The 55,988-nt window shown below is 71.6% G+C and carries 51 protein-coding genes (1 of these 51 running past the window's edge); 23 read left to right on the top strand and 28 right to left on the bottom strand.

Annotated features, from left to right (window positions below):
- Positions 1–635, bottom strand: the 5' portion of a protein-coding gene (locus AOK01_RS17330; RefSeq protein WP_063792814.1) for a tetratricopeptide repeat protein. Its footprint begins 2,224 nt before the window's first position; only the first 635 of its 2,859 coding nucleotides appear in the window; it begins with the start codon at positions 633–635; the stop codon falls past the left edge of the window.
- Between the two features lie 97 nt (positions 636–732).
- Positions 733–1,308, bottom strand: a complete 576-nt coding sequence (locus AOK01_RS17325; protein WP_107099831.1) for a helix-turn-helix domain-containing protein — start codon at positions 1,306–1,308, stop codon at positions 733–735.
- A gap of 157 nt (positions 1,309–1,465) precedes the next feature.
- Here AOK01_RS17325 and AOK01_RS17320 point away from each other — a divergent pair, with 157 nt between their 5' ends.
- Positions 1,466–2,947 (top strand): MFS transporter, encoded by a 1,482-nt coding sequence (locus AOK01_RS17320; RefSeq protein WP_055512583.1) that lies wholly within the window; start codon positions 1,466–1,468, stop codon positions 2,945–2,947.
- A gap of 91 nt (positions 2,948–3,038) precedes the next feature.
- Positions 3,039–3,953 (top strand): alpha/beta hydrolase, encoded by a 915-nt coding sequence (locus tag AOK01_RS17315; protein WP_055512581.1) that lies wholly within the window; start codon positions 3,039–3,041, stop codon positions 3,951–3,953.
- A 285-nt stretch (positions 3,954–4,238) separates the two neighbouring features.
- On the opposite strand, the gene AOK01_RS17310 is transcribed toward AOK01_RS17315, so the two are convergent.
- The 3 genes from AOK01_RS17310 to AOK01_RS17300 all read right to left on the bottom strand — a co-directional run bounded on the left by AOK01_RS17310 (position 4,239) and on the right by AOK01_RS17300 (position 8,374).
- Complete coding sequence (locus AOK01_RS17310; RefSeq protein ID WP_055512579.1) at positions 4,239–4,811, bottom strand: L,D-transpeptidase; 573 nt, start codon at positions 4,809–4,811, stop codon at positions 4,239–4,241.
- A gap of 71 nt (positions 4,812–4,882) precedes the next feature.
- The gene (locus AOK01_RS17305; RefSeq protein ID WP_055512577.1) at positions 4,883–7,483 is read right to left on the bottom strand and encodes a bifunctional FO biosynthesis protein CofGH; all 2,601 of its coding nucleotides are present in this window, start codon (positions 7,481–7,483) and stop codon (positions 4,883–4,885) included.
- Between the two features lie 24 nt (positions 7,484–7,507).
- A complete protein-coding gene (locus AOK01_RS17300) occupies positions 7,508–8,374 on the bottom strand; it encodes an LLM class F420-dependent oxidoreductase (protein WP_055512575.1) in 867 nt (288 codons plus the stop codon).
- 206 nt (positions 8,375–8,580) lie between these two features.
- Between AOK01_RS17300 and AOK01_RS17295 the strand changes: the two genes are divergently transcribed.
- Positions 8,581–10,179: a CehA/McbA family metallohydrolase gene (locus AOK01_RS17295; protein WP_055512573.1), complete on the top strand. Its 1,599-nt coding sequence runs from the start codon at positions 8,581–8,583 to the stop codon at positions 10,177–10,179.
- Positions 10,180–10,283: 104 nt separating this feature from the next.
- Here AOK01_RS17295 and AOK01_RS44410 read toward each other — a convergent pair whose 3' ends face one another.
- The 3 genes from AOK01_RS44410 to AOK01_RS17280 all read right to left on the bottom strand — a co-directional run bounded on the left by AOK01_RS44410 (position 10,284) and on the right by AOK01_RS17280 (position 13,810).
- On the bottom strand, positions 10,284–12,182 hold the full coding sequence (locus AOK01_RS44410; protein ID WP_079103489.1) for a protein kinase domain-containing protein: 1,899 nt from the start codon (positions 12,180–12,182) through the stop codon (positions 10,284–10,286).
- Between the two features lie 227 nt (positions 12,183–12,409).
- On the bottom strand, positions 12,410–13,039 hold the full coding sequence (locus AOK01_RS17285; RefSeq protein WP_055512569.1) for a TetR/AcrR family transcriptional regulator: 630 nt from the start codon (positions 13,037–13,039) through the stop codon (positions 12,410–12,412).
- Positions 13,040–13,324: 285 nt separating this feature from the next.
- A complete protein-coding gene (locus AOK01_RS17280; protein WP_213862110.1) occupies positions 13,325–13,810 on the bottom strand; it encodes a nuclear transport factor 2 family protein in 486 nt (161 codons plus the stop codon).
- Between the two features lie 227 nt (positions 13,811–14,037).
- Between AOK01_RS17280 and AOK01_RS17275 the strand changes: the two genes are divergently transcribed.
- Complete coding sequence (locus tag AOK01_RS17275) at positions 14,038–14,433, top strand: nitroreductase/quinone reductase family protein (RefSeq protein WP_055512565.1); 396 nt, start codon at positions 14,038–14,040, stop codon at positions 14,431–14,433.
- A gap of 47 nt (positions 14,434–14,480) precedes the next feature.
- Here AOK01_RS17275 and AOK01_RS17270 read toward each other — a convergent pair whose 3' ends face one another.
- A complete protein-coding gene (locus tag AOK01_RS17270) occupies positions 14,481–15,503 on the bottom strand; it encodes an aldo/keto reductase (protein WP_055512563.1) in 1,023 nt (340 codons plus the stop codon).
- Between the two features lie 183 nt (positions 15,504–15,686).
- Here AOK01_RS17270 and AOK01_RS17265 point away from each other — a divergent pair, with 183 nt between their 5' ends.
- The gene (locus AOK01_RS17265; RefSeq protein WP_055512561.1) at positions 15,687–16,529 is read left to right on the top strand and encodes a helix-turn-helix transcriptional regulator; all 843 of its coding nucleotides are present in this window, start codon (positions 15,687–15,689) and stop codon (positions 16,527–16,529) included.
- A gap of 16 nt (positions 16,530–16,545) precedes the next feature.
- On the opposite strand, the gene AOK01_RS17260 is transcribed toward AOK01_RS17265, so the two are convergent.
- From AOK01_RS17260 to AOK01_RS17250, 3 genes are read right to left on the bottom strand one after another with little or no spacing between them, the layout of a single operon-like run.
- Positions 16,546–17,328 carry a TetR/AcrR family transcriptional regulator gene (locus tag AOK01_RS17260; RefSeq protein WP_213862109.1) on the bottom strand — a complete coding sequence of 261 codons (783 nt, stop codon included), beginning with the start codon at positions 17,326–17,328 and terminating at the stop codon, positions 16,546–16,548.
- The gene (locus AOK01_RS17255; protein WP_055512558.1) at positions 17,325–18,257 is read right to left on the bottom strand and encodes an SDR family NAD(P)-dependent oxidoreductase; all 933 of its coding nucleotides are present in this window, start codon (positions 18,255–18,257) and stop codon (positions 17,325–17,327) included. Before AOK01_RS17255 ends, AOK01_RS17260 begins: the two co-directional genes overlap by 4 nt.
- A 48-nt stretch (positions 18,258–18,305) precedes the next feature.
- A complete protein-coding gene (locus tag AOK01_RS17250) occupies positions 18,306–19,070 on the bottom strand; it encodes an SDR family oxidoreductase (protein WP_055512556.1) in 765 nt (254 codons plus the stop codon).
- Between the two features lie 143 nt (positions 19,071–19,213).
- Here AOK01_RS17250 and AOK01_RS17245 point away from each other — a divergent pair, with 143 nt between their 5' ends.
- Complete coding sequence (locus AOK01_RS17245; protein ID WP_055512554.1) at positions 19,214–19,444, top strand: hypothetical protein; 231 nt, start codon at positions 19,214–19,216, stop codon at positions 19,442–19,444.
- Positions 19,441–19,740 (top strand): type II toxin-antitoxin system PemK/MazF family toxin, encoded by a 300-nt coding sequence (locus AOK01_RS17240; protein WP_055512552.1) that lies wholly within the window; start codon positions 19,441–19,443, stop codon positions 19,738–19,740. The genes AOK01_RS17245 and AOK01_RS17240 overlap by 4 nt, the downstream gene beginning before the upstream one ends.
- Before the next feature lie 62 nt (positions 19,741–19,802).
- Here the strand turns inward: AOK01_RS17240 and AOK01_RS17235 are convergent, their stop codons facing one another.
- On the bottom strand, positions 19,803–20,552 hold the full coding sequence (locus AOK01_RS17235) for an SDR family NAD(P)-dependent oxidoreductase (protein ID WP_055512609.1): 750 nt from the start codon (positions 20,550–20,552) through the stop codon (positions 19,803–19,805).
- 105 nt (positions 20,553–20,657) lie between these two features.
- On the opposite strand from AOK01_RS17235, the gene AOK01_RS17230 reads away from it, so the two are divergent.
- Entirely contained in the window at positions 20,658–21,266 is a 609-nt protein-coding gene (locus AOK01_RS17230) for a TetR/AcrR family transcriptional regulator (protein ID WP_055512550.1), read from the top strand.
- 48 nt (positions 21,267–21,314) lie between these two features.
- Here AOK01_RS17230 and AOK01_RS17225 read toward each other — a convergent pair whose 3' ends face one another.
- The 7 genes from AOK01_RS17225 to AOK01_RS17195 form a co-directional block, all read right to left on the bottom strand.
- Positions 21,315–22,781 (bottom strand): aldehyde dehydrogenase family protein, encoded by a 1,467-nt coding sequence (locus tag AOK01_RS17225; protein ID WP_055512548.1) that lies wholly within the window; start codon positions 22,779–22,781, stop codon positions 21,315–21,317.
- Entirely contained in the window at positions 22,778–24,508 is a 1,731-nt protein-coding gene (locus AOK01_RS17220) for an N-acyl-D-amino-acid deacylase family protein (RefSeq protein WP_055512547.1), read from the bottom strand. The genes AOK01_RS17225 and AOK01_RS17220 overlap by 4 nt, the downstream gene beginning before the upstream one ends.
- 107 nt (positions 24,509–24,615) lie before the next feature.
- Complete coding sequence (locus tag AOK01_RS17215) at positions 24,616–25,734, bottom strand: LLM class flavin-dependent oxidoreductase (RefSeq protein WP_079103487.1); 1,119 nt, start codon at positions 25,732–25,734, stop codon at positions 24,616–24,618.
- Positions 25,735–25,858: 124 nt separating this feature from the next.
- The gene (locus AOK01_RS17210; RefSeq protein WP_055512543.1) at positions 25,859–26,662 is read right to left on the bottom strand and encodes an SDR family NAD(P)-dependent oxidoreductase; all 804 of its coding nucleotides are present in this window, start codon (positions 26,660–26,662) and stop codon (positions 25,859–25,861) included.
- Positions 26,663–26,841: 179 nt separating this feature from the next.
- Entirely contained in the window at positions 26,842–27,132 is a 291-nt protein-coding gene (locus AOK01_RS17205) for a DUF6087 family protein (RefSeq protein ID WP_055512541.1), read from the bottom strand.
- 12 nt (positions 27,133–27,144) lie between these two features.
- The gene (locus tag AOK01_RS17200; protein ID WP_483855244.1) at positions 27,145–27,576 is read right to left on the bottom strand and encodes an NsdA family TPR-like regulatory protein; all 432 of its coding nucleotides are present in this window, start codon (positions 27,574–27,576) and stop codon (positions 27,145–27,147) included.
- Positions 27,577–27,630: 54 nt separating this feature from the next.
- A complete protein-coding gene (locus AOK01_RS17195; RefSeq protein WP_055512607.1) occupies positions 27,631–27,864 on the bottom strand; it encodes a GntR family transcriptional regulator in 234 nt (77 codons plus the stop codon).
- 136 nt (positions 27,865–28,000) lie between these two features.
- On the opposite strand from AOK01_RS17195, the gene AOK01_RS17190 reads away from it, so the two are divergent.
- Together AOK01_RS17190 and AOK01_RS41240 are read left to right on the top strand one after the other, a co-directional pair.
- Positions 28,001–28,282 (top strand): hypothetical protein, encoded by a 282-nt coding sequence (locus AOK01_RS17190; protein ID WP_055512537.1) that lies wholly within the window; start codon positions 28,001–28,003, stop codon positions 28,280–28,282.
- Positions 28,276–28,413 carry a hypothetical protein gene (locus AOK01_RS41240; RefSeq protein ID WP_245702289.1) on the top strand — a complete coding sequence of 46 codons (138 nt, stop codon included), beginning with the start codon at positions 28,276–28,278 and terminating at the stop codon, positions 28,411–28,413. Before AOK01_RS17190 ends, AOK01_RS41240 begins: the two co-directional genes overlap by 7 nt.
- Before the next feature lie 337 nt (positions 28,414–28,750).
- On the opposite strand, the gene AOK01_RS17180 is transcribed toward AOK01_RS41240, so the two are convergent.
- Together AOK01_RS17180 and AOK01_RS17175 are read right to left on the bottom strand one after the other, a co-directional pair.
- Entirely contained in the window at positions 28,751–29,725 is a 975-nt protein-coding gene (locus AOK01_RS17180) for an LLM class F420-dependent oxidoreductase (protein WP_055512533.1), read from the bottom strand.
- Positions 29,726–29,851: 126 nt separating this feature from the next.
- The gene (locus AOK01_RS17175) at positions 29,852–30,472 is read right to left on the bottom strand and encodes a TetR/AcrR family transcriptional regulator (protein ID WP_055512532.1); all 621 of its coding nucleotides are present in this window, start codon (positions 30,470–30,472) and stop codon (positions 29,852–29,854) included.
- A gap of 114 nt (positions 30,473–30,586) precedes the next feature.
- Here AOK01_RS17175 and AOK01_RS17170 point away from each other — a divergent pair, with 114 nt between their 5' ends.
- Together AOK01_RS17170 and AOK01_RS17165 are read left to right on the top strand one after the other, a co-directional pair.
- Entirely contained in the window at positions 30,587–31,459 is an 873-nt protein-coding gene (locus AOK01_RS17170) for a siderophore-interacting protein (protein ID WP_055512530.1), read from the top strand.
- 117 nt (positions 31,460–31,576) lie between these two features.
- Positions 31,577–33,880, top strand: a complete 2,304-nt coding sequence (locus AOK01_RS17165; RefSeq protein ID WP_055512605.1) for a 2Fe-2S iron-sulfur cluster-binding protein — start codon at positions 31,577–31,579, stop codon at positions 33,878–33,880.
- Positions 33,881–33,915: 35 nt separating this feature from the next.
- Here AOK01_RS17165 and AOK01_RS17160 read toward each other — a convergent pair whose 3' ends face one another.
- Positions 33,916–35,154: an amidohydrolase family protein gene (locus tag AOK01_RS17160; RefSeq protein WP_055512529.1), complete on the bottom strand. Its 1,239-nt coding sequence runs from the start codon at positions 35,152–35,154 to the stop codon at positions 33,916–33,918.
- A gap of 225 nt (positions 35,155–35,379) precedes the next feature.
- Between AOK01_RS17160 and afsR the strand changes: the two genes are divergently transcribed.
- The 3 genes from afsR to AOK01_RS17145 all read left to right on the top strand — a co-directional run bounded on the left by afsR (position 35,380) and on the right by AOK01_RS17145 (position 39,446).
- Positions 35,380–38,328, top strand: a complete 2,949-nt coding sequence (gene afsR, locus AOK01_RS17155) for an SARP-family global regulator AfsR (RefSeq protein WP_055512527.1) — start codon at positions 35,380–35,382, stop codon at positions 38,326–38,328.
- Positions 38,329–38,575: 247 nt separating this feature from the next.
- On the top strand, positions 38,576–38,866 hold the full coding sequence (afsS, locus tag AOK01_RS17150) for a regulatory protein AfsS (RefSeq protein WP_169800139.1): 291 nt from the start codon (positions 38,576–38,578) through the stop codon (positions 38,864–38,866).
- 220 nt (positions 38,867–39,086) lie between these two features.
- A complete protein-coding gene (locus AOK01_RS17145) occupies positions 39,087–39,446 on the top strand; it encodes a DUF6247 family protein (RefSeq protein WP_055512525.1) in 360 nt (119 codons plus the stop codon).
- A 51-nt stretch (positions 39,447–39,497) separates the two neighbouring features.
- Here AOK01_RS17145 and AOK01_RS17140 read toward each other — a convergent pair whose 3' ends face one another.
- From AOK01_RS17140 to AOK01_RS17130, 3 genes are all read right to left on the bottom strand, one after another.
- Positions 39,498–40,700: a serine hydrolase domain-containing protein gene (locus AOK01_RS17140; RefSeq protein WP_055512523.1), complete on the bottom strand. Its 1,203-nt coding sequence runs from the start codon at positions 40,698–40,700 to the stop codon at positions 39,498–39,500.
- Positions 40,701–40,912: 212 nt separating this feature from the next.
- Complete coding sequence (locus AOK01_RS17135; RefSeq protein ID WP_055512521.1) at positions 40,913–41,572, bottom strand: response regulator transcription factor; 660 nt, start codon at positions 41,570–41,572, stop codon at positions 40,913–40,915.
- Positions 41,560–42,891, bottom strand: coding sequence for a sensor histidine kinase (locus AOK01_RS17130; protein WP_079103486.1), 1,332 nt, complete (start codon positions 42,889–42,891; stop codon positions 41,560–41,562). Before AOK01_RS17130 ends, AOK01_RS17135 begins: the two co-directional genes overlap by 13 nt.
- A 242-nt stretch (positions 42,892–43,133) precedes the next feature.
- On the opposite strand from AOK01_RS17130, the gene AOK01_RS17125 reads away from it, so the two are divergent.
- From AOK01_RS17125 to AOK01_RS17115, 3 genes are read left to right on the top strand one after another with little or no spacing between them, the layout of a single operon-like run.
- Positions 43,134–43,376: a hypothetical protein gene (locus AOK01_RS17125; protein WP_055512519.1), complete on the top strand. Its 243-nt coding sequence runs from the start codon at positions 43,134–43,136 to the stop codon at positions 43,374–43,376.
- The gene (locus tag AOK01_RS17120; RefSeq protein ID WP_055512517.1) at positions 43,373–44,137 is read left to right on the top strand and encodes an ABC transporter ATP-binding protein; all 765 of its coding nucleotides are present in this window, start codon (positions 43,373–43,375) and stop codon (positions 44,135–44,137) included. The genes AOK01_RS17125 and AOK01_RS17120 overlap by 4 nt, the downstream gene beginning before the upstream one ends.
- A 5-nt stretch (positions 44,138–44,142) precedes the next feature.
- Positions 44,143–46,698: an FtsX-like permease family protein gene (locus tag AOK01_RS17115; RefSeq protein WP_055512515.1), complete on the top strand. Its 2,556-nt coding sequence runs from the start codon at positions 44,143–44,145 to the stop codon at positions 46,696–46,698.
- Between the two features lie 25 nt (positions 46,699–46,723).
- Here the strand turns inward: AOK01_RS17115 and AOK01_RS17110 are convergent, their stop codons facing one another.
- Positions 46,724–48,385: a fatty acid--CoA ligase family protein gene (locus tag AOK01_RS17110; protein WP_055512513.1), complete on the bottom strand. Its 1,662-nt coding sequence runs from the start codon at positions 48,383–48,385 to the stop codon at positions 46,724–46,726.
- A gap of 92 nt (positions 48,386–48,477) precedes the next feature.
- Here AOK01_RS17110 and AOK01_RS17105 point away from each other — a divergent pair, with 92 nt between their 5' ends.
- The 4 genes from AOK01_RS17105 to mca all read left to right on the top strand — a co-directional run bounded on the left by AOK01_RS17105 (position 48,478) and on the right by mca (position 52,328).
- Positions 48,478–49,671 carry a lipid-transfer protein gene (locus AOK01_RS17105; RefSeq protein WP_055512512.1) on the top strand — a complete coding sequence of 398 codons (1,194 nt, stop codon included), beginning with the start codon at positions 48,478–48,480 and terminating at the stop codon, positions 49,669–49,671.
- 30 nt (positions 49,672–49,701) lie between these two features.
- Positions 49,702–50,172 (top strand): Zn-ribbon domain-containing OB-fold protein, encoded by a 471-nt coding sequence (locus AOK01_RS17100; RefSeq protein WP_055512510.1) that lies wholly within the window; start codon positions 49,702–49,704, stop codon positions 50,170–50,172.
- The gene (locus tag AOK01_RS17095) at positions 50,169–50,939 is read left to right on the top strand and encodes an enoyl-CoA hydratase/isomerase family protein (protein ID WP_055512509.1); all 771 of its coding nucleotides are present in this window, start codon (positions 50,169–50,171) and stop codon (positions 50,937–50,939) included. The genes AOK01_RS17100 and AOK01_RS17095 overlap by 4 nt, the downstream gene beginning before the upstream one ends.
- A gap of 480 nt (positions 50,940–51,419) precedes the next feature.
- Positions 51,420–52,328: a mycothiol conjugate amidase Mca gene (mca, locus tag AOK01_RS17090; RefSeq protein ID WP_055512507.1), complete on the top strand. Its 909-nt coding sequence runs from the start codon at positions 51,420–51,422 to the stop codon at positions 52,326–52,328.
- A 170-nt stretch (positions 52,329–52,498) separates the two neighbouring features.
- Here the strand turns inward: mca and AOK01_RS17085 are convergent, their stop codons facing one another.
- Positions 52,499–52,822 carry an SH3 domain-containing protein gene (locus AOK01_RS17085; RefSeq protein ID WP_055512505.1) on the bottom strand — a complete coding sequence of 108 codons (324 nt, stop codon included), beginning with the start codon at positions 52,820–52,822 and terminating at the stop codon, positions 52,499–52,501.
- A 198-nt stretch (positions 52,823–53,020) separates the two neighbouring features.
- Between AOK01_RS17085 and AOK01_RS17080 the strand changes: the two genes are divergently transcribed.
- On the top strand, positions 53,021–55,988 hold a 2,968-nt coding region (locus AOK01_RS17080; RefSeq protein WP_055512503.1), incomplete at its 3' end, for an nSTAND1 domain-containing NTPase.

Genomic DNA, 55,988 nt, shown 5'->3' with positions numbered 1-55,988 from the left:
GCGTCGGTGAGTTCGCGCAGCAGCACGGGTGTGAGCACGCTCTCCGGTGAGAGCACCAGCTGCACGTCGTCCTGGCTGCGCAGGCGTGCGCTCAGTCCGGCCCGCAACCGGTCGGTGCCTTCGGCGAGTTGGTGGGCGTCGAGGATCTGGGCGAGGGGCCCGGCGCCGGGTACGAGTCCGATTCCGGCGATCCCCGCGCGGGCCACCAGCATGCTCGCCGTCGTCGGCCCTTCGGGCTCGGGCTCCAGCGTCGCCACGGAGGCCGCCTCCGCCTCGTGCCGGCGCTCGCGGTGCGTCACGAGGAGCCGCTCCAGCTCCTTGAACCGGTGCCCCTGCCGCCCGAGTTGCTCGACGACGGCGCCCATCGCCTCAGGAACGCTCCCGACGGCCTCGTCCAGGTACGCGGTGTGCGCCCCGCACTCCTGGGCGACCTGCTCCAACTCCCTGACGAGGAAGGTCTTCCCGACGCCGGCGTCACCGTGTACGTGAAAGAGGAACCGGTGCCGCTCGTCGCGGGGCGACCACGCGAAGTTCTCCCGGAACGCGGCCCGTTCCCCGCCCCGCCCGACGAAGCCGGACCGCCTGCGCTGCCGAATGATCTCCGCCATGGACGGCACGGGTTCGGTACGCCCCATCGACTCCGCCTTCCGCCTGCGTCTCCCGGATTCGGCTCACACCATCGGCTTTCACCATTGTGGCTCAGGCGCCCCTGGCCGGGCGCGCCGGGAAGGGTCAGCTGGTGCGGGTCTTGAGGTGGGCCCGCTCTCCCTGGTGCCCGAACAGCACGAGCAGTTCCACGGTGCGGTCGTCGTCCGGGCCGAGCCAGTGCGGCACATGCGTGTCGAACTCGGCTGCCTCTCCGGCCTTGAGGACCGAGGTCCGACCGCCCAGGATCAGGCGTAGCCGCCCGGCCAGTACGTACAGCCACTCGAAGCCCTCATGGGTGCGCAGCTCCGGCTCGTGTCGCGGCTTCGGTGGGATCAGCAGCTTGTGGGCCTGGATGCCGCCGGGGTGGCTCAGCGGGATGTACGTCATGCCGTCGCGGTGCACCGGGCGCAGGTGGATGCGCGGGTCGCCGGTGCGTGGTGCGCCGACGAGCTGGTCCAGGGGGACGTCGTAGAGCTCGGCGAGCGGGAGCAGCAGGTCCAGGGTCGGCTTGCGTACCCCGCTCTCCAGGCGCGAGAGCGTGCTCTCGTTGACCCCGGTCTGTTCCGCCAGGTCGGCCAGGGTCAGGGAGTTGCGGCGTCGCAGCTCTCGCAGCCGGGGTCCGACTGCTGACAGCACCTCGTGTCGTCTCTGCTCGTCCATGAGCCCAGGTTGCCGAAACAGCATCCAGCTTTGCAACTACGGCAGGCTCGCGCGCATCGTCGTGAACGCGGGCCGCATGGGCGGCTCCTGCCTACAGCCCCGCCCGGCTCAGGGCCTTGATGTGGGCAGTGAGATCGGACAGTGAGATCGGACAGTGATGACTGCATCGACCGCTACGACGGGCCAAGGCTCCGCGCTCGACCCGCGGCGCTGGCCGGCGCTGACCGTGATTTCGGTGGCGACGCTGATGGTGGTGCTCGATGCCTCCGTCATCAACATCGCCCTCCCGAAGGCCCAAGCCGACCTGGACATCAGCGACACCGACCGGCAGTGGGCGGTCACCGCCTACGCGCTGGCGTTCGGCGGTCTGCTGTTGCTGGGCGGGCGCGTCGTCGACTTCGTGGGCCGCAAGCGGGTCTTCATGACCGGCCTGATCGGTTTCGCCCTCGCCTCCATGGTCGCCGGTGTCGCGCCCAACGGCGCGACGCTGTTCGCGGGCCGCGCGCTACAGGGCGTCTTCGCCGCGCTCCTCGCACCGGCCGCCCTGTCGTTGATCGCGGTCACCTTCACCGACGGCCGCGAGCGGGCCAGGGCGTTCGGCGTCTACGGGGCACTGCAGGGTGCGGGCGGCGCTGTCGGCCTGATCGCCGGCGGTGTGCTGACCGAGTACACGAGCTGGCGCTGGTGCCTGTTCGTCAACGCCCCCATCGCCCTGGCCGCCGCCCTGGCCGCGATCCCGACCGTCCGGGAGAGCCGCGCAGAAGGCGAACGCCGCTACGACATCCCCGGGGCCGTGCTGGTCACCACCGGGCTGGTCGCTCTGGTCTGGGGCTTCACCCGCGCCGCGGAAGAGGGCTGGTCCAGCGCACCGACCTGGCTTCTGCTGGCCGCCGGACTGGTCCTGCTCGTCTCGTTCGTCGCCGTGGAGCACCGCACCAGCCACCCGCTGCTGCCCCTGCGCGTCGTACTGGACCGCGACCGCGGCGGCGCGTTCCTGGCCTCCCTGCTCATCGGCGCCGGCATGTTCGGGCTCATGCTGTTCTTGACCTACTACCTGCAAGTCAACCTCGGCTACCGGCCGCTCCGCGCCGGACTGGCCTTCCTCCCCTTCAGCGCCGGCACCGTCGCCGCCGCCACGTTCGGCGCTCCCCTGGTGCCCAGGATCGGCCCCAAGCGGCTGATGGCGTCCGGCATCGCAGTCGCTCTCTTCGGCACGCTGTGGCTGGTGACGGTCAAAGCCACCGGCGGCTACCTGCCCGTCGTCCTGCCCGCGATGATCCTCACCGGCCTCGGTCTGGGCGTGTTCTTCGTCGCCCTGCCGAACACCGCACTGGCGGGCATCAACCCCTCCGACACCGGGGTGGCCAGCGCCATGATCAGCACCACCCAGCAGATCGGCGGCGCCATCGGTCCCGCACTGCTCAACACCCTCTACGTCTCCGCCCTCACCGGCTTCCTCACCGACCACACCGGGCCCGTCACCCGGGCGGTCCGCCTGGACGGCTACGTGCACGGCTACCGCGTGGCGTTCGTCGCAAGCGCTGTCGCGTTCGCTCTCGCGCTCGCCGCGATCATCCTGCTGATCAAGAAGCAGAGCCCCGGCGATGTCCCCACCGACACCCCTGTCCACGCCGGCTGACCATGACCCGCCCACGCGCTCCGAGGCACATAGTTGCGGTCTCCGCAAGAAACGTTGTCGGCACCCCTGCCCCGCAAGCACAGTCACCACCATGAACAACGAGACAAACGGCACCCTCACCCCGCGACAGATCGTCGAGGACTTGCTGCGCCAGTCCCCCCTCGACCTCGGGGGCGCCGTACCGGAACAGCGCGAGATCTACCGGCAAATGATGCAGGGCCTGCCCGCGCCCCAAGAGGTCAGCACCGAAAGGACGACGATCGGGGGCGTGCCGGTGGTCACCCACACACCGGTCGACGCCTCCGGCGGCACAGTGCTGCTGTACCTGCACGGAGGCGGTTACACCTTCGGCTCGGCGAATGACTCCGCCGCCCTGGTCTGCGCCATCGCCCGCCCCGCCCGGGCAACCGTCGTGTCCGTCGACTACCGCCTCGCTCCCGAGCACCCCTACCCGGCCGCGCTCGACGACGTCATACAGGTCTACCGCGCTCTGCGTGGCGATCACCACGACGCCACCCTCTGCATGGTCGGCGAGTCGGCGGGAGGAGGTCTCGTGCTCAGCACCCTGCTGGCACTCAAGGAGCAGCACCTGCCCCAGCCCGCCGCGGCCGTCGTCCTGTCGCCCTGGCTCGACCACACCCCCGACGACCGGCCGCCGAACGAGAACCAGGACCTCCTTGTCACCGCCGAGACCCTCCGGCGCCGCAGCCGCGACTATCTCGGCTCACCCACCGCCCTGCCGACGGCGGCCGACACCCTCAACGCTGACCTGAGCGGACTGGCGCCCCTGCACATCCAGGCAGGCAGCAGCGAATTCCTCCTGACCGACGCACTACGGCTGGCGGACCGGGCAGCAGCCGCTCACGTGCCCGTCGAGCTCCACGTCGGCGCCCGCATGCAGCACGTCTTCCAGAACTTCCTCGGCCTGCTCCCTGAAGCGGACGCAGCCGTCCGAGCAGCCGGCGACTTCCTCGCCGCGCACCGGCCGGCACAGCGCACCCGCTGAACGATCACCGCTGCCCGGACCTGCCGACACTGCCGGACCGTCTTGCAGTCGGCCGGCGCCTCGCCGACGCCCCAGCGGTCCGCGTCCGCGGCGGCGGGTCCGGGATACGCGGAAGCCGGTCACCCCGGGCGTCGGTCACCTCCATGCGCAGCATCCCGGCCGCGCCGAAGTGGCGGTGGCGGTGGCGGTGGGCGTACGCGGGGGGCGGATCAGCAAACTGTGGCTCGTGGTCAATCCGGACAAGCTCCATGCCTGGACCGGCACCGAACAGAGCTGACCAGCTGACTACTTCACGACCGCTACCGTCGTCCCCGCCGTGGCGAACTTCCACACCGCGTCGCCGTCGGCCGCCTTCATCCGGACCCCGCCCGTCTGCGTGCCCGACACGGGCGGGGGCGGGGAGGAGCCGTCCAGGGCGTTGGAGAAGGCGATGTTCACGCCGGACGAGATCGCGAAGAAGACGATGTTCTCGATCTTTACGCCGTCGCTGCCGGTGGTGGTCTCCCGCCGGGTACCGACCGTGTACGTGCCGGGGGCCGGGCCGACCGTCCCCGGCCACACCGCGAAGGTGCGCCGGGCCGCGTCGCTCGCGTCGACCAGCCACACCCGCTTCTGCGCGAGGGAGTAGACGATGCGCCGTCCCGTGCCGGAGCCGTTCGGTACGGCGACCGGCTTGGCGTCGTCGGGTGAGGTGGAGGGCTTGGCGCTCGCCGAGGGGGACGGTTTCTTGCTCGCCGACGCGGTCGGCTGGGGCCCGTCCTCGGCCCTGACGGCCAGCATGGCCACCAGCACCAGGGCGACCGCGGTCAGACCGGTGACCCAGGCCCACGAGGGAAGCCGTCGGGCAGGCACGGGCACGCATCTCCTCAGCTCTGACTCACCCCGTCGGAGGGTCCGATCATCCTACTCCGACGGGCACGCGTGAGTTCTCACTCCAGGACCGGCAGCAGCTGCGGGAGGTGGCCGTCGGACGCCGCCGCCGCCCGCTGCCGCTCCTCCGGCACCTCCCCGTACAGCGTCGTACGCGGCTTCGCCAGCCGTCCCGCCGCCTCCGCCACCGCGATCAGGTCCTTCACCGACTTGTACGAGCCGTAACTCGACCCCGCCATACGGGAGATGGTCTCCTCCATCAGCGTTCCGCCGAGGTCGTTGGCGCCGGAGCGGAGCATCTCCGCCGCGCCCTCCGTGCCCAGTTTCACCCAACTTGTCTGGATGTTGGGGATGTGAGGGTGGAGGAGGAGCCGCGCCATCGCCATCACCGCGCGGTTTTCGCGGGCCGTCGGGCCCGGCCGGGCGATCCCCGCCAGATACACCGGCGCGTTGGTGTGGATGAAGGGAAGGGTCACGAACTCCGTGAAACCGCCCGTCCGCTGCTGGATGCGGGACAGCGTACGGAAGTGGCCGAGCCAGTGACGGGGCTGGTCCACGTGCCCGTACATCATGGTCGAGGAGGAACGGATGCCCAGCTCGTGTGCCGTCGTGATGACCTCGATCCACGTCGCCGTCGGCAGCTTGCCCTTGGTGAGGATCCAGCGGACCTCGTCGTCGAGGATCTCCGCGGCCGTGCCGGGCATGGAGTCGAGGCCCGCCTCCTTCGCCGCCGTCAGCCACTCGCGGATCGACAGGCCCGTACGGGTCGCGCCGTTCACCACCTCCATCGGCGAGAACGCGTGGACGTGCATCCCGGGCACCCGCTCCTTCACCGCGCGCGCGATGTCGAAGTAGGCGGTGCCCGGCAGGTCCGGGTGGATGCCGCCCTGCATGCAGACCTCGACGGCCCCGACGTCCCAGGCCTGCGCGGCACGGTCGGCGACCTGGTCCAGGGAGAGCGTGTACGCGTCCGCGTCGGTGCGGCGCTGCGCGAAGGCGCAGAAACGGCAGCCGGTGTAGCAGACGTTCGTGAAGTTGATGTTCCGCGTGACGATGTACGTGACGTCGTCGCCGACCATCGACCTGCGGACGTCGTCGGCGATCCGGCAGAGCGCGTCGAGCGCGGGACCGTCCGCGTGGAGCAGGGCGAGGGCCTCGTCGTCGGTCAGGCGGGTCGGGTCGTCGGCGGCCGTCGCCAGGGCCGCCCGTACGTCCGTGTCGAGGCGGTCGAGGCGGGACGGCACCATGCCGGGCGCCGCGGCCTCCCGCAGCGCCTCCCAGTCGCCGTACACGTGGTCGTAGTCCTCGCGCCGGTCACCGGTGCGGCCCTCGGTGTCGATCGTGGTGTGGAGGTCGGTACGCCCCGACGACGTGAACGCCTCGTCGGGCTCCTGCCACGGGTGGCCCTCCACGACCGCGTCCGGCACGGCGAGCCCCGTCTCCGGGTCGGCCAGCGCCCGTACGTGCGGCAGCAGCCGCGGGTCCAGCCACGGCTCGCCGCGCTGCACGAACTCCGGGTAGACGCACAGCCGTTCGCGCAGCTCGAAGCCCGCCTCCGCCGACTGTTCGCGCAGCAGGTCGATCTGCGGCCAGGGGCGCTCCGGGTTGACGTGGTCGATGGTCAGCGGCGACACCCCGCCCCAGTCGTCGATCCCGGCGCCGATCAGCCGCGCGTACTCGGAGTCGACGAGGTTGGGCGGCGCCTGGAGGCACGCGGCGGGACCCATGATGTGCCGGGCCACCGCGACCGTCGCGATCAGCTCGTCGAGTTCCGCGTCCGGCATGCCGCGCATCGCCGTGTCCGGCTTGGCGCGGAAGTTCTGGATGATCAGCTCCTGGATGCCGTGGTAGGCCCGCGCCACCTTCCGCAGCGCGAAGAGCGAGTCGGCGCGCTCCTCGTACGTCTCGCCGATGCCGATCAGCAGGCCGCTGGTGAAGGGGACGGAGGAGCGTCCGGCGTCCTCCAGGACCCGCAGCCGGACCGCCGGTTCCTTGTCGGGCGACCCGTGGTGCGGGCCGCCCGGCTCGCTCCACAGCCGGGTCGCGGTCGTCTCCAGCATCATGCCCATGCTCGGCGCGACGGGCTTGAGCCGCTGGAAGTCGGTCCAGGACATCACGCCCGGGTTGAGGTGGGGCAGCAGGCCCGTCTCCTCCAGGATGCGGATGGAGATGGCCCGTACGTACGCGATCGTGTCGTCGTAACCGTGCGCGTCGAGCCACTCGCGGGCCTCGGGCCAGCGGTCCTCGGGCTTGTCGCCGAGGGTGATCAGGGCTTCCTTGCAGCCCAGTTCGGCACCCTTGCGGGCGATGTCGAGCACCTCGTCCGGCGACATGAACATGCCGTGCCCGGCCCGGCGCAGCTTGCCGGGGACGGTCACGAACGTGCAGTAGTGGCACTTGTCCCGGCACAGCCGGGTGAGCGGAATGAAGACGCTCTTCGAGTACGTGATGACGCCGGGCCGGCCCGCCGCCGCCAGGCCCGCGTCACGCACCCGGGCGGCGGACGCCGTCAGGTCGTCCAGGTCGGCGCCGCGGGCCTGGAGCAGCACGGCGGCCTCGGTGACGTCGAGGGCGACGCCGTCGCGGGCGCGTTTGAGGGCGCGGCGCATGGCGTTCGCGGTGGGCCCGGGCCCGGTTCCGGAGGTCACGGAAGTCGTCATCCTTCGAGCATACGATCGCGGTGATCAGGGACGACCGGTGTGCCGCGTCACAAACGCCGCGTACTCGTCCAGTACCCGCAGTACGTCCTCCTCGCCGGCCGGCGGCAGTTGCAGGACGACCTCCTCGATGCCGAGGTCCGCGTAGTGCGCGAGCTTGCCTGAGCTGGGCAGGACCGCGAAGGGCACGACCTGGAGGGCCCCGGGGTCGCGGTCCGCCTCGGCCCAGGCCGTCCGCAGCACGGGCAGTGACTCCGTCAGGCCCCGGCCGCCGATCGGCATCCAGCCGTCCGCGTACGCGGCGATGTGCGAGAAGAGCTTGGGACCGGCCGCGCCCCCCATGAGCGTGCGCGGCCCGACCACCGGCCCGCGCAGCTTCTGCACGGGCTTGGGATAGGCGTGGCTGGCCCGTACGGAGCCGAACCGGCCCTCGTACGCGGTCGGTTCGGGCGACCACAGCGCCCGCATCAACGCCATCCGGTCCCGGCCCAGTTCCCGTCGCGTACGCCACTCGACGCCGTGGTCGTCGGCTTCCTCGACGTTCCAGCCGAAGCCGACGCCGAGGGTGAAGCGGCCTCCGGAGAGGTGGTCGAGGGTCGCGACCTGCTTGGCGAGGTCGATCGGGTCGTGCTGGGCGACGAGCGTGATGCCGGTGCCGAGCGTGAGGGCCTCGGTGACGGCCGCCGCCTGGCCGAGGGCGACGAAGGGGTCGAGGGTGCGGCTGTACTCGGGCGGCAGTTCACCGCCCATCGGGTACGGAGTCGTCCGCTCGACGGGTATGTGCGTGTGCTCGGGCAGATAGAGGCCGGCGAAGCCGCGTTGCTCCAGCTCACGGGCGAGCCGGGTCGGAGTGATCGTCTCATCGGTGAGGAAGATCGTCACGGAGATGCGCATGACTCCTCTCTACCGGCGGGAGGCTCAAGTGTCCATACCGACCAGTCGGCACCCCAATTGCGTCGTACGAGTGCTCTGTTCCCGAAAACTGCCGATCCCCTTCCCTTGCCCCGCAGTTCACGGCTGAATACGAGGCTGGTATCCACCATTCCCGCGCCACAAGCCACCAGTGCCATGTGACTCACGACAACCTGGGGAGCAGCAGTATGTGCGAGGACGACCACAGCGGTGACCACGGCGTCGGCAGACGCGCCCTGTTCGTGACGGGGGCCGCAGCCGCGCTTACGTTGGGAAGCGTGAGCTTCCCGAGCCAGGCCGCAGACGCCGCCGATGCCGCAAACGCCGCCGACGCTTCCGAGACCCGGACCGTGCGCGGCACCCTGCCCACCGGCGCGCCCGACTTCGTGTACCTGCCCGTCGAAGTCCCGTCCGGTGTACGGGAGATCAAGGTCGCGTACACCTACGAGCGGCCTGCCGTCCCGGCGGGCACCGCGGGCAACGCGCTCGACATCGGCATCTTCGACCAGCACGGCACCGAGCTGGGCGGCAAGGGCTTCCGTGGCTGGTCGGGCGGCGCGCGCACGGAGTTCTTCATCCGTGCGGACGACGCGACGCCGGGCTACCTCCCGGGCCCGGTCCGCGAGGGCACCTGGCACATCGCGCTCGGCCCGTACACGGTGGCTCCGCAGGGGCTTGCCTACGAGGTCACCGTCACGCTGACGTACGGCGAACCGGGCGAGGCGGTGCGGCCGGTGTACCCGCCGTCGCGGGCGAAGGGCCGGGGCCGGGCCTGGTACCGGGGCGACTGCCATCTGCACTCCTGGTACTCGGACGGCCGCCGCACCCCGGCCGAGATCGCGGCGCTCGCGCGGGCGGCGGGGCTCGACTTCATCAACACGTCAGACCACAACACGCACTCCGCGCACGCCCACTGGGCCGAGCTGGCCGGGCCGCACCCGGACGGCGAACTGCTGATCCTGCTGGGCGAGGAGGTGACGACGAGGAACGGTCACGTCGTCGCGCTCGGCACGGAACCGGGCACGTTCGTCGACTGGCGCTACCGGGCCCGCGACAACCGTTTCGGCAGGTACGCGCGCCGCATCCGCCAGGCCGGCGGTCTGGTCGTCCCCGCCCATCCGCACGCCACCTGTATCGGCTGCAACTGGAAGTTCGGCTTCGGCGAGGCGGACGCGGTCGAGGTGTGGAACGGCGCGTACGGGCCCGACGACGAGGTGTCGCTGGCCGACTGGGACGGCATGCTGGTCGCCTCCGTGCGCGAAGGCCGTGAGAGCAGTGAGGGCCGCGAAGGTCACGAAGGCCGCGGCGGCCGGGACTGGATCCCGGCGATGGGCAACAGCGACGCGCACCGCGACCCCGACCCGGTCGGCACCCCGCAGACGGTCGTCCTCGCCGACGAGCTGTCCCGTGAGGCGATCCAGGAGGGCATCCGGGCGGGCCGCAGTTACGTGGCGGAGTCGAAGGCGGTGTCGCTGTCGTTCTCGGCGACCGGTCCGAAGGGCGAACACGCGGGGATCGGCGGCCGGTTGAAGGTGGACCGCGACGACCCGGTCACGGTCCGCCTGGAGGTCTCGGGCGCCCCCCGCTGCACGGTCCGCCTCGTCACGGACCAGGGCGTCCTGCACACGAGCCCCGCCCTCCCGGTGTCCGGCGCCGGCACGGTGGAGTGGCGTACGACGGCCCAGTACGCGGCGTACGTACGCGCGGAGGTACGGCACGAGGTGGCGGCGGGCCCGCTGCCGGGGGCACTGGCGGCGTTCACGAACCCGGTGTTCCTGGGGCGGTAGGAGGCAACACCGCCTGGGGCGGCGACGCCAGGAGACGGCACCACCGGGGCCCCGGCCCGGCGCGCTTCTCGTTCTCGTCGTGGCCACGCGCCGGGCCGCCCGCCTCATGGCCGTACGGGGCGCTGTGTCTCCTCGAAGCGGGTCTGCTGGTGGGAGGTGAGCCGGTTGACGACGAGGGCGGCCAGGGCGACGCACAGGATGCCGGAGCAGCAGCCTGTGATCGATTCGACAGCGGCGTCCAGGGCGTCGCCCGACTCGCCTTTCTCGTACCAGTTATCGACGAACCAGTCCTTCGCCCACACCAGGATGTAGAGGTTCCAGCACCACCACCAGATGCTCAGCAGCCACCGTTCGGCGCCCTTGAGCCGGCCCGTGGTCGCCGTCCAGATGTCGTTGCTGATCTGCTTGGGCATGTAGAGGCAGACGACCGGGATGAACCAGGAGCCGGCCGCCATCCCGAACGAGTGGCGAATGCGCCCCGGCGCGAAGGCCTCGGCGTTGCTCCGCGTGCGCCGGAACCAGATCACCCACAGCACGGACAGCGCGACGACCAGCAGCGATTCGAAGCCTTCGGCCGCCGACGTCACGAATTGCAGGTCCCCGTAGTCCGCGATGTTCTGAGTGTCCGCCGTACTGTCCACCGACTGGAGCTGGAACAGAGCCTCCCCGGCGATGGCGCCCCGGACCAGCAGGGACAGCGCGTACAGGCCCAGCAGGCCGATCAGGGCCGTCCCGAGCCCCCGGACCGCGCCGGCGGTCGGAATGGGCGTGAACGACGCGACGTGGGACGGGGGCCGCAGGCTGCCCGGCGCGGGGCTGTGCCACATCGGCTGGGCCGGGTCGTACGCGACGGGCGGGCCGAAGCCGGGCAGCGGGGCGGCCAACGGCCCGGCCGCCGCGGCGGCCGGTGCCCCGGCCGGTACCGGTACGGGGCCCGACGCCGGACCCGACACTGCCCCGGCCCCGGAAGCAGACCCAGAACCCGATCCCCATCCCGGTCCGGATCCCGGTCCGGATCCCGATCCCGGTCCCGGCGATCCCGGGCCGGAGGCCGGTCCGGAGTCCGGCGCCAGGCCGGCGAGCACCTGGCTCTGCGGGTCCTCGCGGTTCAGGAGCTGTACGGCGTGTCTGCCGAGCTCCGCCAGCACCTCGCCCGGCAGCCACGCGCCGCCGGTGTCCTCCATGCTTTCGATGTGCCGCAACAGCTCGTCCAGCGAGGGCCGTTGCGCCGGGTCCTTCACGAGGCACCACTCGACCAGCCGCTCCCACTCCCCGGGAAGCCCCGCGAGGTCCGGCTCCTCGTTCACGATCCGGAAGAGCAGCGAGTGGATCCCGCCCTCACCGGCGCCGAACGGCAGCCGACCCGTCGCGGTGTACGCCAGCACGGTGCCGAGGCAGAAGACGTCACTCGCGTACGACACCCGCTCCCCGCGCACCTGCTCGGGCGACATGAAGCCCGGCGAGCCCACGACGGCGCCCGTCATGGTGAACCCGTCGGTGGACTGCATGGCCGGGTCGAGGGCGCGCGCGATGCCGAAGTCGATGACGCGGGGCCCGTCGATCGTCACCAGGACGTTGGACGGCTTGAGGTCGCGGTGCACGAGCCCGGCGCCGTGAATGGCCTGGAGGGCACGGACGAGCCCGACCGCCAGCGCCCGCACGGACTGCGGGGGCAGCGGACCGTACTGCTGGTCCACCACCGTGGCGAGCGAGGGCCCGGCGACGTAGCCGGTGGCGACCCACGGTGTGGGTGCGTCCGTATCGGCGTCCAGGACGGGCGCGGTCCACTCGCCGCCGACCCGCTGGGCCGCCTTCACCTCCTGCGCGAACCGCCGTCGGAAGTCGGGCTTGCGAGCCAGCTCTTCCTTGACGACCTTGACCGCGACCGTACGGCCGCGGTCGGAGCGGGCCAGGTAGACCCGCCCCATGCCGCCCTCACCGAGTCTGCCGAGCAGTCGGTAATTACCTATCCAACCCGGATCATCCGGGGTCAACCCGTCCATGCGTGTTCCCTTTTTCCCCGGCGACGCCCTCGCAGCGAGGATAGGAGATGGGGAGGGGATGACGTGTACGAACCCCGCGTCAATCGACTTCCATGGATATCTATATGAGCGTCGGGGGTGGCGCGGCAGTCCACGGCCGCACGGATGTGAGCCGGTTTCGGCGGGACAGGGTCGCCCGCGCACCACCGGAAGAGCTGCCCGTTCGCCTCACGCGGATGCGGACGGCGCTACTCGTGCACCCCGTCCGCAGCGGGACGGCGTGCCAGCGACACGAGGACCATCTCCTGGGCCGCGCGGACCGTGGCCTCGAAGGCGGCCGGGTCCCGGCTGATGCGTTCCGCGCACGCGCGCATGGCACCGGACAGCAGCTCCACCACGAGCTGTACGTCGCCGACGTCGCGGAACTCTCCGCGCGCGATGCCGTCCCGGACGACGTTCTCCACCTCGACCACAAGTGAGTGGAACGGGCTGTCAGGGCCCTTGGGCTCCCCGGCGACCACCTGCGCGGAGCCCGGCCGGAACATCAACTGCATGATCTGGTCCCGGAACGCCTCCAGGACCGCCTCGATGATCCCCCCCATCCGCTCCACGGCCGGGTCCGCGGTCCGCGCGGCGATCGCGCTGACACGGTCGACCATGGGCCGGCCCGCCCGCTCGGTCAGCGCCAGGACCAGCGCGCTCTTGTCACGGGCGTAGTTGTAGAGCGTGTTGCGCGCGAGACCGGCGCGGGCCGCGATGTGGCCCATGTTGATCGACTCGTAGTCGCGTTCGAGCAGGAGCTGCCGCATCGCCTCGGCGAGGTCGGCCCACACCATCTCGTGGTGCTCCTCGATACTGGCTCCCCGGATCCGCGGCATCCGAGCATCCTCCCCCACCACGGCCTTCCCGTCGCACCGGGCCTGCCTGTTCGCCCCCGTACGTCCCGCTCGGCGCGGTGGTGGCACGCCGGCCGGCCCGGCGCACGGCCTTCGCCGTCGCTAGGGCCCTTCTGATGGATCTCCGTGGGTGAAGGAGCGGCGTTCGGTGCGTGCTCTCGGCGTGCCGGGCACAGGCCCGCGTACTGGACGTACTTGGGTCTGTGCCCGGTGCGGCGAGAGGGCGTGCCGGGCGTCGCGACGCCGCGGAGATCCATCAGAAGGGCCCTAGCGTGCCTGCTGGCCGGCCATGGCGACGCCCGCCAGGTGCGGGTTCTCCTGGTGCGACGCGGTGAGTTTCACGCTGCTGAGGCGCCAGCCCTCCGCCGTGCGAACCGCCTCGTTGTCGTAGAAGCCGACCACCAGCCAGCGATTGGGTCCACCGTCGGCGAGCTCGTCCGGGAGCCAGTGTTCGGCGCGGACGTGCGCGTGGATCGTCGCCCTGTCGCCGTCGATGTCGACGACGTGGCCGGTGATGGCGTGGTGCGTCGCCGTGAAGGAGACGAAGCCGGCGCGGACGGACTCGACGTAGTCGCTGAGCGGGATGGTCATCGGCGGAATGTCGGCGACCGACTGGAAGTCGATCGTGAGCGGGTCGGTGAAGACGAGACCGGGCAGCTCGGTGTACTCCTTCAGGTCCGCGATGTCGGCGTACCGGCCGAACAGTTCGATGAGATCGGCACGATCAGTGGCCCTCATTGCTGTGGCACTCATGGGAAGAGCCTCTCCATTCACTACGGCGATGTCGGCGCGTTCGTACTGCCGCGCGCGGACCTGGCCTGCACGCGCCCCGACCCGCACTTTTTACGCGACAACCTGTCGTAAAAGATTACGACAGGTTGTCGCGAAAACCAAGCCACGCCATCGCTCAAGGCCTGTGAAGAGGAGCCACGTGTCCACACAATGGCTGGCAGAAGACCTCCTACTGCAAGGAAACTGAGATGTCGCGTCGCCATGAGGTCAAGTTCCGTGCCGTTACGGCTGTTCAGCGGTGGGTGGTCAATCCGTTGTCCAGGCGGTTGCCGTTCCAGACTCTGATCGAGACCACCGGACGGACCTCCGGGCTGCCCCGGCGGACGCCGGTCGGTGGGCGGCGGGTCGGGCAGGAGCTCTGGATCGTCTCCGAGTACGGCGAGAAATCGCACTACGTGCGGAACATCCAGGCCGACCCGAAGGTCCGCGTCCGCGTCGGCGGGCGGTGGCACCACGGCACCGCCCGTCTGCTGCACCAGGACGACCCGCGCGTCAGGCTCAGGTCCCTGCCCCGCATGAACAGCCTGGCGGTCCGCGCCGTCGGGACGAACCTGCTGACCGTACGGGTCGATCTGGCCGACTGAGCCCGGTCCTGACCGGCCGCCGGACCGGCCCGGACCGGCGGGCGGTGTCAGGCTGCCGTGCGTTCGCCGGGCGGGCGGCGACGCAGGGCCGCCCGCTGGAGCGCCGGCGGTGTGTAGGCCTGGTCCAGCGTGCCGACGTCGGTGCCCGGCGGCACGATCTCGTCGATCCGGTCCAGGATGTCGTCGGTGAGCACCACGTCGAGGCCCGCCAGCAGGTCGTCCAGGTGGCTCATCGTGCGCAGACCGGCGAGCGCGCTGGTCACGCCGGGGTGGGCGATGGCGAACGCCATGGCCAGGTGGGTCAGCGGCATCCCCGCCTCCTCGGCGAGCGAGATGAACTGCTCGACGACGTCGAGACGGCGCTCGTCGTTGAGGTGCTTGAAGAAGGCGGCGCGGCGCAGCCGGTTCTCCTCGCCCTTGCGGACACGCCCCGTGAGCAGCCCCTGCCCGAGCGGGCCCCACACCAGCGTGCCCACCCCATGGCGCTGCGCGACCGGCAGCACCTCGCGTTCGACACCGCGGTTGAGCAGCGAGTACGGCGGCTGCTCGGTGTGGAACCGGGCCAGACCGCGCCGCTCGGCCGCCCACCGGGCCTCGACGATGTCGGACGCCGGCGTCGCGGACGTCCCGATCGCGCGGACCTTCCCGCTGTGGATCAGGTCGGAGAGCACGGACAGCGTCTCCTCGATGTCCGTGGTGGGGTCCGGCACGTGGATCTGGTAGAGGTCGATGTGGTCGGTCCCCAGGCGGCGCAGCGAGTTCTCGACCGCGGTCACGATGTGGCGCCGCGAGGTGCCCTGCTGATTGGGGTCGTCACCGGTCGGGCGGCTCACCTTGGTCGCGAGGACGACGTTGTCCCGTCGCCCCTTGAGCGCCTTGCCGACGACCTCCTCGGAGTCGCCGTAGACGTCGGCGGTGTCGATGAGGTTGATCCCCGCGTCCAGCGCCTTGTGGATGACGCGGGCCGAGTCGTCGGGGTCGGGGTTGCCCACGGACGTGGCGAACATCAACGCGCCGAGCCCGTAGGGGCTGACCTTGATGCCGGTCCGGCCGAGTGTGCGGTATCGCATGGCGGATCATGCCCTTCTTCGCAGGAGAGTGCGCAGGAGACGCAGGAGAGGAGGTCTGCGCCGGAGACCATGTCCGGCGCCGGTCACCAGCGTGCGGCGGGCCCCGACCCGGCGGGAGAGACGGCCTTGTCCGGGGACGGGCAGTCCCTGGCTACGTCCCGCGTTCCGGGGCATGGTGGAGGCGTGGACAGATCCGAACTGGCCGACTTCCTGCGCCGCTGCCGTACCCGGCTCACCCCCGCCGACGTGGGTCTTTCACAGGGCGCGCGGCGCCGCACCCCGGGGCTGCGCCGCGAGGAGGTGGCCCAGCTGGCCGGCATGTCCACCGACCACTACACGCGGATGGAGCAGGCCAGGGGCTCGCGCCCGTCCCGTCAGATGCTCGCCGCCGCCGCCCGCGCGCTGCGGCTGACCGGCGACGAACGGGACCACCTCTTCCATCTGGCCGGCGAGGAGCCCCCACGCGACCGGCCGGCCACGGAACACGTACGCCCCGGTCTGCTGCTCGTCCTCGACCGGCTGGCCGACGTCCCCGCCCGGGTGGTGAACGACCGCGGCGACATCCTCGCGCAGAACGCCATGGACAAGGCGCTCCACGGTGATGCGTCCGCCCGCCCCGAGGCGGAGCGCAACATCCCCTGGCGCTACTTCACGGACCCGTCCGCGCGGGAACTCTTCCCACCCGAGGACCGGGACCGCGCCGCCCGTACGGCGGTGGCGACGCTGCGCGCCACACTCGCCCGGCGCCCGGACGACGCGCGCCTCGTGGGGCTCGTACGCCGGCTCCGCGCCCGGAGCGAGGAGTTCTCGGCGCTGTGGGACGACCACGAGGTGGCCGTGCGCCGCTCCGACGTCAAGCGTTTCCTGCATCCGGTCGTCGGCCTGCTGGAGCTGGACTGCGAGGTGATGCTGAGCCCGGAGCACGACCAGCGGCTGGTCCTCCACACCGCCCGCCGCGGCAGCGAGTCCTACGAGCGGCTGGAGCTGCTGCGCGTGATCGGCCTCCAGAACCTGACCCACGGCTGAACCGCTGCTGCTATTGCTACCGCTGCCCCTGGTCCCGTGACGTGTTCGAGAGGCGGTCCAGCCACTCCGTGAGCAGGCTGCTCTCGGCCCGGGTGAGGTGCGGGGGCGGGAACTGGCGCATGAGGGCGTTCAGGTGGGCCGCCGTGGCGGGGACGCGGGGCTCGACCTGCGCGGAGTCCGCCTCCACCGGGTCGGACGCCACCGCCTCGGCCGTTCCGCGTGGCCGCGTCACGTCCGGGGTGAAGACCGTCGCGTGGACCGCGTCCCGGACCCGGCGGGACACCGACTCGTCGGAGAACGTCGCCGGGCGCGAGACCCGCATCAGGGCCACGCCGACGTTCGCCGACATGATGATCTGGGCCGCCAGTTCGGGAGACATGGTCAACTTGCCCTGCCCGGCGGCCCGTTGCAGGTCCGATGTGAGGATGCGGTGGGATTCCAGGGCCGCCGCCGGGGGCGTACGCATCGCCGGGGAGTGCATCAGGCGGAACAGGTTCGGGTTGCCCAGGGCGAACTCGACGTGGCTGTCCCAGCCGTCCCGCAGATCCTCGACGGGGTCGGTGCCGGGGGCCCGGTCGCGCTTGGTCGCGAGGTACTTGTCCCAGCCGTGGTCGACGACCGCCGACAGGAGGCCCTCCTTGTCCCCGAAGTGGCGGTAGAGGGCGGGGGCGCCGACCCCGGCGGCCTCGCACACGGCCCTGGTCGAGACGTCCCCGTTCGAGGACTCGGCGACCAGGGCCGCCGCCACTTCGAGAATGCGCGCTTTCGTACTCACGGCCGTGACGCTATCCGAGCTCATACGGCGGACCGTGCGGAGGCCGAGGGCTGGGGGTGGGTCGGGGACCGCGGAGTGAGCAGGTCGTCCAGGCCTATCCGCGTCAGGAACTCCGCGCGGATGCGGTCCGCGACCCGGCTGACCTCTTCCGACCCGTCGTTCGAGGGGTCGACGTGGACCCGGAAGGGCCGCTCGCCGTGCGGGGTGCCGACGACCTCGACGATCGCGTCGGCCACCAGGGACGCGGGGGCGTCGGCCGGCTCAAGGGCGGCGAGGCGCTCGGCGACCTGGTCCATCAGACCCGTGTACCGCTCCTCGTACGCGGGCAGCACCGTCCGCTCGGAGGGGTGGCCGCCCGTCGCGAAGTGCTCCGTGCCCGAGGTAAAGGCGCCCGGCACCACGATGGTCGTCTCGATGCCGAAGCGGGCCAGCTCGGCCGCGTACGACACCGCGAGCGCGTCCATCGCGGCCTTCGCGGCGAAGTACGGCGCGAGGTAGGGCGGGGTGCCGCCCCTCGTCGAGGTCGAGCCGACCCAGAGGACCAGGCCGTGCTCCTGGGCGCGCAGGTGCGGAAGGGCGGCCCGGTTGACGCGCTGGGTGCCGAGCACGTTGGTGTCGTACACCGCGGCCAGTTCTTCGGGGGTGAAGGCCTCGGCGGGTCCTGTGACCATGTGGCCCGCGTTGTGCACGACCACGTCCAGCGTGCCGGCCTCGGCCAGGACCGTGGCGACGGCGGCGTCCGCGGACTCCTGCGAGAGGACGTCCAACTCGACCGTGCGCAGATCGACTTGGTGCTCGGCGGCGTACGCCTCCGCCTGCGCGACCCGGGCCGCGTTACGGCCGCCCATGTCACGCATCGCCGCGTAGACGGTGTGCCCGGCGTCGGCCAGCGCCCGCGCGGCGAGCGCGCCGAAACCGGAACCCGCGCCCGTGATGACGATCGTCCTGCCCATGACGGAACTCCTGAGGGTGGGGGAAGAGGTGAGGGAGAAGAAGGCGGTTTACGCGATGCCGCCGTTGGCGCGCAGCACCTGGCCGTTGACCCAGCGGCCGGCCGGGCCTGCCAGGAAGGACACGACCCCGGCGATGTCGTCGGGCGTGCCCAGGCGTTCCAGCGGCGGCTGGGCGGCCATCCGCGCGATGGTCTCCTCGTCCTTGCCGTCCAGGAACAGGGCGGTCGCGGTCGGGCCGGGGGCCACCGCGTTGACGGTGATGTCCCGGCCGCGCAGCTCGCGGGCCAGGATCAGGGTCATGGCCTCGACGGCACCCTTGGTGGCGGCGTACCCGGCGTAACCGGGGATGGCGAGTGCCAGTACGGAGCTGGAGAAGTTGAGGATCGCGCCGCCCGTACGCAGCCGGCGTACGGCCTGCTGGTCGACGACGAAGGTGCCGCGGATGTTGGTGCGGTGCATTCGGTCCAGGGCGTCGAGGTCGGTGTCGGCCAGCGGCGCCAGGGTCATCACACCGGCCGCGTGGACCACGACGTCGACCCCGCCGTACGTCGACTCGGCGGCGTCGAAGAGCGCCGCGACCTCGGTCTCCTCGGCCACGTCGGCCCGGAAGGCGAACGCCCGGCCGCCGGCCTCGGTGATCGCGCCGACGGTCTCGTCGGCGGCGGCCTGGTTGCCCGCGAAGTTCACGACGACGGCGAATCCGTCGGCCGCCAGCCGCTCCGCGGACTCGCGTCCGATTCCGCGCGAACCGCCGGTGACGATCGCGACGCGGGGGGAGGTTCCGGTGCTTCCGGTACCGGTCTGCTCAGTCATGACGGTGCTCCTCATGTCGGCGGGTAGCGCTGTTCGCCTCCCTACGACAACAACGCTAACACCTATGCCGTAGCGACGCTACCCATTGAAGTAACACCGCTACGGCAAAATCGCACACCGACCAAGCTGGATATGATGCCTGCATGACGGTCAACATGACGATGAGCCTGCCCGATGACGTGGCCGCTTACGTGAAGGCCAAGGGCAACGCCTCCGCGTACACCACCCGGATACTGCGTCGCCAGATGCTCGCCGAAGAGCTGGAGAAGTCCGCGCGAGTGCGGGCCGAGGCCGGGATAGTGACCACCGCGGCGGAGCCCGCCGAGAGCGAGGACGCCACCTTGGAGCGCTGGGCGCGGGTGGCGGGGCGGTGAAGCGAGGGAACGTCTATCAGCTGTCCTTCGCCGGAGGTCCCGCGCACGCCCTGGTGATCTCGTCCGACGCCCTCAACGCCCAGAACAAGACCGCCACCTGCGTACTCGTCTATCCGCAGCAGGTGCGGGAGGCGACGCTCGTCGATATTCCGGTCGGCACGCCCTCGTCGGGCACCATCGTGCTCGGAGAGTTCCGCACGCTGTCCGCGCCCCGGTTCGCCGAAGACCTGGGGCCGGTGGACGACCGCGTCATGGAGGCCGTCGAGATCGGGCTTCGCGCCGTCTTCGATCTGTAGCGCCGCCGCTCGCGACGGACGTCGCCCGGCCCCGTCGCCCCTCGCCCGTCCCCGCCCGCGGGTCAGATCTGGTTCTCGCCGCCGTCGACGTACAGATTGGCGCCCAGCATGAAGCTGCTCTGGTCGGAGGCGAGGAACGCCACCAGCGCCGCGACCTCCTCCGGGCGGCCCATCCGGCCCAGGGCGATGCCGCCGGCGAGCTGCTCCCGGACGGCCGGGGCGTTCTCCTCGCCGAAGAGGTCCGTGATCCCGGGAGTGTCCACCGGGCCCGGCGAGACGGCGTTGACCCGGACGCCGCGGCCCGCGAGTTCGTTGGCCCAGCCCCGCGCGAAGGACCGGACGGCGGCCTTCGTGGCCGCGTACACGCTGAACGCCTCCGTGCCGTTGTCGGCGGCGGTGGACGCGTTGAGGATCACCGAGGCGCCCTCGTTGAGCAGCGGCAGCGACTTCTGCACGGTGAACAGCGTGCCCCGCACATTGACCGCGAAGGCCTGGTCGACCTGCTCCTCGGTGACGTGCTCCAGCGTCGCCAGCGAGGCGGTCCCCGCGTTCGCGAAGAGCACGTCCAGACCCCGGCCCCGGGCGCGGACCGCGTCGTACAGCCGGTCCAGGTCCGCCGAGTCCGTGATGTCGCCCACCACAGCGGTGACCCCCGCCGCCCCGATGGTCTCCACCGCCGCGTCCAGCTCGGTCTTGCGCCGGCCGGTGATGAACACGTGCGCGCCCTCGTCCGCCAGCCGCACCGCGCTCGCCAGGCCGATCCCGGTACCGCCCCCGGTGACGACGGCCGTCTTGCCCTCAAGCTGCCCCATGCGTATGACCTCCATAAACTTCAGTACCGATCGGTACTGATCGATGTGGAGCGAAACCGTAGCACGTTATGCACCGGCCGGTACCGAAGAGGTAGGGTGGGGTCCATGGAGAGCCAGCGGAAAGCGCCGATCGGCCGGCCCAGAGGCTTCGACGCCGACGAAGCCCTCGATCGGGCCATGCGGGTCTTCTGGGCACAGGGCTACGAAGGCGCCAGCCTCACCGACCTGACCGCCGCCATGGGCATCACCCGCACCAGCATGTACGCGGCCTTCGGCAACAAGGACGAGCTGTTCCTCAAGGCCCTGGCGCGCTACGAGGAAGGCCCCGCCTCGTACCTGGGGCGGGCCCTTCGGGAGCCGACCGCCCGGCAGGTGGCCGTCGCGTTCCTGCGTGGCGCCGTCCAGACCTCCACCCGCCCCGGCTGTCCCACCGGATGCCTCGGCGTCCAGGCCTCGCTCGTCGCGGGCGAGCATGCGCGCAACTCCCGGGACGTCCTCACCGCCTGGCGCAACAAGGGCACCGACCACCTTCACGACCGGTTCCGGCAGGCCGTCGACGAAGGCGATCTGTCTCCCGACGTCGATCCGGCGGCGCTGGCCCGCTATCTCATGACCATCGCGAACGGCATCGCCGTCCAGGCCGCCGGCGGCACCACCCGCGACGACCTCCAGTACGTGGCCGACACGGCGCTGCGGAACTGGCCGCCCGCCTGACGACCGCCCCACCCTCCGCCCAGGCCGCCCCGGCCGTCAGCCCGACCGTCAGCCCGGCCACACCAACGACTGCAGCTCCGCGTACGCGTGCAGGGCGTACGAGCCCACGTCCCGCCCCACCCCGCTCTGCTTGAAGCCGCCGAACGGCGCCTCCATGTTGCGGCCGACCGTGTTGACGCCGACGCCCCCGGCCCGCAGCCGCCCCGCGACCCGGAAGGCGCGGGCCACGTCGCCGGACCAGACATAGTCGATCAGCCCGTACTCGCTGTCGTCGGCCAGCGCGACGGCCTCCTCCTCGTCGTCGAAGGGCAGGACCACGACGACAGGACCGAAGATCTCCTCGCGGACCACCCGCATGTCGCTGGTGCAGTCCGCGAGCAGCGTGGGCGCCACGTAGAAGCCCCGGTCGAACGCCGGGCGTTCGCCGCCCGCGACCACCCGCGCGCCCTCCTTGCGGCCCAGTTCGACGTACGACTCGACGCGGTCGCGGTGCGCCGCGGAGATCACCGGGCCGACGACCGTGCCCGCCGCCCGCGGGTCCCCCACCTTCAACTGGCCGATATACGCGGCTAGTTGAGTCACCAGCCGGTCGTACACCGGTCGCTGCGCGAGCACCCGCGTCGGGGCCGTGCAGATCTGGCCGCTGTAGAACGAGAAGGTGGTCCCGATGCCCCGGACCGCCGAGCCCAGGTCCGCGTCCTCGAAGACGATCGCCGCGCCCTTCCCGCCCAGCTCCATCAACTGCCGTTTCATCCCACGCCCGCACACCTCGGCGATGCGCCGGCCGACCGCGGTCGAGCCGGTGAAGCTCACCATGTCGACGTCAGCCGAGTCGACGGCCGCCTCCCCGACCTCCGCCCGCGACCCGCTGACGACGTTCACGACCCCCGGCGGCACACCCGCCGCCTCCAGCGCCTCGGCCATCCGGTACACGGAGAGCGGGTCCTGCGGGGCGGGCTTCACGACGACCGTGTTGCCCATCGCCAGGGCCGGCGCGATCTTGCCGGCCGGGTTCGCCCAGGGGTTGTTGTACGAGGTGATGCAGGTGACCACGCCCACCGGCCGGCGCACGGCGAGGGCCCCCATGACGGCCGCCCCGCCGAACGGTCCCGCCTCGTTGATCTGCGGCGGCAGCGGCTCCTCGACGGGCTCCACGCGCGCGTACCGCTCGAAACGGGCCGCCCCGACCCCCACCTGCATCCCGCGCGCGGTGCCGGTGGTGGCCCCGCTCTCCGCCTGGGCCAGCTCGGCGTACGGGACGAGGTTGCGGCGGATCTCCCCGGCCGCCCGGCGCAGGACGGCGGCCCGCTCCTCGGGTGCCGTGCGCGACCAGGCCCGGAAGGCCTCACGGGCCGCGCCCGCCGCCGCGTGCACCTGGTCCCGCGAGGCCTCCGGAGCCGCCCCGACGACGTCCTCGGTCGCCGGGTCGATCACCTCGTAGTGACCGCCGTCGGGCTCCACCCAAGAGCCACCGATGAACAGCCGCTGCCCCTCACTTACTTGATGACCCGTCACTTCGTACTCACCGTGCGGGTGTCCCGGCCCGAGCGGAGCACCTGGCCGGGTACGGCCCCGGTCACCACGTCGTCGCGTATCGACTCGACGCCATTGACCCACACGGCCGTGACGCCGATCGCCTTCGAGTCGAGACGCGGGCTGTCTCCCGGCAGGTCGTGCACCAGGGTGGCCTTGCCGGCGTCGATCCGGTCCGGGTCGAAGAGCACGAGGTCCGCATGGAAACCCTCCGCGATCCGGCCGCGCTCGCGAAGCCCGAAGAGCTGTGCGGGATCGTCCGTGAGCATCTTCACCGCCTGCTCCAGCGTGACCAGCTGCCTGCCCCGCAGACAGTCCCCGAGGAACCGGGTCGTGTACGGCGCCCCGCACATCCGGTCCAGATGGGCGCCCGCGTCCGAGCCGCCGAGCAGCACGTCCTCGTGCCGCCACGTCTCCTGGCGCAGGGTCCACGAGTCGGGGTCGTTGTCGGTCGGCATGGGCCAAAGGACCGTACGCATCCGGTCGTTGGCGCAGATCTCGACGATGCACTCGAAGGGCTCCTGGCCGCGCTCGGCCGCGATGTCCCGTACGACCCGCCCGGTGAGCCCCTCGTTCGCCGCGCTGTACGTGTCCCCGATGACGTACCGCCCGAAGTCGGCGAGGCGCCGGAAGACACCGGCCTCCTTCGAGGCGGCCCGCCGCAGCATCTCGGCCCGGACTCCGGGGTCCCGGAGTTTCGCGATCCGCTCGGGCACGGGGAGGGCGAGGACGTCGCCCCAGCCGGGGATGAGGTTGAGGGCGCAGAAGGTGCCGAGCGACATGTTCATCGGCGTGAGGATCGGCATCGTGAGGGCCACGATCCGCCCGCCGGCCTTACGGGCCCGCTCGCTCGCCGCCAGCTGCCGTGGCACGCGCTCGGGGACGGCCGCGTCGATCGTCAGGACGTTCCAGTTCAGCGGGCGGCCGGCCGCCGCGCTCATCTCCACGAACAGATCGATCTCGTCGTCGCTGAACTGGTCGAGGCAGCCCGCCACGATCGCCTCGATCTGGGTGCCCTCGCGTGCGCCGACCGCCCGGGAGAGCGCGAGCAGCTCGGCGGGCCGCGCGTGCCGGGAGGCGACGGGCCTGCCGTCACCGTCGGAGTGGGTGGACGACTGGGTGGTGGAGAGCCCCCAGGCACCGGCCGCCATGGCCTCGTCGAGCAGCGCGACCATCGCCGCCAGCTGCTCCCGCGTGGGCTGCCCGCCGACGGCCTCGGCGCCCATCACATACCGCCGCAGCGCGCAATGCCCCACCATGAACCCGGCGTTGACGGCGATCCGCCCTTCGAGCGCATCGAGATACTCCCCGAAGGAGTGCCAGTTCCACGGCGCACCCTGCTCAAGCGCGACCAGCGACATGCCCTCGACCTTGGACATCATCCGCCGCGTGTAGTCGGCGTCGTCGGGCCGCGCCGGATTCAAGGGGGCCAGGGTGAAACCGCAGTTGCCGCCCGCCACCGTCGTCACGCCGTGGTTGAGCGAGGGCGTCGCGTACGGGTCCCAGAAGAGCTGGGCGTCGTAGTGCGTGTGAGGGTCCACGAACCCGGGCGCGAGTACGAGCCCGGAGGCGTCCTCACTCGTACGGGCGGCCTCGCCGACGGCCCCGACCGCGGCGATCCGCCCGTCCCGTATCCCCACGTCCCCGACAAAGGCGGGCCCACCCGACCCGTCGACGACGGTCACACCTTTGATCAGATGGTCAAGCACCAGAGCCCCTTCTCTCCCTGTACCTTCTGGCTTGCAGCGGGCGCACTCACCAAGGGGCGCGGGGAACTGCGCGACCAGCCACAACGGCCCGCACCCTCCGACGAACGTCAGCCCGCCGCCCGGAACCGAGTGGTCCGATGCACAGGATCCGTATCGATCTTCGGAATGACGTGCTCCCCGATCAGCCGAATCGTCTGCAACGTCTCCGCCTTCGGCACCCCGACAGGCAGTCCGAAGCTGAGCTGGTCGGCCCCCGCCTGTTCCCACCGCTTGCACTGCGTGAGCACCTCGTCCGGATCCCCGCAGATCAACAGCTCCTCCGCGATGAGCAGTTCGATGAACTCCTCGTTGTACTCGGGCAGCGTCTCCGGCCACACGGGGAACCCCTCGGGCCGCGGAAACGTGTCGTGGTAGCGGAAGACGAGCGAGGGCAGATAGTGCAGCCCGCCGCTCACGGCGACCCGTACCGCCTCGTCGTGCGTGGGCGCGCACACCGCCGTCGTCGTCACCATCACGTTGTCGTTGACGAAGTCCCCGACCGGCTCCGCCTCGACGACGGCCGTCTTGTACTGCTCAAGCACCCACTCCATGTCGGAGACCTTCTGCACGCTGAACCCGAGCACCCCGAGCCCCTTGCGGGCCGCCATCGCGTACGAGGGCGGCGACCCGGCGGCGTACCACATGGCGGGGTGCGACTTCCCGTACGGCTTCGGCAGGATCTTGCGGGGCGGGAGCTGCCAGTGCTTGCCCTGGAACCCGACGTACTCGTCCTGGAGCCACATCTTCGGGAACTCGGCGATGGTCTCTTCCCAGATCTCCTTGGTGTAGTTCATGTCGGTGATGCCGGGAAGGAAGCCGAGGATCTCGTGCGAGCCGGCCCCGCGCCCGCTGCCGAACTCGAAGCGGCCCTCGGTGAGATGGTCGAGCATGGCGACCTTCTCGGCGACCTTCACGGGGTGGTTGACCTGGGCCAGCGGGTTGAAGATGCCCGAGCCCAGGTGGATCCGCTCGGTGGCGTGCGCCAGATAACCGAGGTAGACGTCGTTCGCGGAGAGGTGCGAGTACTCCTCCAGGAAGTGGTGCTCGGACGCCCAGGCGTACTTGAAGCCGGACTTGTCGGCCTGGATGACGTACTCGGTCTCCTCCATCAGCGCCTTGTGCTCCGCGAGCGGATCGGTCTCGGCCCGCTTGCCCACGTATCCCTGTACAAAGAGCCCGAATTCCAAGGAGGTTCACCGTCCCCTGTCCGTCGTGCCGCTTCACCTGACGCACCGTCAGATTAACTTGCCGCCGACTGTGGCACCGCACCCTCGAAGCGTCAATACCTGATGGCTCGTCACATCAGGGCGGTCACATGACGCTGACCCCCGCCAGCCACCCCCCGTCGATCACGAACGGCTGTCCGGTGATGTAGGAGGAGTCCTCGCAGGACAGGAAGAGGGCGAGCCGGGCCACTTCCTCGGCCCTGCCGATCCGCTCCAGCGGGACGAGCTTGCGGTACAGCCGGGCGATGGCCGCGGAGGCGGCCTCCGAGGCCGCCGCAGCCGCCTCGGTGGTCGTCGCCGGGTCGAGCAGGGCCGGATCGGTCATGGCGGTGTCGATCGCGCCGGGACAGACGGCGTTCACGCGGATGCCCTTGGCGGCCAGCTCCAGCGCGGCCACGCGCGTGAGGCCGACGATCGCGTGCTTGGTCGCGGTGTACGCGCCGACGTACGCCATGCCGGTGAGCCCGGTGTACGAGGCGGTGTTGACGACGGTCCCGCCGCCGGCCGCCTCGATCTCGGGGGCCAGCGCCCTGATACCGAGGAAGACGCCGACCTGGTTGACGCGCACGACCTGCATGAACTCGTCGAGGGGGGTGTCGACGAGGGCGTTGAAGCGCAGGATGCCGGCGTTGTTGACGAGCCCGTCGACCTTCCCGTACGCGTCCTTCGCCGCCGCCACCGCGGCCACCCAGTCGTCCTCCCGGCTCACGTCCAGGTGGACGTAGCGGGCACGGGCGCCCAGCTCCTTGGCGAGCGTCTCCCCCTGCTCGTCGAGCACGTCCGCGACCACGACCTCGGCGCCCTCCTCGACGAAGAGCCGCGCTTCCTGCTCGCCTTGCCCACGCGCTCCGCCGGTGACGAGGACGACACGTCCGTCGAGCTTGCCCATGGGTACTCCTTCAGAGACGCGGACACGGGACACGGGCACACGCCCTTTCCGCCGCACCGCCACCAGGCGACGGGCAGGCATCCCAAGGCATCCCCATGCTCGTATCTGACGCTCCATCAGACAAGGGGTGGGAGAGCTTCCACGAGGGCCGCGGACGGGATGCCTTTTGCCACGGGTGATCACCCCATGGGGTCGTCGCCGATCTGGAGTTCGCTCACCCATCCCTGGGCGGCCGTGAGGCTGGGAGCGGTGCCGACCGGCTTGTACGCGAACCCGCTCCACTCCTCCAGGACGCGCGGCTCATCGGGCCGGAGGTGACTGGCGCCGCCGTGCACCGGCCGGTGGCGTCGGTAGATGTCCATCGGCGGGCGGCGCCGCTTGTCGTACGCGGCGAACGGGTTGGCGGCGTCCACGCGCGGGACGGCGCGTGACGGCTGGTTCGACGGTCCGGGTCGGCTGTGCTTGCCCATGCCTCGATGCTCTCAGGCCGCGATCGTGGTCGGCCTGGCGGCGGCGAGTTCCTTTGCCCGGTTCCTTACGTCGTCGACCGCGGCGGTCTCGTACGGGCGGGCCGCGTCGTCGAGCGCCTGGTGGGCTGCGGTGGCAGCCTGCTCCGGCTCGCCCTCGTTGAACAGTGCGGCGGCGAGGCCGACGCGGTCCATGACTTTCACGCGGTCGAAGCCGGGCTTGCGCAGTTGCAGCGCGTTCTCGAAGTGGGTGCTCGCGGTTCGGCGGGGACGGCCGATCCCGGTGAGGTCACGGGCGGATACCGCGCGTGCGCCGGCGTGTTCTGCGGCGTCGAAGTAGCCCACCCACTCCGGCACGTCGTCGCCGAGCCCGTCCGCCAGGAGCTCATCGGCGGCGCCGAGGTGCGTATCCGCGTGGCGCTCGTCACCGAGGGCCGCAGGGCGAATTCCGGACGACGTGTGCCGAGTTCCGTCGTGCCGCCCAGCCCCCTCAGACGCGGTTCACTTCTCCTGATCAACGACGAACGAGCCTTGCCCCAGCACGGTACGGAGCCTGCCCTCCGCGCGAAGAGCGGCCACGGCCTTCTGCACCGTCGACGCGGCAACGTCGAACTCGGTGGCAAGGTCCACCACGGCGGGAAACCGGCTGCCAGGGGGGTACGTGCCGACGTCGATTCGGCGGCGCAGCTCGTCCGCGATCTGGGGCCATACGGGCCGGCCACGGTCAAGATCCATGTCGTGAACGTATGCGTCTTCGCGTAAACGAGCGACCGCGAATGCGCGAATACGCGTATGCTCAGCAAGGAAGAAGACCCCGGCGGCCTGGCACGGCCCCGGGGCATGGCCATCAGCTGAAAAGGAGCTGACGACAGTGAGCATTATCCACGCGTTCCTGCTATGGATGCTGGGCGTGATCGCGCCCGGTACCGGCAGGCGGCGGGCCGACTCCCGCCTCGTCGTCCCCCCGACACCTCTGCCGGAGCCCCTCGGGGCCGCCGTACCTCGACTCCCGGCCCCGCGTTCCCCGTACGGCCTGCACGGCCTGCTCGACGGGAGCGTTTCCCCCGGGGTTCGGCCCTACCTCCTCGCCGCCGACTTCGGTATCGACCTTGACCGGCATGTCGTCGGCGCCGAAGGAGTGGTGGCGTGTTGAGGACGCCGGAGGCGCACGCGGCGCTGTCCGCCGAGTGCGCGCTCGCCGGGCGGCCCGGTGACGAGGACTTGCACCAGAGTTGCCGCCAGACGTCCGACGTACCACTGCCGGGCGCCATGGGCTGCTGCTGATGTCCCGCTGCCCATGCTCCTGCCACGCGCCGGGCATGGGCGGTGGGGCTCGGTGAAGGCTGGGCGGTACCCGGAAGGAGAGGTGTCCCGGCTGACGATCCGCACCTACCGGGTCAGCCCCGACAGCGACGAACCCGACGGCCAGGTCGAGGAGCGCACGGTGACGAGCAGGCATGACAGCGGGCGGCCGGCAGATGCGCACGAGTGGCCCCCGTGCCGCTGTGTTCTCTGCCGGACCGGCCCGAGCGGCTGGGCCCCGGCATTCCGGTAGCGGTTGCACGAGGGGTCGCCCAGTCCCCGGTCCACAGGACTGGGCGACCTCTACAACAGGCGACCCCTACAACAGCGGTGCCACCTCGGCGCCGAACGCGGCCATCTGCTCGGTCAGTTCGGCGCGGCTGCGGCTGCGGAACCGCACCTGGATCTGATGCACGCCCATCGCCCGGTACGCCCGCAGCGACTCGGCGATCGCCTCCGGCGTGCCGGTGAGCGTGCGGCGTCCCACCTCCCACGCGGCCCGTCCGACGTACAGCGGCTCGGTGATCGCGCCGACAGTGAGCGGGCGGGTCACACCCGCCTCCTGGCGCAGTTGCCCGAGCCGGGCGATCTGCGCGGGCAGCCGCTCCCGCGGGTCCCCCTGCGGCAGCCAGCCGTCCCCTCTGACCGCGGCCCGCCGGACCGCCGCGGGCGAGGAGCCGCCGACCCACACCGGCACCCGTTCCTGGGTCGGCCGGGGTCGCTGGCCCAGGCCCTCGAAGTCGTACAGCTTGCCGTGGTGGGACGGGAACTCGTCGGGGCCCAGGGCCGCCCGCAGGGCATCGACGCACTCGTCGAGGACCGCCCCGCGCCGCTCGAAGTCCGCCCCCAGCGCCTCGAACTCCTCCCGTACGTGTCCGGCGCCGACCCCGAGGATCAGGCGCCCGCCGCTCAGGTGGTCGAGGGTCGCGTACTGCTTGGCGGTGGCGAGGGGGTGCCGCAGACCGACGACCGCGACATGGCTGAGCAGCCGTACCCGCTCGGTGACCCCGGCCAGGAAGGCGAGGGTGGCGACGGGGTCGTACCAGACGGTGCTCATCGCGGCGGCGAGCCGTCGCGGGACGGCGACGTGGTCGCAGCTCGCGACGTACGCGAAGCCGGAGGCGTCCGCGGCCCGGGCGATCTCCACCAGATCGGCCGGGCCCGCGTCGGCCTCCCACGCCTCGGCGTAGAGGGTGCTCTGCGACTGGACCGGGAGCTGTATCCCGTACTCCAGCCGCCCTTCGTGTCCTTCGCGCCCTTCATGCCCTTCATGTCCTTCGGGCGGGACCTGCATGCGCGGCACCCTTCGGTTGACGGGCCGTCACCTCACTCGGGCGGCTCGGTGGCTCCCATCGTCTTAGCTGACGGTCCGTCAGACAAGGGGTGTGCGCTTCTTGCCGGTGAAGGGCTAGGTGAAGGGCTACCGGTCGCCGCGCAGATAGCGGGTGACCATGTCCACCAGCTCGCTCTCGAACGTCTCCACCGGGATGGCCCGCGGGTCGGCCATGAGCTTGTGCGTGTTCAACTCCACCGTGAACACGACCAGTTCGGCCGCCGTGTCGAGGTGCCGTACCTGGACGTCCGGATGCCGGGCGAGGAGATCACGTACCTGGCCGACCCGAACCTTTCCGTGCCGGTCGATCGTGTCGAGCAGTTCCTGCGACAGCGGCGCCACCTCGATCATGATCCGCAGCAGCTCCGGATCGTCGCGGTGGTTGTCGATCGCGTCGCGGACCAGTGCCCGCACCGTCGCCTCCAAGGTCCCGGGCGACAGGTCGAGTTGGTCGGCCTCCGTCCACGTACCGCGGTCGATGTGCCGCACCAGCAGTTCGGCGAGGATCGCGTCCTTGTTCGGGAAGTACTGGTACAGCGAGCCGATGGAGATGCGCGCGCGTTCGGCGATGCGGTTGGTGGTGCCCGCGGCGTAGCCGTACTCGACGAAAACGTGAGCAGCGGCGGCGAGGATGCGCTCGCGGGTGAGCTCCGCACGCACCTGGCTGGGCTTGCGACGTGGCTGAAGACGACGGTCGGCCGACGGCATCCGGAGACCTCCTGGGGGCGTGAAAAGCGAGTAGCCAGAGAGCTGAGCTATTGTTCACAATAGTGGCATGACCTGCGAAAATGAGGACGTGTCCACTGAGGGCGGCGGGCCGGCATGATCCCCAAGGTTCAGCTGCCCGAGTCGCGCACCATGATCACGCTGGAGGTGCGCCGTCGCGAGTTCCTCACACCGGGCTTCGCGAGCGTCACCCTCGGCGGGCCGGCCGTCCGGGACCTCACCGTCGCCGGCAACGACCAGGGGGTCCGCCTGTTCTTCCCACGCGAGGGACAGACCGCGTTGCGGATGCCGACCCTCTCGAACGAGGCCTGGATCGCCCAGCTCCTGCTGCTGCCCAAGTCGGTCCGCCCGTGGGTCCGCAATCTGACGATCCGGCGCGCGCGGCCCGCGGACGACGAGATCGACATCGAGTTCGCCCTGCACGGTGACTCGCCCATGGCGTCCTGGGTGCGCCGGGCCGAGCCGGGCTCCCCGGCGGGCATCTTCGACATCGGCACCACCTACCGGCTGCCGGAGCCCACGGACGGGCAGCAGGGCGGACGGCTGGACGGGCAGCAGGGCGGGCGGCAGGAGGGACGGCTGGACAGGCGCCTGGACGGGCAGCTGCTGGTCGGCGACGAGAGCGCGTTGCCCGCCATCCTGTCGATCCTCGACGGAACACCGCCCTCCCTGGCCACCGAGGTCTACCTGGAGGTGGCGACCGCGGCCGACATCCGGTCCGTCGACGCGCCGGCCGGCACCCGCATCCACTGGTTCAGCCGCGATGACGAGAATCTGCGGCCCGGCACCCTGGCACTGGACGCGCTGCGGCACGCGTCGCTCCCGCCCGGCCGCTTCTACACCTGGGCCGCGGGCGAGTCCCGGCTGGCCACGGCAGTGCGCCGGCATCTGGTCAACGACCGTGGCGTGCCCAAGCGAGACATCTCGTTCGTCGGCTACTGGCGCCTGGGCCGTTCGAGCCCCGGCTGAGCCGTCCGAACCCGGCCGGCTCGCTCCAGTCCGCCCCAGTTCGCCCCAGTTCGCTCCAGTTCGCTCCGACTGAAAGGAACTCTTGTGCAGCAAGACACGGCAGCAGGTGAGCAGCAGGTGGGAGCAGACCGGTCGGGCACTCCGCGCCGGCTGACGACGGTGGACGAGGTCGAGGCGACCGTCGGCCGCCCCGCGTCGGCGATCATGCTCAAACAGATCAGCGTCCTGGACGAGGGGTGCCGGACCATACTCGCCCGGTGTCCGGTCGCGGCCTTCGGCTACCGGGATGCCGACGGCACCAGCCGGACGACCTTCATCGGGGGCACGCCGGGGTTCGTACGGGTCCACTCGCCCACCCGGATCTCGTTCGTGCTGCCCGAGTCCGGCGATCCGCACGGTCCGGTGTCCTTCTTCTTCCTCCTGCCGGGCGTCGGGGAGATCCTGCGCGTCAACGGCTCGGTGGCCACCCGCAAGGGCCGCGATGGCCGCAGGGGCGGGGAGACGACCGTCGACGTCGAGGAGGCGTACGTGCACTGCGCGCAGGCGGTCCTCCGCTCCCGGCTGTGGCAGCCGCCCGCCCCCCTGGCCGAACCGGCCGCCGGGGTCACGGGTGACGGGCCCCTCGGCCGGCCCGGGGTCGCCGACTTCCTGGCGGCGGCACCCTTCCTCGCCCTGTCCACGTGGGACTCGTCCGGCGGGAGCGACACGAGTCCGCGCGGGGACCGGCAGGCGGTGGCTCGCATCCTGGACGGTCGCACGCTCGTCATCCCGGACCGCAAGGGCAACAAGCGCGCCGACACGCTCCACAACCTGCTGCGGGACGACCGGCTCTCGTTCGCCGCGCTCGTGCCGGGGCGCAGCGGTGTGCTGAAGGTCCGCGGACGCGGGACGATCACCGACGATCCCGCGCTGCTGGAGACGATGGCCCTGCGCGGGATGCCTCCGCACCTGGCGCTGCTCATCGATGTCGAGTACGCCGAGGTGTCCGGCAGCGACGCCCTGGTGCGCTCGCGGCTGTGGACGCCGGGCGCGCGCCTGGACGGCGGTCCGATGCCGGACATGATGGCGCTGGCGGGCGCCCACCTCGCCGCAGGTTCGGCCGAGGCCGACGGCGGGCCGCCCGCGTTCCTGCTCAGGGCCGTCGCGGCGATCCCGGGAATGACCCGGTTGCTGCGGCTGGTGGCGGACCGCGCCTACCGTTACGGACTGCGCAAGGAGGGCTACGAGGACGTCGAGGACGTCGAGCCCGGCGACGGACAGCCCGGGGGCGGCCGTCCCGGCGGGGGCAGGTGGCCCGGTGGAGGCAGGTGGCGCCGCGTCGTGCCTCGGCGAGGTCGTTCCGACGCCGGCGCCGGCGCCGGCGGGACCGGGGGCCTTCCTGCGTCAAGGACACCCCTGCGGGAGGTGCGCGTCGCCGAGGTGCGCCGCGAGACTCCGAGCGCGGTCACCCTCGTACTGGAGGACGTCGGTGAGAACCAGGAACCGTTCGACTTCCGGCCCGGCCAGTTCTTCACGCTGGTCGCCGACTTGGACGGCCGCCCGGTGCGACGGGCCTACTCGGCCTCGTCGGTGCCCGGTTCGTCCCGCCTTGAGGTCACCGTCAAGCAGGTGGCGGGCGGCCGGTTCTCCACCCACGTGCACCGGAGCCTCCGCGCCGGGGACCGCCTCGCGGTGCGTGGCCCGTCGGGGTCCTTCCACGCCGAGCCGCGGCCACCGGACGAGATCGTGCTCGTCGCGGCGGGCAGCGGTGTCACGCCGATGATGAGCATGATCCGCACCCGGCTCGCGGCCCGGCCCGGCCACGGCCGGATCGCGCTGCTCTACAGCAGTCGCAGCGAGAGCGAGATCATCTTCGCCGACGAGCTGGCCCGGCTGGCGAAGGACCATCCCGACCGGCTCGCGGTCACCCATGTCCTGACCGGCAGGGACGGCCGACTCGACGCGGACGGCGTACGCCGGTGGATCACCGGCCTTTCCCCGGCCCGGGACGCCCACTACTACGTCTGCGGTCCGGGACCGCTGATGGACGCCGTCCGGGGCGTCCTGCCCGCGCTCGGGGTTCCTGACGAGCAGGTGCACCACGAGACGTACACCAGCAGCGCGGACACCGGGACCACGGCGACGACGACGGCGACGACGGCGCCGCAGGAGATGACCGTCGAGGAGGACGGGCGCCCCGTCGGCACGGTGATGGTCGAGCCCGGTCAGACGCTGCTCGAAGCGGGACTCGCCGCGGGGCTGCCGATGCCCTACTCGTGCACGGTCGGGAACTGCGGCGACTGCATGGTGCGGCTGCGCGGCGGCGAGGTCACGCAGAACGAGCCGAACTGTCTGACCCCGCGGCAGAAGGCCGACGGCCAGATACTCACGTGCGTGACCTGCCCGCTGTCGAAGGTCATCCTCGACATCACGGAACCGTGATCGCGGACCCCTGATCGCCGCCGACACCTCCTCCGCTATTCCACGGCCTTCCGCTCCGCCGCCGCCCAGAGCCCGTCCTCCGTCAGGCCCAGCAGCTCGATCGCGTTGCGCCGGACGATCCGGTCGACGACGTCCGCGTCCAGGTGGCCCATCTGGGCCTCGCCGACCTCGCGCGACTCGGGCCAGGTGGAGTCGGAGTGGGGGTAGTCGGTCTCGTAGAGGACGTTCCCGACGCCGATGGCGTCCAGGTTCCTCAGGCCGAACGCGTCGTCGAAGAAGCAGCCGTACACGTGCTCGGTGAAGAGTTCCGAGGGCGGGCGGTGGACCTTGTCCGCGACGCCGCCCCAGCCGCGATTCTCCTCCCAGACCACGTCGGCGCGTTCGAGGATGTACGGAATCCAGCCGATCTGGCCCTCCGCGTACATGACCCTGAGGTCGGGGAAGCGTTCGAACTTGCCGCTCATCAGCCAGTCGACCATCGAGAAGCAGCAGTTGGCGAAGGTGATGGTGGAGCCGACGGCGGGCGGCGCGTCGGCCGAGGTGGAGGGCATCCGGCTGCTCGACCCGATGTGCATGGCGATGACCGTGCCGGTCTCGGCGCAGGCGGCGAGGAGCGGATCCCACTCGTCCGTGTGCACGGAGGGCAGTCCGAGGTGCGGGGGTATCTCGGAGAAGGCGACGGCCCGTACGCCGCGGTCGGCGTTGCGCCGCACCTCCCGCGCGGCCAGTTCCGCGTCCCACAGCGGGATGAGGGTGAGCGGTATCAGCCGGCCCCCGGCAGCCGGACCGCACCACTCCTCCACCATCCAGTCGTTGTAGGCGCGCACGGAGAGGAGCCCCAGTTCGCGGTCCTGGGCCTCGGTGAAGGTCTGGCCGCAGAAACGGGGGAAGGTGGGGAAGCACAGGGCGGACTGGACGTGGTTGACGTCCATGTCGGCGAGGCGCTGCGGGACGTCGTACGAGCCGGGGCGCATCTGCTCGTACGTGATGATCTCCAGCTTGATCTCGTCCCTGTCGTATCCGACGGCGGTGTCGAGACGGGTGAGCGGGCGGTGCAGGTCCTCGTAGACCCACCAGTCGCCGATCGGTCCTTCGTCCCCGGGGCTGCCCATGACTGGCGCGAACTTGCCGCCGAGGAAGGTCATTTCCTTCAGTGGGGCGCGTACGATGCGTGGCCCCTTGTCCTGGTACTTCGACGGGAGCCGGTCCTGCCAGACGTTGGGGGGCTCCACCGTGTGGTCGTCCACCGAGATGATCTTCGGAAAGGTCTCCATACGTTGCACGGTAGCGCTCATCTGACGGAGCGTCAGCTATCGGGCGGACTGTCTCTGGAATGCGAGGGCCGCATCGCGGAGTTGCGACGACGGGGTGTGGGCCCTGTGAGGGGTTTCACGAACTTGGCATGGCGACCTGTGATCGGTGTCTCCCACGGCTGACGCATCCGCCATGGACAAGGCAAACTGGCCTGTTGTCACGACGGTTCGGCAGGGGGGACAGCGATGGACGGTGTACCGCGGGTACCGGAGCAGTGGCGTCCCGAGGATTCGGCGGCCCTCCGCTTCAGCGTGCTCGGCCCGGTGCGCGCCTGGCGAGGGGCTCAGACGCTGCCTACGGGGTCGCCTCAGCAACGCGCCCTGCTGGCCGCCCTGCTGCTCCGCGAGGGCCGCACGGCCACCGCGGGCGAGCTGATCGACGCCCTGTGGGGTGACGACCCGCCGTCCCAGGCACTGGCGGCCGTTCGTACGTACGCCTCACGGCTGCGGAAGATCCTCACGCCCGACGTGCTGGTCAGCGAGTCGGGCGGCTACGCGATCCGGCTCTCCGACGCGATCAGCACCCTGGACCTCGTCCAGGCCCAGGAACTGGCAGCCGCCGCCGAGAAGGCGAAGGTCGCCTTCGACCTGTGCCACGCGCGCGCCCTGCTGAACGAGGCCCTCGACCTGTGGGACGGAGAGGCGCTGGCGAGCGTCCCGGGCCCCTACGCGGAGACCCAGCGCACCCGGCTGCAGGAGTGGCAGCTGCAACTGCGCGAGTCACGCCTGGACATGGACCTCGAACAGGGCTGCCACGCGGAGGCCGTCTCGGAGCTCACCGCGCTCACCGCCACCCACCCCCTCCGGGAGCGCCTGCGCGAGCTGCTGATGCTCGCGCTGTACCGCTCGGGCCGGCAGGCGGAGGCCCTGGCCGCGTACGCGGACACCCGGCGACTGCTGGCGGACGAACTGGGCGTCGACCCGGGCTCCGACCTCCAGGAACTCCAGCAGCGCATCCTCCAGGCGGACCCGGGCCTCGCGAAGCCGTCGGCGCCGCTGGTCCCGGAGAGCGCGGCCACTCCGGTGCGCCCCGCCCAACTCCCTGCGACCGTCCCGGACTTCACCGGCCGGATGTCCTTCGTGTCCGAACTGCGCGAGGTGCTCGCGACCGCCGAGGGGCGGGTCATGGCGGTGTCCGCGCTGGCGGGCATCGGCGGCGTGGGCAAGACGACGCTGGCCGTCCATGTCGCGCACCAGGCGCGCGGCTCCTTCCCGGACGGACAGCTGTACGTGGATCTGCAGGGCGCGGGCGCGCGAGCGGCCGAACCCGGAGCGGTACTGGGCGCCTTCCTGCGCGCCCTGGGCACCGCGGACACCGACATCCCGGACTCCCTGGAGGAGCGGGCGGCCCTGTACCGCTCGACTCTGGACGGCCGCCGCATCCTGGTGCTCCTGGACAACGCCCGGGACGCGGCCCAGGTCCGGCCCCTGCTGCCCGGTACGGAAGGCTGCGCGGCGCTGGTGACCTCGCGGGCGCGGATGGTCGACCTGGCCGGCGCGCACCTGGTCGACCTGGACGTGATGTCCCCCGAGGAGGCGCTCCAGCTCTTCACGAAGATCGTGGGCGCGGAGCGGGTCGCGTCGGAACGGGAGTCGGCGCTGGACGTGGTGGCGGCCTGCGGCTTCCTGCCGCTGGCGATCCGGATCGCCGCGTCCCGGCTGGCGGCCCGGCGTACGTGGACGGTCTCGGTCCTCGCGGCGAAGCTCGCGGACGAGCGGCGGCGCCTGGACGAGCTCCAGGCCGGCGACCTCGCCGTGAAGGCCACCTTCGAGCTGGGCTACGGGCAGTTGGAGCCGGCCCAGGCCCGCGCCTTCCGGCTGCTGGGCCTCGCGGACGGCCCGGACATGTCGCTGGCCGCCGCCGCCGCGGTGCTGGACCTTCCGGTGGAGGAGACCGAGGACCTGCTGGAGTCGCTCGTCGACACCTCGCTGCTGGAATCGGCCGCGCCGGGCCGCTACCGCTACCACGATCTGGTCCGACTCTACGCGCGTGCGTGTGCGGAGAGGGACGAGCAGCCGCCCGGTGAGCGGGGCGCCGCGATGTCGCGGCTGCTGGACTTCTACCTGGCCACGGCGGCGGAGGTCTATGCCATCGAGCGGCCGGGCGACCGGCTGGTGGACCACCTGGCGACGACGGACTACCCCGGGCTGAGGTTCACCGAGGGAAGCGCCGCCCTCGACTGGCTCTACACGGAGGCCGCGCCACTGCTGGCCTGCGTACGGCAGTCGGCGGGTACGGCGCTGCTGCGGCGGGCGGTCGACCTGCTGTGGGCCGCCAAGGATCTCACCGAGTCGGGCGCCAACTCCCACCAGTACGAGACGACGGCCAGGGCGGTGTGCGACGCCACGCGCGCCGCGGGGGACGCCCGCGCGGAGGGCAGGGCGCGCACGACGCTCACCAACGTCCTGCTGGTCTCAGGACGGATCCAGCAGGCGGCCGAGCAGGCGCAGCTCGCCATGGACCTCGCCGCGACCGCCGGGGACGCCATGGCCATGAGCTGGGCGGCCAACGACCGGGGGCTCACCCTCATGCACCAGGAGCAGTACGCGGACAGCAAGCGGTTCTTCGAGCAGGCCATAGAGGGTTACGACGCGATCGGCAACAAGCCGCTCGAAGCGCTCAGTCTGTGCAACCTGTCGCGTGCCCATCTCGGCATGGGGAACGTCCCGATGGCGGTGGAGATCGCGCAGCGCGCTCTCGCGACCTATCTCGCGATCGGCCGGACCCTGCGTCTGGCCAACGGTCACTTCACGCTGGGCATCGCGCTGTCCAGGGCCGGCCGGCACTCCGAGGCGCTCAGCCAGCTCTCCGACGCCCTGTCCGTCTTCAGCAGCCACCGGCAGCGGCTCTGGGAGGGAACCACCAACTTCCGGATGGCGGAGGTGCACCTGGCGGCCCGCCGGCCCGCGCAGGCGGCCCAGCACGCCGAGCAGGCGCTGGCTCTCGGCTGCATCGGCGGCGACCGGATGCAGGGCGTCGTCCTGACGCTCCTGGGCCGGGCACTCACGATGCTGGGGCAGGTGGACCGGGCCAGGGCCTGCTGGCGCGAGGCGCTCAACCTCCTTGAGCAGAGCGGCGGCGACGCCCAGGCGGAGGAGGTCCGGACGCTGCTCACGCCCGCCACGGCGGCGTGAACGGCGGCGTGAACGGCGGGCCCGCGGCCCGGCTGGTTGCCGACTGGGGGCGGACTGGTTGCGGACGTTCAGCATTCGTTTATCTCGGCACGGCACTCTCATACCTGTCACACCGTCGCGTCGGGGGGCAGACGGTCTGACCGGGAGCCGAAACGGCTAGTGTGCGGCTCCGAACGCCCGTCCAGGGACCCTCGGGGGAGTCTCTGGACGGGCGTTCCTCACTCGTCAACGCAACGGAGGACCAGCCATGGGCGACCAGACGAAGAAGACGGACCTCACCACCCAGGACAACGGGATGCCGGCGCCGCCGGTGAAGGACCCGGTGGCCACCCCGCTCGACAACGGCATGCCGACCCCGCCCGCCAAGGACCCGGTCGTCACCCCGCTCGACAACGGGATGCCCACGCCGCCGGCGAAGGACCCGGTCGTCAGCCCGCTCGACAACGGCATGCCGACCCCGCCCGCCGAGAGCGACATCCGGACGCTGGACAACGGCATGCCCGCCCCGCCGGCCCTGGACCTCGACGGCAGCAAGTAGGCCACTGGACCTTCATCCCGACGGGGACCGGCCGCGGTGGCGCGGAGGGGGAGCCACCGCGGCCGAGGTCTGTCCGGTCACGTCGCGAGGGCCGNNTCGGCCCTCGCGACGTGACCGACTTGTCGTGACCGGCGGGCGTTCGCGGCACGGCCGAAAGGTGAGGTCGTCCCGGTGCAGCCACTCGCATGGCCCGCCCCGACGCCGTACCCTGCGCATCACGATGACAGCGCAGCCCATCGAGCCCGGCAGGCCCCTCGTTCCCCGGCCGGACCGAACACCCGGCGCACTCCGCGCGGCCGTTATCCGTGTTGCCCCGCACCGGCTCGCCGAACTGGAGCGGGAGACGGACGGGGCCATCGAGGCCGCTGCGCGCACCGGCAGCCTCGGGCCCATCATCCAGCTCCTCGACACATGGGCCGTCACGGTGGAGATCGCGAGGTTCCCGTCCACGGCCGCGCGGCTCCGGAAGGCCGAGCTCACCGCACGGACCGTCGCCCGGGGCGCCCCCGCGAGGCGCGGCGCCAGGGACGAGATCCATGCCCTCCGGGCCTCCGCACGGGAGTCACTCACCCGCGATTAGCGAGGGCGGGGACAGGGACGGGAACAGAGGCGGGGCCGGACCACTTGCTTCTCAGGCGCAGAGTTCGCCGTCGATCAGGTCGTTCTCGGCCTGCTGGCTGGACAGGTCGGACGCCCCGTCACCGGTCGCGATCAGGACGACGGTCCGGCGGCCGTCGGCGCTGACGCCTTCGCGGGTGGTGTAGCCGGGGAGGTCGCCGCCGTGGCTGTAGTAGGCGCCGCCGCAGGACAGCGGGACCCGCATCAGGCCGAGGCCGTAGCGCACACCGGGCCAGCCGGGGTCCAGCTCCGGGGCCGGTACGGTCGTCTTCATCGCCGTCAGCTCCGCCGGGCGCAGCAGCCGGCCGCCGAGGAGCGCCTCGTAGAAGCGTGTCAGGTCGGCCGTCGTGCTGATCATGGCGCCGGCCGCGCCGCCCGCCGAGGGGTTGAACCCGGTGACGTCGATCGGCTCCACCGCCTCGCCGAAGTTGGAGTAGCCGCGCAGGTGACGGCCGGGGATCCAGGCGTACGTCGTCGGGGCGAGGGTGTCGCGCAGGCCCAGCGGGCGGATGATGCGCGCGGTGACCTCCTGCTCCCAGCTGTGCCCGGTGGCCTTCTGGATGATCATTCCGGCCAGGATGTAGTTGGTGTTGGAGTAGCTCCACTTGGTGCCGGGCTCGAAGTCCGGGGCGTGCCGCATCGCGATGGCGACCAGCTGCTCGGGGGTCCAGGTGGTGTAGCGGTCGGCCTGGTAGCCGGCGACGCTGGCGACCTCGGGGAAGTCCGCGGTGTAGTTGAACAGTCCGCTGGTGTGCTGGAGCAGCTGCCGTACGGTGATCGCGCTGCCGTCGTTGCCGTTGCCGGAGACGACTCCGGGCAGCCAGTGCTCCACGGTGTCGTCCAGCGACAGGCGTCCCTCGCCGACGAGTTGCAGGATCACCGTGGAGACGAACGTCTTGCTGGCGCTGGCGATCCGGAACCGGTCACCGGGGCGCGGGGCCTCGCCCGTGGCCTTGTCGGCGACCCCGCCGGTGGCGTACCGGGAGCCGCGCGGCCCCGTCGACCGGGCCACCACGCCGACGGTCCCGGTGTCCATGATCGCGTCCACGCCGGCCTGCAAGGCCTTGCTGTGCGACGAGTCGTGGACCGACCCGGCCCCAGATCCGGATGCGGGTGCGGGTGCGGTCGCGCCCGACGCGGGCAAGGTCAGGCCGATACCGGCCAGCGCGGTCACCAGCGTCGTGGCCACCACTCGGGAGGTGAGCTTGGTCTTCATGGGTCGCGGGCTCCTTGCGTATGGGTCGGGCCGTCGTTGCGGTGCGACCACCACGCTAGGAACTCCGGGCGTACGCCACGATCAAGCAGGCGGGCCACTGCAGGGGGGTGCTTCCACCCCGGCCCGGGTGGTGCCTGCTGTATTGACCGGGCCACAAGCCGAGCCCCCGCGCGAGGGTAACAGCGCGAACCGCAGGCGCTGCTGACGTGGCGTCACGTACGGCGGCGGGCGTCGTCCAGGTATCTCAGGACCGCCGCGACCCGCCGGTCCACCTGGTCGGCGGGTGACAGGTCGAGCTTGGCGAAGATGCTGCGGATGTGCTTGTGGACGGCGCCGTCCGTGACCACGAGCCGTTCCGCGATGGCGCCGTTGCCCAGGCCCTCGGCCATCAGCGCGAGCACGTCGCGCTCACGCGGACTGAGCCGCTCCAGACGGGTGTCCTGGCGGCTGCGCGTGAAGAGCTGGGCGACGACCTCCGGGTCGATGGCCGTCCCCCCGTCCGCCACCCGCTTGAGCGCGTCCAGGAACTCCTCGACCCGGCCGACCCGTTCCTTGAGGAGGTAGCCGAGCCCGGTGACCCCGCCGACGAGCAGCTCCGTGGCGAAGGACTGCTCGACGTACGCCGACAGGACGAGGACCGCGAGTTCGGGCCTGCGCCGCCGGGCCTCGACCGCGGCGACGATCCCCTCGTCGGTGTGCGTCGGCGGCATCCGTACGTCGAGGATGGCGACGTCGGGCTTGTGGGTGTCGATGGCGTCGAGGATGCCGTCGGCCGTGCCTGCCGTGGCCACCACGTCGAGGCCCTCGGCGCGCAGCAGCAGCGCGAGCCCCTCCCGCAGCAGCGCGTCGTCCTCAGCGATCACAATCCGCATGGCAGTTCCACCTTGAGAGTCGTCGGGCCGCCGGGCGGGCTGGCCAGTTCGAGGGTGCCGTCGTGTGCCGCGATCCGGTTGCGGATGCCGGTGAGCCCGGAACCGCCGGCCTCGTCGGCACCGCCCCGGCCGTCGTCGGTGATGTGCAGCCGGAGCCGGCCGCCGCGGCTGCGGACCGTGACAGCGGCCTGCCGCGCCCCGCTGTGCTTGGCGATGTTCGTCAGCGTCTCGGCCACCACGAAGTAGGCGGTCGCCTCCACGGACGCGGCGCACCGCTCGGGTGCCTCGACGTCGATCCGGCAGGGCACCGGGCAGCTCGCGGCGAGCCCGGTGAGCGCGCCGGCGAGCCCCCGGTCGGCCAGTACGGGCGGCAGGATGCCCCGGGCGACCGAGCGCAGCTCGGACAGAGCCTGCTCGGCGGCGCTCTGGGCCCGTTCGAGGAGTTCGTCCGCGCCCGCCGGATCGCGGGCCACCATGCGGCGCGCGGCGCCGAGCAGCACGGTCACGGTGACGAGCCGGTTCTGGGTGCCGTCGTGCAACGAGCGCTCGATGCGCCGCAGTTCGGTGGCGTGGGCGTCCAGGGCGGCGGCCCGGGTGGCGGTGAGTTCCGCGACGCGCAGGGACAGGTCCGTGTCGGGTCCGGCCGCGAGGAAGGTGCGTCCCGGCCGTGCCTGGAGCCGTGCCATACCGGGGGTGAGGCCCAGGATGATGGCGGTCCAGCCGAGGCCCAGCGGGGCGGAGACGAGGGCGTCGGCCCAGGTCTGCGTGACCCCGATCCCCAGGGACGTACTGGTCGCGTCCGCCGGCAGCAGCCACCAGTACAGCGGGAAGGTGATGTCGCGTGCGGCCATCACCGGCAGCAGCACACCGCAGAGGCCGAGCAGCAGGCCCAGCGAAGCGTGGCGGGCCAGCCAGCGCAGCTCCCGCCGCGTGGTCGGGTCGACGACGGCGTACCGCAGCCGGGTCGGTGCCGGGTCCGGACCGATGACCTCGGGGCCGTACCGGCCGAGCCGCGCGCGTTCGCGTCCGGCGAGCGAGTGCAGGGCGCGCAGGACGAGCGGTGCCATCAGCAGTCCGACGCCCACCAGGGACGTCACGGCGGTGACGGCCGCCCAGATCAGGACGGCCAGCGCGAGCAGCGCGGTGCCGAGTCCGCCGAGGAGCTGTTCCAGCGCGGCGACGGCAGCCCGCACCGCCCGGACCGCGGCCACCCGGATCCCGGGCCGGCCCTCACCGCCCTCACCCTCGCCACCATCGGCCTTCCGGCCCTCGGCCTTCCGGCCCTCGGCGGGTTCGTCGTGCCGGGTCGAGGTCGGCATCCGCCCCTCCTCTCTCGTCTCGCTCTCCGGCTCTCCGGCTCTCCGGCTCTCCGGCTCACGCGAACAACCCGGTGCGAGCGACCGGTTCCTGTCGTGGAGGAGCGTAGAGGTACAGCCTGCTGTACCCCCACTCGGGCTGCTGGCGGGCTCGGCCGCCCAGGGTCCTGATCCGTAGTTTCGGTGCATGACAGCGAGGCCCGCCGAGGGCCCGAAAAGTCCGAAGGCTCCGAAGTGAGGCAACAATGACGACGACCACGGACCCCTACCGATTCGACGGCGCCGACGGCACAGAGCCGGTGCGGCCCGGCGTCACCCCGAACAGCGTCGTGCGTACGGCGCTGTGGCTGGTGCTGGTCATCAGCACCGTCGGCAACATGGTGGCCTCGTACGGCGCCGCCTCCCTCCAGGTCCACCTGGTCTGCGGCGCGGTCACCGCCCTGGCCGCGACGGCGCTCGTCGTCCGTCACCTGCGCGGCCGGCGATGAGCGGGCTCCTCGCCGGAGCCGGCCTGCCGGTGGCGGCGCGGCCCGCCGCGGCCATCACCCTGTCGAACGTCAGCAAGACGTACGCGGGAGGCGTCCGCGCCCTCGACGACGTGTCGCTGACCGTGGCGCACGGCACGTTCCTCGCCGTGATGGGGCCCTCGGGGTCCGGCAAGAGCACGCTGATGCACTGCGCCGCCGGCCTCGACTCCCCCAGCTCGGGGAGCATCCGCATCGGCGACCGCGAGATCGGCGGCCTGAACGAGACCCGCCGTACCGAACTGCGCCGCGAGCACATCGGCTTCGTGTTCCAGTCCTACAACCTCGTCCCCGCCCTCAGCGTCGCCGACAACATCACGCTGCCGCTGCGCCTTGCGGGGCGGGCCCCCGACCGGGACTGGCTGCGGACCCTGGTCGAGCGGGTCGGTCTCGCCGACCGGCTGTCGCACCGGCCCGCCGAGCTCTCCGGCGGCCAGCAGCAACGGGCGGCGATCGTACGGGCGTTGGTGGCCAAGCCCGCCGTCGTGTTCGCCGACGAACCGACCGGCGCCCTGGATCTGCGCAGCGCCCACGAGGTGCTCGGCCTGCTGCGCGAACTCGTCGACGAACTGCGCCAGACGGTGGTGATGGTCACCCACGACCCGGCCGCCGCCGCCCAGGCGCACCGCGCCCTGGTGATGGCCGACGGCCGGGTGGTCGACACCCTGGACCGGCCCACCGCTCGTGAACTGGCCGACCGGCTCGTCAGTCTGGGAAAGGTCTAGAAACCATGCTGCATCTCGCGGTCCGGATGGCCGGACACCGCATCACCGCCCTGCTGGCGGTGGCCTGCGCGGTGCTCGGCGGAGCGGCGCTGATCACCGGCACAGGGGTGCTGGCCGAGTCGGGCCTGCGCTCCCAGCTTCCCGCAGGGCGGCTCGCCGGGGCCGACGTCGTGGTCTCCGTCGACCAGAACTTCCACCCGCCGGGGGACCTGCCGATCGCGCTGCCGGAACGCGGCACCGTCCCGGACCGACTGGTCGACCGGCTGGGCCGGCTGCCCGGCGTCACCGCCGCGGTCGGCGACGTCAGCTTCCCGGCCGCCGTGATCGGCGCCGACGACCGGGGCGTACCGGCCGAGGAACCGCGGGCGGCCGGGCACGGCTGGTCCTCGACGAAGCTGCTCGCGGATCCGAAGGTCGACGGCGACACGCCGTCCGGCACCGACGAGGTGGCACTCGACAGCGCGACGGCCGAGGCCGCGGGTGTGCGGGTGGGCGACCGGGTCGAGGTCGTCGCGGCCGGCCGGTCCGCCACCGCGTACCGCGTCACGGCGGTGGTCGACGCCCCGGGCGCCGGAATCCTCTTCGCCGACCCGACGGCCGCACGGCTGTCCGGCCGCGCCGAAGGGAAGCGCGCCGAAACCGTGGACCTGGTCGGCCTGCGCACCGAACCCGGCAAGGAGAACTCGGTGGCCGCGGCGGCCCGCGAAACGATCGGTGCCGCCAAGGAACCCACCGGCCTGATCGCCTCCACCGGCTCCGACCGCGGTGACATCGCCTCCCCCGGCGCGGGTGCGGCCCGTTCCCTGCTGATCCTGCTCGCCGGGTCGCTGGCCGGGATCATCATGCTGATCATCGGGTTCGTACTGGCGAGCGCGCTGGCCGTGTCGATCGGCGGCCAGCGCCGCGACCTGGCCCTGATGCGGGCCGTCGGCGCGACGCCCCGGCAGATCAGGCGACTCGCGGCGGCGCAGGCCTCCCTCATCGCCGCCGTGGCGCTCGTGCCCGGTGTGGGCCTCGGCTATCTGCTGGCCGGACAGTTCCGGCGGATGCTGGTCGACCGTGAGGTGATCCCGGAGGGCCTGCCGCTCACGTACAGCCCGCTGCCCGCGCTCGCCGCCGTCCTGCTGCTGGGCCTCGCCGTCCAGGTGTCGGCCAGGAGCGCCGCGTGGCGCACCTCGCGGCTGCCCGCCACAGAGGCGGTCGCCGAGTCGCGCAGCGAGCCCCGTACCCCGTCGAAGCTGCGGGCCCGCTCCGGTCTGCTGCTGATCGTCGCCGCCACCACGCTCTCGGTGGTGCCGCTGCTGAGCCGGACGGTCCTCGGCGCGGCGGCCACCTCCATGGCCGGCATCGGCGGCGCGATCGGCCTGGCCCTGGCAGGACCCGCCCTGGTGCAGGGCATCGGCGACACGGCGGCCCGGCGGTTGCGGCCCGGCGTCTCGGCCCCGACCTGGCTGGCGGTGGCGAACATCCGCGGCTACGCGTTGCGGCTCTCGGGGGTCGTCAGCGCGCTCGCCATGGCGGTCGTGTTCGTCCTGACCTACACCCTGGCCCAGACGACCGTCATGAGCGCCACCGCGCAGGACACCCGGACCGGCACCCTCGCCCAGCAGCGGCTGAGCGCACCGGGACTCGGCGGTGTGCCCGCCGGCACCCTGGCCGCGGTCACCGCCGTCGACGGCGTACGGGCCGCGGCCCCGGTCAGCGACACCACCGCGGTGTGGACCTACCAGATGCTCGGTGACCCGGCGGCCGAGGCGAGTTCGGCGATGATCCTGACACCGGCCGCGCGAGGCGTCCTCGACCTCGGGATACGGGACGGCGGCCTGGCCGGGCTCACCGGCGACACGGTCGCCGTCAGCAGCGACGTCGCCGGCTCCCGCGACGCCGGCGTCGGCCACCGGATCGACCTGGTCCTCGGGGACGGCAGCCGGGTCAGCCCCAAGGTCGTCGCCGTCTACGAGCGCAACCTCGGCTTCGGCCCGGTCGTCCTCTCCCACGACCTCGCCGCCGGCCACACCACCGCAGGGCTCGACCAGGGCATCCTCGTACGCACCGACGGCACCGCCGCCGCGCAGCGCGCGCTCACCGCGCTCGCCGCGTCCCGCCCCGGGCTGGCCCTGGAGCCCACCGACACGGGAGCCGGCGAGGGCCTGAGCGACGCGCCGCCGGAGGTCTGGATCAACCTGGCCCTCATCGTCGTACTCCTCGGCTACCTCCTCCTCAGCATCGCCAACAAGATCGTCGCCACGACCGCCCAGCGCCGGAACGAGATCGCCACGCTCCGCCTCAACGGCACCACTCCGCGCCAGATCCTCTCGATGATGCGCCGCGAGGCCGCGATGATCGCGGTCGCCGCACTCGCCACCGGCCTGCTGCTGTCCGCGATCCCCCTCGCGCTGCTCGGCATCGGCTTCCTTGACCGGCCGTGGCCCGCGGGCCCGGTGTGGCTGCTCCCGGCCGTCGCGCTGACGGTGATCTGCACGGCCTTCGTCACGATCGAGCTGCCCACCAGGCAGGCACTGCGCACGGCTCCGGCACATGCGCTGTCCGCCCGCGAATAGGGCGGGGCTCGGCCCCGCCCCTTCTTTACCTCCCCCGCAGCTCGCCCTTCATGACCTTCCCGCTGGCGTTCCGCGGCAGTTCGCCGACGAACTCCACCGTCCTGGGCACCTTGTAGTTCGCCATCTCGCGGCGCGCCCAGGCGGTCAGGTCGTCGCCGGTGAGCGCCACGCCCGGCCGTCGTACGACGTACGCCTTGCCGACCTCGCCGAGCCGGGCGTCCGGGACGCCGATCACCGCCACGTCCGCGATGTCCGGGTGCAGGCCGAGGAGTTGTTCTATCTCCGCCGGGTACGCGTTGAAGCCGCCGACGATGAACATGTCCTTGATGCGGTCGGTGATCCGGAGGTTGCCGGCCTCGTCCAGGACGCCGATGTCGCCCGTACGGAGCCAGCCGTCCCCGGTCATCGCCTCCGCGGTGGCGAGGTCGTCCTCGTAATAGCCGCGCATGATGTTGAAGCCGCGGACCAGGACCTCGCCGGGGGTACCCGGGATGCCCGGGGCGACCGTGTCTCCCCGGGCGTCCACCACCTTGACCTCCGTGCCGGGGATCGCCCGGCCCGACGTGGACGCGATCACGCCCGGCTCGTCGCCCCGGCGGCACATCGTGACGATGCCGCTCGCCTCGGAGAGGCCGTAGGCGGTGAGGACGGTGCCCACGCCCAGTTCCGCCCGCAGCCGCTCCACCAGGCGCAGCGGCACGACCGCGGCGCCCGTCACCACCAGGCGCAGGGCCGAGAGGTCGTACGCGTCGCGGTTCGGGTGGTCGAGGAGGGACTGGTGGAGGGTGGGCGGCCCTGGGAGCACGGAGATGCGTTCCGAGGCCACGTTCGCCAGGACGGTGTCCACGTCGAACACCGGCTGCGGGATCATCGTCGCGCCCCGCATCAGGCAGGCGATGACGCCCGCCTTGTAGCCGAAGGTGTGGAAGAAGGGGTTCACGATCAGATAGCGGTCGCCCTCGCGCAGACCGGCCAGTTCGCACCACACGTCGTACGCCCGCAGGGTCTGCGCGTGGGTGATCACGGCGCCCTTGGGCCGGCCCGTGGTGCCCGAGGTGAAGATGATGTCCGAGGGGTCGGAGGGGGCCGACGCCGAGGCCCGTTCCCGTACCCGTGCCGCCGCCACGTGGTCCCCGCTCGCCAGGAAGTCCTTCCAGGTGCGGAAGTCGGCGGGGGCGTCGTCGGACAGGACGACCACTTGTTCCAGATACGGAAGCCCAGGGAGAGGGGCGGGGCTGGGGCCGGAGCGGGGGCCCACCTCGGCCGGTCCCTCGGAACCGACGGAGTCGACCCGCTCCTCCGAGCAGGCCCGTCGCAGCGACGCCACGTACGACGTCCCCAGGAACGTACCCGTCACGAACAGCAGCTTCGCCCGGCTCCGGGACAGGACGTACGCCGCCTCCGCCCCCTTGAAGCGCGTGTTCAGCGGGACGAGGACCGCGCCCGCCGAGACCGCGCCCAGGGAGGACACGATCCAGTCCAGGGTGTTGGGCGCCCAGATGGCCACCCGGTCGCCGACTTCCACGCCGTTCGCGACGCAGGCCGCCGCCGCGCGTTCGACCCGGGCGCCCAGCTCCGCGTACGTGACGCGCGTACGGCCCTCGACGACGGCCTCCACGTTCGCGTACCGCTCGGCCGCCGCTCGCACGAGCCCCGGGATCGTGCCCCACTCCAAGTCACCGCGCACAGCGGACCTCCCCTCCACTAGCTGACTACCCGTCAGATTAGCGGTAGCCTGACGCGCTGTCAGCATTCGCGGACCAGGGTGGAGGTGTGCCCATGGCACGGACAGGGGCCGGGACAGGGACCCGGACAGGCACAGGCACGCCGGGAATCAAGGACGCCACCGCCGTGGTCGGCATCGGGCAGACCCCCTTCGCCAAGCAACTCCCCCAGAGCGAAAAGGCGTTGGCGTGCAGGGCGATCCTCGCCGCGCTCGACGACGCGGGGATCTCCCCGGCCGAGGTCGACGCGCTCGCCTCCTACACCATGGAGGAGACCGACGAGGTCGAGGTCGCCAAGGCCGTCGGCTTCGGTGACCTCAGCTTCTTCAGCAAGGTCGGTTTCGGGGGCGGCGGTTCGTGCGCCACCGTCGCGCACCTGGCGGCAGCGGTGGCCACCGGGCAGGCGACGGTCGGCGTCGCCTGGCGCTCACGCAAGCGAGGCAGCGGACCGCGCCCCTGGCGGAACACCACCGTCCAACTCCCCACCCCCGCCCAGTGGACGCGCCCTTTCGGCCTCCTCCGCCCGGCCGACGAGATAGCGATGCTCACCCGCCGCTATCTGTACGAGCACGGGGCGAGCCGGGACCACCTCTTCAACGTCGCCCTCGCCTGCCGCAACCGCGCCAACCAGAACCCCGCCGCGATGATGTACGAGCGACCGCTGACCCGGGACATGTATATGACGTCCCGCTGGATCAGCGAGCCGCTCTGCCTCTTCGACAACTGTCTGGAGACGGACGGGGCGTTGGCCTGCGTGATCGTCTCCGCCGAACGGGCCCGCGACTGCCGGCACCGGCCCGTGTACGTGCACTCGGCCGCCCAGGGGCTGCCCGCCCAGCACCACGGGATGGTCAACTACTGGAACGACGACCCGCTGACCGGTCCCGCCTGGACGGCGGCCCGCCACCTCTGGAAGCACGCCGACTTCACCCCGGAGGACGTCGACGTCGCCCAGATCTACGACGCGTTCACGCCCCTCATACCGCTCTCTCTGGAGGGCTACGGCTTCTGCGGACGCGGCGAGGGCGGCGCGTTCACGGAAGGGGGCGCGCTGGAGATCGGCGGGCGGCTGCCGCTGAACACGAGCGGCGGCGGCCTCTCGGAGGCGTACGTCCACGGCTTCAACCTCATCAACGAGGGCGTGCGGCAGCTCCGGGGCACCAGTACCGCGCAGGTTCCGGGCGCGGCCACCTGCCTGGTCACGGCGGGCGAGGGCGTCCCGACCTCGGCGCTGCTCCTGAGGAACTGACCGAACCCGAACCCGATCACGGAGCCCCTCATGCTCACACCTGTCGTGGACGACGACGGCGCACCCTTCTGGGAGTACGCGGCGCAAAGCGAGCTGCGCGTCCAGGCGTGCGCCGAGCCCGCCTGCGGCGAACTGCGTTTCCCGCCCCGCCCCTGCTGCCCGCACTGCCACTCCTTCGACAGCGAGTGGCGCAGGATGAACGGCAAGGGCCGTATCTGGTCGTACGTGATCCCGCATCCGCCTCTCCTGCCCGACTACGCGGCGCAGGCCCCGTACAACGTGATCGTCGTAGAGCTGGCGGAGGCACCGCGCATCCGCCTGGTGGGCAACCTCGTCACCGCCCCGGACGCACCGCTCAACTCGGTCGCCCGGGAACGGATCAGGATCGGCGCGAAGGTGCAGGTGGTGTTCACGGAGGCCGGGCACGAAGGGGGCGACGGGCTCGGAGACGGGGCCGAGGTGGTCACCAGGCTGCCCCGCTGGGTACTGGAGCGGCCATGACCCTGCGCGTCACCGCCGACAAGGACACGGGTGTCGCCGTCGTCACCCTCGACCGGCCCGAACGCCTCAACGCGATCGACCTCGCCACGGCCACCGAACTGACCGCCGCCTGGCAGGAGTTCAGGTACGACGACTTCGTACGGGCGATCGTCCTGACCGGTGCGGGCGAACGGGCCTTCTCCACGGGCCTCGACCGCGCCGCCGAGGTGCCGCAGCCGGGGTCGCCGTACATGCTGGACGATCCGCTGGTCGCGATCGGCCCGAAGGCGGCCGGCCTGTGGAAACCGGTGATCGCGGCGGTCAACGGCATGGCGTGCGGCGGGGCGTTCTACCTGATCGGCGAGGCGGACTTCGTGATCGCGGACGAGACGGCCACGTTCTTCGACCCGCACACGACATACGGCATGGTCAACGCGTACGAGTCCATCTACCTGGCCCAGCGGATGCCGATCGGGGAGGTGGCCCGCATGGCCCTGATGGGCACGGCCGAACGCGTCTCGGCTCGACGCGCGTACGAGGTGGGCCTGGTCTCCGAGATCACGGCCCCCGGCGAGGCCGTACCGGCTGCCCTGAGCTGCGCGACCGTGATCGCGTCCTACCCGACCACGGCGGTCCAGGGCACGGTACGGGCCGTGTGGTCCGCCCAGGAGGCGACCCGCGCGGCGGCCCTGTCGCACGCGCCGCACCTCGTCTCACTCGGAAACCTGCCGTCGGACCAGCAGGCAGAGCGGTTCGGCACCCGCCGCCCGGGGTTCCGGACCCGCTGAACCAGGGGCGCCTCCGCGGGAGATGACCGCCAGGATTCGCCGCCTGCGCAGCTCGCACCGGTACCGCACCGATACGGCGGGCATTCCGATATGCCGACTCCCGTGTGAGTGAACCATTCGACCCTTGCGTGCGTTGTGATCACTGTGACGGGTCAGCGCATTGCCGAACCCGTCGAATTGCAGTGAATTCACGGCTGCGGATACAGGGAGGATGCGCGTTTTACCCTCAGCCGCACTCAGAGGGTGGATTGCCGCTGGTCACGGCCCTCTGCCGCACTGTTCACACTCGGCCCCCCACCGTTGTGATCAAAGAGTGCAGCGTCCTGCCCGGAAGCTGGAGAGTTCTCCGTTCAGGTGCCGAGAGCCGGTCGAGAGCCGTGCGAATCAATTCGCCATGCGGCCCATTTCTTTGAATTCAGGCGCGCGCGTCGAAGCGGCGCCCATCACTCGATCAAGGATGCACTTTTCCAGGGAGAGAACATGCCGAATACGTTACGTCTCATGGCTGTGCACGCGCACCCCGACGACGAGTCGAGCAAGGGCGCGGCGACGTTGGCACGGTATGTCACCGAAGGTGTCGAAGTGTTGGTGGTGACCTGCACCGGTGGTGAGCGAGGAGACATCCTCAACCCGCACCTGGCAGACGCCGACCGGCTCCTCGCCGACCTGGGCGCCGAGCGGCGCCGGGAGATGGCCGCCGCCCAGAAGATCTTGGGGGTGGAGCACGCCTGGCTGGGCTTCGTCGACTCCGGCATGCCCGATTCCGGCCCTCTGCCCCCGGGCTGTTTCGCCGCCCTGCCGGTGCCGGAAGCGGCCGGTCCGCTGGTGGCATTGATGCGTGCGTTCCGTCCGCACGTGGTGACGACCTATGACGAGACCGGCGGCTACCCGCATCCTGACCACCTCATGTCCCACCGCGTCTCGGTCCACGCGTTCGAGACGGCCGCCGACCCCGACCGGTATCCGGCCGCAGGGCCGCCCTGGCAGCCGCTGAAGCTGTACTACAGCCGGACGCTGTCCCGGGCCAGGGCCTCCGCCCTGCGGTACGCGACGCGCGTCGCCGGTCGTCCGCCCGTCTCCATCTGGTCCGAGGGAGCCGAACAGCCGGACCGCCCCGAGTTCACCACCCGAGTCGCCTGCGCGGACTGGTTCGATGTCCGGGACGCGGCGCTGAAGGCACACGCCACCCAGATCGACCCCGAGGGCTTCTGGTTCAGCGTCCCCAACGACGTCCAGCGCCAGGCATGGCCCACCGAGGACTACGAACTGGCTCGCACCCTCGTACCCACGCCCCCCGCGGAGGACGACCTCTTCGCCGGCCTGCGCTCCCCCGTCGCCGACCACCACGTTCACGAGCACGACAGGCGCGTGTCGCAGCAGAACTCGTGAAGCGGTTGCCGGTCAGGGGGCAGTCGCCGGTCAGGGGCGGTCGCCGTGGTCCCGGTGAACTTGCGGCGTCCGGAACCGGCTTGGGGTGCCGTCCCCCCGTTGCGACGGCACCCCGCGGTGTGGACCGGCCTGTGGACCGGACTATGGACCGGGCTATGGACCGGCCCCCGTCAGTTGCAGGCGAGGTAGGCCCGGTGGATCCAGACGCCGGTGCGCCCGCCCACCAGGTCTCCCATGATCCATTCACCTTCTTCGTTGCGGTAGATGAGCTCCTGTCCCCTGTTCACCTGGCCGAGGACCGGGTACTGGGTGCCGGGGCCACCCCGGAAGTTGACCCCGTCGTCGTTGACGGTGCAGACGATGTCCTGCTGCACGGCCCGCACGACAGGGGACGCGGCAGCCGGCTCCGCGGCCTGCCCGGCCTGTGCGAGCGGCCCGGCGGTCAGTGCGAGCCCACTGATCAGGAGGTACGCGGCCAGCATTCGCTTCTTCATGGGATTCCTCTTTCCGTTCGCTGTCGGGTCCTCGGTACGGGGCCCGATGCACCGTTTGTAGCCGCTAATCTGTTGTTCAAGTCAGGTCGGCCGATGGTGAACAAACGGATGCCGAACAATCCGTGGGGCCGGAGGCGCGACCGGGATACGCGACGTGGATACGCGACTGGCACATGTGACCGGGGGAAGGGCGCACGCATGCCACGGGGAGAACGTCCGCTGGACCCGGACGGCGGTCCGCTGGCCGAATTCGCGGCGGGTTTGCGGAAACTGCGAGAACGGGCCGGCCGCCCTACCTACCGAGACCTCGCGCGGAACGCGCACTACGGGATCGCGACGCTGTCCTCGGCCGCGGCGGGACGTCAACTGCCCAGCCTGGCCGTCACTCTCGCCTACGTCCGCGCCTGCGGCGGTGACGAGCGGGAATGGACGCTGATCTGGCGACGGACGGCTGACGCGTATACCGGCGCGGACCTGTCTGCGGGCATGCCCGCAGACAGGTCCGCGGGTGCGTCCGCGAGTGCGTCCGCGGGTATGCCGGCCGAGGGCGGCGCGGAGAGCCGTACGAGGAAGAACGTCAAGCCTCCCTATGTCGGTCTGGCCGCGTTCGGGGAGGCCGATTCCGACGTTTTCTTCGGACGTGAGAAAGTCACCGAAACGTTCGTCGAACATTTGAAGGAAAAGCGGCTTCTCGTCTTGTTCGGGGCATCGGGTTCCGGTAAATCGTCGGTGCTGCGCGCAGGTGTCATTCCCGCCTTTTCCGGTGTTCCCTCGCTGGTCTTCACACCCGGCTCGCATCCGCTGGAGGAATGCGCCCTGCGATTGGCGGCGCGCGCCGGTGTGGATCCCGGCCCGGTGCACGCCGCGCTCACGGCCGAGCCGCACACCTTCCACCGGACGGTGCGGAAGATCCTCGCCGGGCGGCAGGAGACGGACTCCGCCGCGGACGAGTTGCTCGTCGTCGTGGACCAGTTCGAGGAGGTGTTCACCGTCTGCCGCGACGCGCGGGAACGGGAGCGGTTCGTCGCCGCGCTCCTGCACGCGGCGCAGGCCCCCGACAGCCGCACGCGGGTCGCCATCGCCGTACGGTCCGACTTCTACACGCACTGCACGCGCCTGCCCGGCCTCGTCGACGTGCTGCCGCATGCCCACCGCCCCGTCGGCCCGATGACCGCCGAGGAACTGCGAGCGGCGATCGTCCGGCCGGCGGCCCGCTCCCGGCTCACCGTCGAGGGCGCCCTGCTGACGACCCTCCTGGCCGACGCCCACGGTCGGCCGGGGGCGCTGCCCCTGCTGTCGCACGCCCTCCTTGAGACCTGGCGCCGGCGGCGGGGCAACGCCCTCACGCTGGCCGGATACCGGGCGGCCGGCGGCTTCGAGGGGGCGCTCACCCAGACCGCCGAGGTGTTCCACCAGGCCCTGAGCGACAGTCGGCGGAAGGCCGCGCGACGGCTGTTCCTGCGGCTCGTCGCGCTGGGCGAGGGCACCGAGGACACCAAACGCCGGGTACCACGGCAGGAACTCGACAGCGGTCCCGATACCGAGTTCGTCCTCGAACAGGCCACCCGGGCCAGGCTGCTGACCGCCGACGGCGACCATGTGGAGATCGCCCACGAGGCGCTGATCCGCTGCTGGCCCCGGCTCGGCGGCTGGCTGGAGGAGGACCGGGGCCAGGAACGCCTGCACCGCGCGCTCACCGAGGCCACCACCCTCTGGGAGTCCCTGGACCGCGACCCCGACACCCTGTACCGCGGTGTGCGCCTCGCCGCCGCGAAAGACCTTCCGCCGCAGGCGCTGACCGCCCGGGAACGTGTCTTCCTCGAAGCCTGCGAGGCGGCGGCGCAGGAGGCGCAACGGCTCGACCGCCGCCGCCTGCGCCGGCTGGGCAGGCTGGTCGCGGCCCTGGTCGTACTCCTCGTGTGTGCGGTGGCCGCCGTCGGCTTCGCCGTACGGGCTCAGGACACCGTCACCCGGCAGCGCAACGAGGCCGTGGTCCTGCGGGCCGCCGACGCTTCCGTACGCCTGAGCCCGCACAATCCGTCACTGGCCGCCCAGATCGCGCTGGCCGCCTACCGCAAGGCCCCGCAGCAACGCACGCGGGACGCCCTGCTCAGCACCCTGTCCGTCGCGGCGGCCGGCCCCAGACCGATCGGGCGCACACCGGCCGGGTACCAGCCGGCCGTGACCACCGACGGCCGCATGCTGGCCATGGCCGACGGCCCGCACACCGTCCTGTGGGACATGACCGATCCACGCCGGCCCCGCCGGCTCGGCACCATCGACGGCGACGGAGCCGGCCTGAACTTCATCGAGTTCACCCCGCACGGCGACACCCTGATCGGAGCCGGCCACGACCACACGCTCCGGCTGTGGGACGTGTCCGACCCCATGCGGCCGAGGCTGCTGTCGAAGCGGCCCACGCGGCACTCGGACGCCGTCTACGCCGTCGCCGTGCGTGGGGACGGCCGGATGGCCGCCACCAGCAGCTACGACGACACGGTCCGCCTGTGGGACCTGACGGACCCGGCACACCCGCGCGCCCTCGACACGTTGACCGGGCACCGGGGCAACGTCAAACCCGTGGCCTTCAGCGCCGACGGAACCACCTTGGCCTCGGGCTCCGACGACGGCACCGTACGCATCTGGGACGCGACCCGTCCGCCCCACGCCACCATCGCCGTCCTCAAGGGACACAAGCACTTCGTCGACGCCCTCGCCTACAGTCCGGACGGCCGCACCCTGCTGAGCGGGAGCGACGACCGCACGGCGAAACTGTGGGACATCAGCGACCTTCCCCGCCACCGTGAACTGGGCGAACTGGCGCGGCACGCCGACGTCGTCGCCGGTGTGGCCTTCGCTCCGCACGGCCGTACGGCGGTGACCGTCGGCGTGGACGGCACGGTGAACGCCTGGGACGTGACCGACCGCACCCGCCCCACCGCGCTGGCCGCCCTCACCAACCCCGGCGGGTCGGTCAAGGAGGTCCGCTACCTCGCGGCGGACGGCACGATCCTCACCGTGACGGCCCACCGCAGCGTCCAGGTCTGGTACACCGACCTGGACCGGGTACTCGCCGACGCCTGCGACCGCGTCCACGGCACCATCACCCGAGCCCAGTGGACCCGCCACTTCCCCCGCCTCGACTACGCCCCACCCTGCTCACACC

Source organism: Streptomyces aurantiacus, assembly GCF_001418335.1.
Lineage (GTDB): Bacteria > Actinomycetota > Actinomycetes > Streptomycetales > Streptomycetaceae > Streptomyces > Streptomyces aurantiacus.
The sequence above is the reverse complement of the archived record's forward strand: the minus strand, read 5'-3'. Positions and strand labels throughout refer to the sequence as shown.

What these genes read in the sequence shown, in the direction of transcription:
- AOK01_RS17325 (WP_107099831.1), bottom strand. Translation starts at nt 1,308, where the DNA reads ATGGACGAGCAGAGACGACACGAGGTGCTGTCAGCAGTCGGACCCCGG.
- AOK01_RS17320 (WP_055512583.1), top strand. Translation starts at nt 1,466, where the DNA reads ATGACTGCATCGACCGCTACGACGGGCCAAGGCTCCGCGCTCGACCCG.
- AOK01_RS17315 (WP_055512581.1), top strand. Translation starts at nt 3,039, where the DNA reads ATGAACAACGAGACAAACGGCACCCTCACCCCGCGACAGATCGTCGAG.
- AOK01_RS17305 (WP_055512577.1), bottom strand. Translation starts at nt 7,483, where the DNA reads ATGACGACTTCCGTGACCTCCGGAACCGGGCCCGGGCCCACCGCGAAC.
- AOK01_RS17300 (WP_055512575.1), bottom strand. Translation starts at nt 8,374, where the DNA reads ATGCGCATCTCCGTGACGATCTTCCTCACCGATGAGACGATCACTCCG.
- AOK01_RS17295 (WP_055512573.1), top strand. Translation starts at nt 8,581, where the DNA reads ATGTGCGAGGACGACCACAGCGGTGACCACGGCGTCGGCAGACGCGCC.
- AOK01_RS44410 (WP_079103489.1), bottom strand. Translation starts at nt 12,182, where the DNA reads ATGGACGGGTTGACCCCGGATGATCCGGGTTGGATAGGTAATTACCGA.
- AOK01_RS17285 (WP_055512569.1), bottom strand. Translation starts at nt 13,039, where the DNA reads ATGCCGCGGATCCGGGGAGCCAGTATCGAGGAGCACCACGAGATGGTG.
- AOK01_RS17280 (WP_213862110.1), bottom strand. Translation starts at nt 13,810, where the DNA reads ATGAGTGCCACAGCAATGAGGGCCACTGATCGTGCCGATCTCATCGAA.
- AOK01_RS17275 (WP_055512565.1), top strand. Translation starts at nt 14,038, where the DNA reads ATGTCGCGTCGCCATGAGGTCAAGTTCCGTGCCGTTACGGCTGTTCAG.
- AOK01_RS17270 (WP_055512563.1), bottom strand. Translation starts at nt 15,503, where the DNA reads ATGCGATACCGCACACTCGGCCGGACCGGCATCAAGGTCAGCCCCTAC.
- AOK01_RS17260 (WP_213862109.1), bottom strand. Translation starts at nt 17,328, where the DNA reads ATGAGCTCGGATAGCGTCACGGCCGTGAGTACGAAAGCGCGCATTCTC.
- AOK01_RS17255 (WP_055512558.1), bottom strand. Translation starts at nt 18,257, where the DNA reads ATGGGCAGGACGATCGTCATCACGGGCGCGGGTTCCGGTTTCGGCGCG.
- AOK01_RS17250 (WP_055512556.1), bottom strand. Translation starts at nt 19,070, where the DNA reads ATGACTGAGCAGACCGGTACCGGAAGCACCGGAACCTCCCCCCGCGTC.
- AOK01_RS17245 (WP_055512554.1), top strand. Translation starts at nt 19,214, where the DNA reads ATGACGGTCAACATGACGATGAGCCTGCCCGATGACGTGGCCGCTTAC.
- AOK01_RS17235 (WP_055512609.1), bottom strand. Translation starts at nt 20,552, where the DNA reads ATGGGGCAGCTTGAGGGCAAGACGGCCGTCGTCACCGGGGGCGGTACC.
- AOK01_RS17230 (WP_055512550.1), top strand. Translation starts at nt 20,658, where the DNA reads ATGGAGAGCCAGCGGAAAGCGCCGATCGGCCGGCCCAGAGGCTTCGAC.
- AOK01_RS17210 (WP_055512543.1), bottom strand. Translation starts at nt 26,662, where the DNA reads ATGGGCAAGCTCGACGGACGTGTCGTCCTCGTCACCGGCGGAGCGCGT.
- AOK01_RS17205 (WP_055512541.1), bottom strand. Translation starts at nt 27,132, where the DNA reads ATGGGCAAGCACAGCCGACCCGGACCGTCGAACCAGCCGTCACGCGCC.
- AOK01_RS17195 (WP_055512607.1), bottom strand. Translation starts at nt 27,864, where the DNA reads ATGGATCTTGACCGTGGCCGGCCCGTATGGCCCCAGATCGCGGACGAG.
- AOK01_RS17180 (WP_055512533.1), bottom strand. Translation starts at nt 29,725, where the DNA reads ATGCAGGTCCCGCCCGAAGGACATGAAGGGCATGAAGGGCGCGAAGGA.
- AOK01_RS17175 (WP_055512532.1), bottom strand. Translation starts at nt 30,472, where the DNA reads ATGCCGTCGGCCGACCGTCGTCTTCAGCCACGTCGCAAGCCCAGCCAG.
- AOK01_RS17170 (WP_055512530.1), top strand. Translation starts at nt 30,587, where the DNA reads ATGATCCCCAAGGTTCAGCTGCCCGAGTCGCGCACCATGATCACGCTG.
- AOK01_RS17160 (WP_055512529.1), bottom strand. Translation starts at nt 35,154, where the DNA reads ATGGAGACCTTTCCGAAGATCATCTCGGTGGACGACCACACGGTGGAG.
- afsR (WP_055512527.1), top strand. Translation starts at nt 35,380, where the DNA reads ATGGACGGTGTACCGCGGGTACCGGAGCAGTGGCGTCCCGAGGATTCG.
- afsS (WP_169800139.1), top strand. Translation starts at nt 38,576, where the DNA reads ATGGGCGACCAGACGAAGAAGACGGACCTCACCACCCAGGACAACGGG.
- AOK01_RS17145 (WP_055512525.1), top strand. Translation starts at nt 39,087, where the DNA reads ATGACAGCGCAGCCCATCGAGCCCGGCAGGCCCCTCGTTCCCCGGCCG.
- AOK01_RS17140 (WP_055512523.1), bottom strand. Translation starts at nt 40,700, where the DNA reads ATGAAGACCAAGCTCACCTCCCGAGTGGTGGCCACGACGCTGGTGACC.
- AOK01_RS17135 (WP_055512521.1), bottom strand. Translation starts at nt 41,572, where the DNA reads ATGCGGATTGTGATCGCTGAGGACGACGCGCTGCTGCGGGAGGGGCTC.
- AOK01_RS17130 (WP_079103486.1), bottom strand. Translation starts at nt 42,891, where the DNA reads ATGCCGACCTCGACCCGGCACGACGAACCCGCCGAGGGCCGGAAGGCC.
- AOK01_RS17125 (WP_055512519.1), top strand. Translation starts at nt 43,134, where the DNA reads ATGACGACGACCACGGACCCCTACCGATTCGACGGCGCCGACGGCACA.
- AOK01_RS17120 (WP_055512517.1), top strand. Translation starts at nt 43,373, where the DNA reads ATGAGCGGGCTCCTCGCCGGAGCCGGCCTGCCGGTGGCGGCGCGGCCC.
- AOK01_RS17115 (WP_055512515.1), top strand. Translation starts at nt 44,143, where the DNA reads ATGCTGCATCTCGCGGTCCGGATGGCCGGACACCGCATCACCGCCCTG.
- AOK01_RS17105 (WP_055512512.1), top strand. Translation starts at nt 48,478, where the DNA reads ATGGCACGGACAGGGGCCGGGACAGGGACCCGGACAGGCACAGGCACG.
- AOK01_RS17100 (WP_055512510.1), top strand. Translation starts at nt 49,702, where the DNA reads ATGCTCACACCTGTCGTGGACGACGACGGCGCACCCTTCTGGGAGTAC.
- AOK01_RS17095 (WP_055512509.1), top strand. Translation starts at nt 50,169, where the DNA reads ATGACCCTGCGCGTCACCGCCGACAAGGACACGGGTGTCGCCGTCGTC.
- mca (WP_055512507.1), top strand. Translation starts at nt 51,420, where the DNA reads ATGCCGAATACGTTACGTCTCATGGCTGTGCACGCGCACCCCGACGAC.
- AOK01_RS17085 (WP_055512505.1), bottom strand. Translation starts at nt 52,822, where the DNA reads ATGAAGAAGCGAATGCTGGCCGCGTACCTCCTGATCAGTGGGCTCGCA.